At 69.2% G+C, this 57,671-nt stretch carries 45 protein-coding genes and 2 tRNA genes (1 of these 47 running past the window's edge); 24 read left to right on the top strand and 23 right to left on the bottom strand.

The window, feature by feature from the left end; translation table 11 throughout:
* On the top strand, window positions 1-2,067 hold the 3' portion of the coding sequence (locus U8331_RS10060) for a bifunctional diguanylate cyclase/phosphodiesterase (protein ID WP_481130905.1). The gene continues 840 nt to the left of window position 1, outside the view; the window shows 2,067 of its 2,907 coding nt (coding positions 841-2,907); its start codon lies off the left edge, out of view; it ends in the stop codon at window positions 2,065-2,067.
* Between the two features lie 9 nt (window positions 2,068-2,076).
* On the opposite strand, the gene U8331_RS10055 is transcribed toward U8331_RS10060, so the two are convergent.
* The 3 genes from U8331_RS10055 to xseA form a co-directional block, all read right to left on the bottom strand.
* Window positions 2,077-3,912 carry a vWA domain-containing protein gene (locus U8331_RS10055; RefSeq protein ID WP_481130904.1) on the bottom strand — a complete coding sequence of 612 codons (1,836 nt, stop codon included), beginning with the start codon at window positions 3,910-3,912 and terminating at the stop codon, window positions 2,077-2,079.
* A gap of 95 nt (window positions 3,913-4,007) precedes the next feature.
* Window positions 4,008-5,444, bottom strand: a complete 1,437-nt coding sequence (locus U8331_RS10050; RefSeq protein ID WP_481130903.1) for an aldehyde dehydrogenase family protein — start codon at window positions 5,442-5,444, stop codon at window positions 4,008-4,010.
* Window positions 5,445-5,709: 265 nt separating this feature from the next.
* Window positions 5,710-7,041, bottom strand: coding sequence for an exodeoxyribonuclease VII large subunit (gene xseA / locus U8331_RS10045; protein ID WP_481130902.1), 1,332 nt, complete (start codon window positions 7,039-7,041; stop codon window positions 5,710-5,712).
* 77 nt (window positions 7,042-7,118) lie between these two features.
* Between xseA and ispG the strand changes: the two genes are divergently transcribed.
* The 3 genes from ispG to U8331_RS10030 all read left to right on the top strand — a co-directional run bounded on the left by ispG (window position 7,119) and on the right by U8331_RS10030 (window position 11,662).
* Complete coding sequence (ispG, locus tag U8331_RS10040; protein WP_481130901.1) at window positions 7,119-8,387, top strand: flavodoxin-dependent (E)-4-hydroxy-3-methylbut-2-enyl-diphosphate synthase; 1,269 nt, start codon at window positions 7,119-7,121, stop codon at window positions 8,385-8,387.
* Entirely contained in the window at window positions 8,365-9,093 is a 729-nt protein-coding gene (locus U8331_RS10035) for a phosphatase PAP2 family protein (RefSeq protein ID WP_481130900.1), read from the top strand. The genes ispG and U8331_RS10035 overlap by 23 nt, the downstream gene beginning before the upstream one ends.
* Before the next feature lie 385 nt (window positions 9,094-9,478).
* Window positions 9,479-11,662, top strand: a complete 2,184-nt coding sequence (locus U8331_RS10030; RefSeq protein ID WP_481130899.1) for a M4 family metallopeptidase — start codon at window positions 9,479-9,481, stop codon at window positions 11,660-11,662.
* 75 nt (window positions 11,663-11,737) lie between these two features.
* On the opposite strand, the gene U8331_RS10025 is transcribed toward U8331_RS10030, so the two are convergent.
* From U8331_RS10025 to U8331_RS09980, 10 genes are all read right to left on the bottom strand, one after another.
* Window positions 11,738-12,607 (bottom strand): DMT family transporter, encoded by an 870-nt coding sequence (locus U8331_RS10025; RefSeq protein WP_481132950.1) that lies wholly within the window; start codon window positions 12,605-12,607, stop codon window positions 11,738-11,740.
* Between the two features lie 121 nt (window positions 12,608-12,728).
* Entirely contained in the window at window positions 12,729-13,760 is a 1,032-nt protein-coding gene (gene murB / locus U8331_RS10020; protein WP_481130898.1) for a UDP-N-acetylmuramate dehydrogenase, read from the bottom strand.
* Window positions 13,757-14,815 carry a quinone-dependent dihydroorotate dehydrogenase gene (locus U8331_RS10015; RefSeq protein ID WP_481130897.1) on the bottom strand — a complete coding sequence of 353 codons (1,059 nt, stop codon included), beginning with the start codon at window positions 14,813-14,815 and terminating at the stop codon, window positions 13,757-13,759. Before U8331_RS10015 ends, murB begins: the two co-directional genes overlap by 4 nt.
* Window positions 14,816-14,817: 2 nt before the next feature.
* Window positions 14,818-15,153 carry a DUF4190 domain-containing protein gene (locus tag U8331_RS10010; RefSeq protein WP_481130896.1) on the bottom strand — a complete coding sequence of 112 codons (336 nt, stop codon included), beginning with the start codon at window positions 15,151-15,153 and terminating at the stop codon, window positions 14,818-14,820.
* A 13-nt stretch (window positions 15,154-15,166) separates the two neighbouring features.
* The gene (amaB, locus tag U8331_RS10005) at window positions 15,167-16,699 is read right to left on the bottom strand and encodes an L-piperidine-6-carboxylate dehydrogenase (RefSeq protein ID WP_481130895.1); all 1,533 of its coding nucleotides are present in this window, start codon (window positions 16,697-16,699) and stop codon (window positions 15,167-15,169) included.
* A gap of 26 nt (window positions 16,700-16,725) precedes the next feature.
* Window positions 16,726-16,802: transfer RNA gene (locus U8331_RS10000), tRNA-Arg, on the bottom strand.
* A gap of 83 nt (window positions 16,803-16,885) precedes the next feature.
* Window positions 16,886-17,683, bottom strand: coding sequence for a L,D-transpeptidase family protein (locus U8331_RS09995; protein ID WP_481130894.1), 798 nt, complete (start codon window positions 17,681-17,683; stop codon window positions 16,886-16,888).
* A 58-nt stretch (window positions 17,684-17,741) separates the two neighbouring features.
* Window positions 17,742-18,587, bottom strand: coding sequence for a MurR/RpiR family transcriptional regulator (locus U8331_RS09990; RefSeq protein ID WP_481130893.1), 846 nt, complete (start codon window positions 18,585-18,587; stop codon window positions 17,742-17,744).
* A 1-nt stretch (window position 18,588) separates the two neighbouring features.
* Window positions 18,589-19,707, bottom strand: a complete 1,119-nt coding sequence (locus U8331_RS09985) for a dipeptide epimerase (protein WP_481130892.1) — start codon at window positions 19,705-19,707, stop codon at window positions 18,589-18,591.
* 32 nt (window positions 19,708-19,739) lie between these two features.
* On the bottom strand, window positions 19,740-21,161 hold the full coding sequence (locus U8331_RS09980; RefSeq protein WP_481130891.1) for a C40 family peptidase: 1,422 nt from the start codon (window positions 21,159-21,161) through the stop codon (window positions 19,740-19,742).
* Between the two features lie 262 nt (window positions 21,162-21,423).
* Between U8331_RS09980 and U8331_RS09975 the strand changes: the two genes are divergently transcribed.
* The 9 genes from U8331_RS09975 (at window position 21,424) to csrA (ending at window position 35,482) form a co-directional block, all read left to right on the top strand.
* A complete protein-coding gene (locus tag U8331_RS09975) occupies window positions 21,424-22,920 on the top strand; it encodes a transglutaminase-like domain-containing protein (RefSeq protein ID WP_481132949.1) in 1,497 nt (498 codons plus the stop codon).
* Between the two features lie 20 nt (window positions 22,921-22,940).
* Window positions 22,941-25,934, top strand: a complete 2,994-nt coding sequence (locus U8331_RS09970; protein ID WP_481130890.1) for a TonB-dependent receptor — start codon at window positions 22,941-22,943, stop codon at window positions 25,932-25,934.
* 127 nt (window positions 25,935-26,061) lie between these two features.
* Window positions 26,062-27,297 carry a dipeptidase gene (locus U8331_RS09965; protein ID WP_481130889.1) on the top strand — a complete coding sequence of 412 codons (1,236 nt, stop codon included), beginning with the start codon at window positions 26,062-26,064 and terminating at the stop codon, window positions 27,295-27,297.
* A complete protein-coding gene (locus tag U8331_RS09960; protein WP_481130888.1) occupies window positions 27,294-28,880 on the top strand; it encodes a serine hydrolase domain-containing protein in 1,587 nt (528 codons plus the stop codon). The genes U8331_RS09965 and U8331_RS09960 overlap by 4 nt, the downstream gene beginning before the upstream one ends.
* Window positions 28,881-28,883: 3 nt before the next feature.
* Window positions 28,884-29,930 (top strand): serine hydrolase domain-containing protein, encoded by a 1,047-nt coding sequence (locus U8331_RS09955; protein WP_481130887.1) that lies wholly within the window; start codon window positions 28,884-28,886, stop codon window positions 29,928-29,930.
* 103 nt (window positions 29,931-30,033) lie between these two features.
* Window positions 30,034-32,817, top strand: coding sequence for a type VI secretion system Vgr family protein (locus U8331_RS09950; protein ID WP_481130886.1), 2,784 nt, complete (start codon window positions 30,034-30,036; stop codon window positions 32,815-32,817).
* Between the two features lie 12 nt (window positions 32,818-32,829).
* On the top strand, window positions 32,830-34,287 hold the full coding sequence (locus U8331_RS09945) for a hypothetical protein (protein ID WP_481130885.1): 1,458 nt from the start codon (window positions 32,830-32,832) through the stop codon (window positions 34,285-34,287).
* Between the two features lie 2 nt (window positions 34,288-34,289).
* Entirely contained in the window at window positions 34,290-35,285 is a 996-nt protein-coding gene (locus U8331_RS09940; RefSeq protein ID WP_481130884.1) for a hypothetical protein, read from the top strand.
* Window positions 35,286-35,287: 2 nt separating this feature from the next.
* The gene (csrA, locus tag U8331_RS09935; RefSeq protein WP_481130883.1) at window positions 35,288-35,482 is read left to right on the top strand and encodes a carbon storage regulator CsrA; all 195 of its coding nucleotides are present in this window, start codon (window positions 35,288-35,290) and stop codon (window positions 35,480-35,482) included.
* Window positions 35,483-35,598: 116 nt separating this feature from the next.
* On the opposite strand, the gene U8331_RS09930 is transcribed toward csrA, so the two are convergent.
* Both U8331_RS09930 and rnd read right to left on the bottom strand, forming a co-directional pair.
* Window positions 35,599-35,674 (bottom strand) — tRNA-Ala (locus tag U8331_RS09930).
* 32 nt (window positions 35,675-35,706) lie between these two features.
* A complete protein-coding gene (gene rnd, locus U8331_RS09925) occupies window positions 35,707-36,846 on the bottom strand; it encodes a ribonuclease D (protein WP_481130882.1) in 1,140 nt (379 codons plus the stop codon).
* A 167-nt stretch (window positions 36,847-37,013) separates the two neighbouring features.
* Here rnd and U8331_RS09920 point away from each other — a divergent pair, with 167 nt between their 5' ends.
* Window positions 37,014-38,897 (top strand): formylglycine-generating enzyme family protein, encoded by a 1,884-nt coding sequence (locus U8331_RS09920; RefSeq protein ID WP_481130881.1) that lies wholly within the window; start codon window positions 37,014-37,016, stop codon window positions 38,895-38,897.
* Between the two features lie 43 nt (window positions 38,898-38,940).
* Window positions 38,941-39,864, top strand: coding sequence for a M48 family metallopeptidase (locus tag U8331_RS09915; RefSeq protein ID WP_481130880.1), 924 nt, complete (start codon window positions 38,941-38,943; stop codon window positions 39,862-39,864).
* Window positions 39,865-39,866: 2 nt separating this feature from the next.
* Here the strand turns inward: U8331_RS09915 and phaR are convergent, their stop codons facing one another.
* The 3 genes from phaR to gluQRS all read right to left on the bottom strand — a co-directional run bounded on the left by phaR (window position 39,867) and on the right by gluQRS (window position 42,150).
* Window positions 39,867-40,349, bottom strand: coding sequence for a polyhydroxyalkanoate synthesis repressor PhaR (phaR, locus tag U8331_RS09910; RefSeq protein WP_481130879.1), 483 nt, complete (start codon window positions 40,347-40,349; stop codon window positions 39,867-39,869).
* A gap of 85 nt (window positions 40,350-40,434) precedes the next feature.
* A complete protein-coding gene (gene phbB / locus U8331_RS09905) occupies window positions 40,435-41,175 on the bottom strand; it encodes an acetoacetyl-CoA reductase (RefSeq protein WP_481130878.1) in 741 nt (246 codons plus the stop codon).
* A gap of 33 nt (window positions 41,176-41,208) precedes the next feature.
* On the bottom strand, window positions 41,209-42,150 hold the full coding sequence (gluQRS, locus tag U8331_RS09900; protein ID WP_481130877.1) for a tRNA glutamyl-Q(34) synthetase GluQRS: 942 nt from the start codon (window positions 42,148-42,150) through the stop codon (window positions 41,209-41,211).
* A 108-nt stretch (window positions 42,151-42,258) separates the two neighbouring features.
* Here gluQRS and htpX point away from each other — a divergent pair, with 108 nt between their 5' ends.
* Entirely contained in the window at window positions 42,259-43,158 is a 900-nt protein-coding gene (htpX, locus tag U8331_RS09895) for a protease HtpX (RefSeq protein ID WP_481130876.1), read from the top strand.
* Window positions 43,159-43,221: 63 nt separating this feature from the next.
* Here htpX and U8331_RS09890 read toward each other — a convergent pair whose 3' ends face one another.
* Together U8331_RS09890 and epmB are read right to left on the bottom strand one after the other, a co-directional pair.
* Window positions 43,222-45,300, bottom strand: coding sequence for an EAL domain-containing response regulator (locus U8331_RS09890; protein WP_481132948.1), 2,079 nt, complete (start codon window positions 45,298-45,300; stop codon window positions 43,222-43,224).
* A 333-nt stretch (window positions 45,301-45,633) separates the two neighbouring features.
* The gene (epmB, locus tag U8331_RS09885; protein ID WP_481130875.1) at window positions 45,634-46,653 is read right to left on the bottom strand and encodes an EF-P beta-lysylation protein EpmB; all 1,020 of its coding nucleotides are present in this window, start codon (window positions 46,651-46,653) and stop codon (window positions 45,634-45,636) included.
* Between the two features lie 108 nt (window positions 46,654-46,761).
* Between epmB and efp the strand changes: the two genes are divergently transcribed.
* The 7 genes from efp (at window position 46,762) to U8331_RS09850 (ending at window position 53,785) form a co-directional block, all read left to right on the top strand.
* Window positions 46,762-47,328 (top strand): elongation factor P, encoded by a 567-nt coding sequence (efp, locus tag U8331_RS09880; protein ID WP_481130874.1) that lies wholly within the window; start codon window positions 46,762-46,764, stop codon window positions 47,326-47,328.
* Complete coding sequence (locus U8331_RS09875) at window positions 47,329-48,666, top strand: TRZ/ATZ family hydrolase (RefSeq protein ID WP_481130873.1); 1,338 nt, start codon at window positions 47,329-47,331, stop codon at window positions 48,664-48,666.
* Between the two features lie 57 nt (window positions 48,667-48,723).
* Complete coding sequence (gene ubiG / locus U8331_RS09870; protein ID WP_481130872.1) at window positions 48,724-49,446, top strand: bifunctional 2-polyprenyl-6-hydroxyphenol methylase/3-demethylubiquinol 3-O-methyltransferase UbiG; 723 nt, start codon at window positions 48,724-48,726, stop codon at window positions 49,444-49,446.
* Entirely contained in the window at window positions 49,443-50,135 is a 693-nt protein-coding gene (locus U8331_RS09865) for a phosphoglycolate phosphatase (RefSeq protein ID WP_481130871.1), read from the top strand. Before ubiG ends, U8331_RS09865 begins: the two co-directional genes overlap by 4 nt.
* On the top strand, window positions 50,128-50,877 hold the full coding sequence (locus U8331_RS09860) for a phytoene/squalene synthase family protein (protein ID WP_481130870.1): 750 nt from the start codon (window positions 50,128-50,130) through the stop codon (window positions 50,875-50,877). Before U8331_RS09865 ends, U8331_RS09860 begins: the two co-directional genes overlap by 8 nt.
* Window positions 50,878-50,978: 101 nt before the next feature.
* Window positions 50,979-51,908: a GTP cyclohydrolase FolE2 gene (folE2, locus tag U8331_RS09855; RefSeq protein ID WP_481130869.1), complete on the top strand. Its 930-nt coding sequence runs from the start codon at window positions 50,979-50,981 to the stop codon at window positions 51,906-51,908.
* Window positions 51,909-52,108: 200 nt separating this feature from the next.
* Window positions 52,109-53,785: a GGDEF domain-containing protein gene (locus U8331_RS09850; RefSeq protein ID WP_481130868.1), complete on the top strand. Its 1,677-nt coding sequence runs from the start codon at window positions 52,109-52,111 to the stop codon at window positions 53,783-53,785.
* Between the two features lie 14 nt (window positions 53,786-53,799).
* Here the strand turns inward: U8331_RS09850 and U8331_RS09845 are convergent, their stop codons facing one another.
* From U8331_RS09845 to yidD, 3 genes are read right to left on the bottom strand one after another with little or no spacing between them, the layout of a single operon-like run.
* Window positions 53,800-54,666 carry a M23 family metallopeptidase gene (locus tag U8331_RS09845; RefSeq protein ID WP_481130867.1) on the bottom strand — a complete coding sequence of 289 codons (867 nt, stop codon included), beginning with the start codon at window positions 54,664-54,666 and terminating at the stop codon, window positions 53,800-53,802.
* On the bottom strand, window positions 54,663-56,009 hold the full coding sequence (locus U8331_RS09840) for a dihydroorotase (RefSeq protein ID WP_481130866.1): 1,347 nt from the start codon (window positions 56,007-56,009) through the stop codon (window positions 54,663-54,665). Before U8331_RS09840 ends, U8331_RS09845 begins: the two co-directional genes overlap by 4 nt.
* A 39-nt stretch (window positions 56,010-56,048) precedes the next feature.
* Window positions 56,049-56,267 (bottom strand): membrane protein insertion efficiency factor YidD, encoded by a 219-nt coding sequence (gene yidD, locus U8331_RS09835; RefSeq protein WP_481130865.1) that lies wholly within the window; start codon window positions 56,265-56,267, stop codon window positions 56,049-56,051.
* A gap of 197 nt (window positions 56,268-56,464) precedes the next feature.
* On the opposite strand from yidD, the gene dksA reads away from it, so the two are divergent.
* Complete coding sequence (gene dksA, locus U8331_RS09830; RefSeq protein ID WP_481130864.1) at window positions 56,465-57,514, top strand: RNA polymerase-binding protein DksA; 1,050 nt, start codon at window positions 56,465-56,467, stop codon at window positions 57,512-57,514.
* Window positions 57,515-57,671: the final 157 nt, after the last annotated feature.

Genomic DNA, 57,671 nt, shown 5'->3' with positions numbered 1-57,671 from the left:
TTCGTCGCCCAGCACATCCTCACCGCGCTCGACCGCCACCAGGCCCGCGAGGAGCTCGAGCGCCGGGTCGAGGAGCGCACCCACGCGCTGCGGCTGAGCAACCGCGACCTGCAGGCCGAGATCGTCGAGCGCCAGCGCGCCGAGCGGCTGCAGCGCGCGCTGTTCCGCATCGCCGAACTGTCGATCACCTCCGAGACCCTGGAGCGCTTCTACGCGCAGGTCCACGACGTGGTCGGCGAGTTGCTGTACGCGCGCAATTTCTACATCGCCCTGCTGTCGGACGACGGCGAGCGGCTGGAATTCCCGTACTCCATCGACGAGCGCGACATGGCGCGCGTCACCCGGCGGCTCGGCGCGGGCATGACCGAATACGTGATCCACACCGGGTGCCCGCTGCTGGCCGACCGCGTACGGATCGCCCAGCTGGAGGCCGAGGGCCAGCTGCGCAGCCACGGTTCGCTGTCGCAGTGCTGGCTGGGCGTGCCGCTGTACCGCGACGACGCCGTGGTCGGGGTGATCGCGGTGCAGAGCTATTCGGCGGCGATCACCTTCACCGCGCGCGACCAGGACCTGCTGACCTTCGTGGCCCACCACATCAGCATCGGCCTGGCCCGCAAGCAGGGCCAGGACCGGCTGGTCGCCGCCCATGCCGAGCTCGAACAGCGCGTGCAGGCAAGAACCCGCGAACTGGCGATGGCCAACGCGGAGCTGCTCGAGCAGATCGGCGAGCGCGTGCGGGCCGAGCAGAAGCTGACCCACCAGGCCCGCCACGACGCCCTGACCGGGCTTCCCAACCGGCACCAGTTGCTGGACCGGCTCGGCGCGGCGATCACCCGCGCCCGCACCGATGCGCGCCACAGCTCCATGGGCGAGTCGCCGCGTACGTTCGCGGTGCTGTTCCTCGACCTGGACCGCTTCAAGCTGGTCAACGACAGCGTCGGCCATTCCGCCGGCGACGACCTGCTGGTCGAGGCCGGCCGGCGCATCGTCGCCACGGTCCGGCCCGAGGACACGGTCGCGCGGCTCGGCGGGGACGAGTTCGCGATCCTGGTCGACGGCATCGACAGCCTGCACGTGGCCGAGCAGCTCGCCGAACGCCTGCTGCGCGCGCTGGGCCAGCCGTGCTGGATCGCCGGGCGCGAGGTATTCCCGTCGGCCAGCCTCGGCATCGCGTTGTGGCACCCGCGCTACCAGACCGGTGCCGACCTGCTGCGCGACGCCGACGCGGCGATGTACCGCGCCAAGGCGGGCGGCCGCGACCGCTGGGCGGTGTTCGACGAGGAAATGCGCGAGCAGGCGATGCGCATCCTGGACCTGGAAGCCGACCTGCGCCGGGCCATCAACGGCGACAACTTCGTGGCGTTCTACCAGCCGATCGCGCGGCTGGACGATGGCGTGGTGATCGGCCACGAGGCCCTGCTGCGCTGGCGCCACCCGACCCGCGGCCTGCTCGCGCCGGGCGAGTTCATCGGCCTGGGCGAGGACAACGGGCTGATCGAGGAGGTCGACTGGCTGATGTACGCGCAGGTCATCGCGCAACTGGCCCGCGGCGGCGAAGGCTATGTGTCGATCAACGTCTCGCCGCGGCACTTCCGCACCGTGGACTTCGCCGACCGGTTGCTGCGGATGATCGACTCCGCGTCGGCCGACCCGCGCCGGCTGCGGATCGAGATCACCGAGGTGGCGCTGCTGGACGACGTGCCCCGCGCGCTGCGCACCCTCCGGACGTTGCGCAGCCACGGCGTGCTGGCGCAGCTGGACGATTTCGGCACCGGCTATTCGGCGCTCTCGTACCTGCACCGCTTCCCGATCGAGTGCCTCAAGATCGACCGCAGCTTCGTCGCCGGCCTGACCGGCGAGACCGAGAACGAAAGCGTCGCCGTGGTGCGCGCGATCCAGGCGCTCGCCGGCACCCTGGGCATCTACACGATCGGCGAAGGCATCGAGACCGAGCAGCAGCGCCGGGTGTTGCGCGAGCTGGGTTGCGACTACGGCCAGGGTTTCCTGCTGGGGCGCCCGGCCGAGCCGATGCAGGCCTCGGCCCGGTACGGCGGCGCGATCGGCTGACCGGCGCCGTCAACCCGACGGCGGGAGCGCGGATGCGTCCGCCGCCGCGCTGGCCATCTCCGGTTCCGCCAGGCCGCGGGCCAGTTCGACCAGCTCGATGAACTCGCCGCGCAATGCGTCGCCGTCATGGATGCCGCGCGCGGCGTCGAGCACGCCGTTCCAATCCCAGCCGTCGGTGCGCGTGCCGCCCCGCAGTGCGTCGGCAAACCCCGCCACCGCGGCGGCGAAGCGCAGGGCGTCACCCGGCTGCGCCTGCAGTGATGCGGCGAGGACCGGCGTTTCGACCAGGCGGCTGTGATCATTGCCTGGCACCTTGTAGCGCAGGCGCAGGTGGGCGACTTCGCGGGTGTCGCCGTCAATCCCGCGCTCGCCGCCATAGCGCAGCGCCGGCAGCCGCGCGGCCTCCGAGCCGACCGGCGTGATCTCGTACAGCGCGGTGACCTCGTGCCCGGCGCCGATCTCGCCGGCATCGACCCTGTCGTTGGCGAAGTCCTCGTTGCGCAGGGCACGGTTCTCGTAGCCGATCAGCCGGTACTCGGCGACCACCGCCGGGTTGAACTCGACCTGCACCTTCACGTCGCCGGCAATCGTCACCAGGATCGAGCCCATCGCCTCCACCAGCACCCGCCGCGCCTCGATCGCGCTGTCGATGTAGGCGTGGTTGCCGTTGCCCAGGTCGGCCAGGCGCTCGGCCAGCGCATCGTTGTAGTTGCCGCTGCCGAAGCCCAGCGTGGTCAGCGCGATACCGCTGTCGCGCTGGTCGGAAACAAGGGTTTCCAGCGCGCCCTGGTCCACCGTGCCGACGTTGAAATCGCCGTCGGTGGCGAGCAGCACCCGGTTGGTGCCACCCTTGATGTAGCCCTGCCGGGCCATGTCGTACGCCAGCCGGATGCCTTCGCCGCCATTGGTGCTGCCGCCGGCCTCCAGCCGCGACAGGGCGGCGAGGATCTCGCCCTGGCGGTCACCCGCCGTCGGCGGCAGCACCAGTCCGGCCGAGCCGGCGTAGACCACGATCGACACGGTGTCCTGCGGCCGCAACTGGCGCACCAGCATGCCCATCGCGCGCTTGAGCAGCGGCAGCTTGTCGGGCGAGTGCATGGAGCCGGAGGTGTCGACCAGCAGCACCAGGTTGGCCGGCGGCAGCTGGTCGCGCGGAATGTCGTAGCCCTTGATGCCGACCATCAGCAGTTGGCGCTTCGCGTTCCACGGCGCCGGGGCCAGCTCGGTGCTCACCCGGAACGGGACGTCGCGGCTGACCGGTGCGGGGTGGCCGTAATCGAAGTAGTTGATGAACTCCTCGGCGCGCACCGCATCGGCCGGCGGGCGCACGCCGTCGAGCAGCATCCGCCGGACGTTGCTGTAGCTGCCGGTGTCGACGTCGATCGAGAAGGTCGAGACCGGGTGTTCGGACGCGCGATGGACCGGGTTGTCGTCGAAGTCGGCGTAGCGCTCGGTGTTGACGGCGGCCGGCGGCGCGAATGCCGGCATGGCGGGAGGGACCAGCATCCGCATCGCCGCGGTGGCCGGAGCCGGTGGTGCAGGCGGCGCGGGCGGCGCGGGCAGTGCGCGCACGGCGCGGGCCGTGTGCGCCTGCTCCAACCGCTGCCTTGCCGCCTCGGCCTGGGCGACCGGGCCGCTTTCCTCCGCGACCGGTGACTCGTGGGTGGTGCTGCAGGCGGCGGCGAGCACCGCCGTGAGTATGGCCACCGACAGCGCGGAGGTGGCGGGCTTTCGCGTCGGGGCGATGGCGCGCGGACCCTGCGTCGGCGCAGTGCGACCGAGCGTGATCACCCGCGCGGTGAGGCGGGCGGTGAGGCGGACAGTGGTGAGGGTGGGTCGGTGCATGGCGGTCTCCGTGGTCCGTGCATTACCTCGAAACGTGCATCGGGAGCGAACGGGGTTGTTTCCTGACATCCGGTTTGCCCGCCGCCAAGCGGCGGCTACGCCTCGCGGATCACCAGCAGCCGCGGTTCGGTCATGTCGGCGATCGCGCAGCGCACGCCTTCGCGGCCGAGGCCGGACCCCTTCACCCCGCCGTAGGGCATGTTGTCGACCCGGAAGCTGGGGATGTCGCCGACCACCACGCCGCCGACCTCCAGCCGGTCCCAGGCGCGCATCGCGTGATCGAGGCGGCCGGTGAACACCCCCGCCTGCAGGCCGTAGTCGCTGTCGTTGACCCGTGCGAGGGCGTCGTCGAAATCCTCGAAGCGCTCCATCAGCGCGACCGGCCCGAACGCCTCGCGCCGGTAGAGGTCGCAGTCGCGCGGCACGTCTTCCAGCAGCCACGCGGGCAGCATGTTGCCCTCGCGCGGACCGCCGGCGAGCTTCTTCGCGCCGCCTTTCCGGGCCGCCTTGATCCAGTCTTCGACCCGGCGCGCGGCGTCCTCGTCGATCATCGGGCCGATGAAGGTCGCCTCGTCACGCGGGTCGCCCATCGGCAGCTTCGCCACCGCCGCCCTGAGCTTGCGGCGCAGCGCGTCGTAGATGTCGGCATGGACGATGATGCGCTGCACGCCGATGCAGCTCTGGCCGGACTGGTAGTAGGCGCCGGAGACCAGCCGTTCGACCACGACATCCAGCTCGCGCCCGGGGTCGGCATCGACGATGCAGGCCGCGTTGCCGCCCAGTTCCAGCACCACCTTCTTGCGGCCGGCACGCGCCTTCAGCTCCCAGCCGACCGGGCCGCCGGTGAAGCTCAGCAGTGCGATCCGGTCGTCCTCGACCAGCGCCGAGGCGTCCTCGCTGGAGCACGGCAGGATCGAGAACGCGCCCTCCGGCAGCCCGGTTTCGGCCAGCACCTCGCCGATGATCAGCGCGCCGATGGGGGTCTTCTCGGAGGGCTTGAGCACGAACGGGCAGCCCGCCGCGATCGCCGGCGCCACCTTGTGCGCGACCAGGTTGAGCGGGAAGTTGAACGGGGTGATGAAGCTGCACGCGCCGACCGGCACGCGGCGGGTCATCCCGCGGTAGCCGCGGGTGCGTTCGGAGATCTGCAACTCGATGACCTCGCCGCCGATCCGGGTCGCCTCGCCGGCGGCGATGCGGAACGTGTCGACCAGCCGGGTCACCTCGCCGCGGGCGTCGCCGATCGGCTTGCCGGCTTCGATGCACAGGGCGAGGGCGAGCTCTTCATGGCGCTGCTCGAATCGCGCGACGCAGTGTTCGAGCACCTCGCGGCGGGCGTCGGGGGGGAACTCCGCCATCGCCCGGCGCGCGTCGACCGCGGCGGCGATGGCCTTGTCGACGACCGCGGCATCGGCGAGCGCCACCCGCGTCGCGCGCTTGCCGCTGTACTTGTCGCGCACTTCGAGATCGGTGTTGGCCGCGACCGCGCGGTTGGCGAGGTAATAGGGATAGCTGGATTTCAGCCTGGGCATGACGGGCTCCCGGAATGGCAGGGGGAGATCGTCGCACTGGCCGCGTTGCCGCGACGTTGCCGCGAGGTGGTGCGCGGCGTTCGCTGCTACTGGCGTGGCGGAGATGCGGGTGCGGGTGCTCTTGTAGGAGCGGCTTCCGCCGCGATGGGGTGTTCGTTCGGCTGCGCCGGTTCCGCGATCGCGGCTGAAGCCGCTCCTACAAGACCCAGCGGCATGGGTTGGAAGCTTTCGGCGCTGGAGGGCACCGGCGTTCCACCGTCACCGGCTACTCGACCCGTACCCGCATCTCCCCGTCCGCCAAGCGTGTTTCCAGCGCGTCGCCCGGGGCGGCGTCCAGGACGCTGCGGACCACGCGGCCGTCCTCGTGGCGGAGAATCGCGTAGCCGCGGGCGACCGTCGCCAGCGGGCTGACCGCTTCGAGCGATCGGGCGAGGCCGCGCAGCCGCAGCGCCTCGTTGCCGAGCCGGCGCGCGATCGCGGCCTGAGGGCGCGGCGACACCGCCGCCAGCCGCTCGCGCAGGCGGCCGATGCGCCGCTGCGGGTGCGCGGCGCGCAGCACCGCGTCGGCATGGCGGACGCGCGCGCGCTCGCGGCCCAGACGCTTCTGCCACGCGGCCGCGAGCCGACGCAGCCCCTCGGCCTGTCGGCGGCACAGCAGTTCGAGCCGGGCCTGTGGTCGCAGCGCGTTGAGCCGCAACGCGGCGCGATCGGCACGCTGCATCGCCTGCCGCAGGCGGTGGGCCTGCAATTGCCGCAGTCGGCCGTCGAGCGCACGCAGGCGGCGGGCGAGGTCCTCGCACGATGGCACCAGCAGTTCCGCGGCGACCGACGGCGTCGGCGCACGCAGGTCGGCGGCGAAGTCGGCGAGGCTGAAGTCGGTCTCGTGGCCGACCGCCGACACCACCGGCACCGGGCAGCCGGCAATCGCGCGGGCGAGGGCTTCGTCGTTGAACGCCCACAGGTCCTCCAGCGAGCCGCCGCCGCGGGCCAGCACCAGCACGTCGTAGCGGCCCGAGTCGGCCGCGCGCTGCAGCATCCGGCGGATCTGCGCGGCCGCGGTCGCGCCCTGCACCTGCACCGGCAGCACGTCGGCCTCGACCAGCGGAAAGCGCCGCGCTAGCACGCTCAACACGTCGCGCACGGCGGCGCCGGTGGGCGAGGTGACCACGCCGATGCGCGAGGCGAACGCCGGCAGCGGCCGCTTGCGGTCGGCGTCGAACAGGCCTTCGGCCGACAGCTTCGCCTTGAGCTCCTCGAATGCCCGCCGCAACGCGCCTTCGCCGGCCTCCTCCATGTGGTCGAGCACCATCTGGTATTCGCCGCGGGCCTCGTACAGGGTCAGGCGGCCGCGCGCGAGCACGCGCATGCCCTCGCGTGGCTGGAACTTCAGCCAACTGCTTTTCGGCTTGAACATGGCGGCCCGGACCTGGGCGCGCGCGTCCTTCAGGGTGAAGTACAGGTGCCCCGAGGCCGGCCGCGCGACGTTGCCCAGTTCCGCCTCGATCCACACCAGCGGGAAGGCGCCCTCCAGCAGGTCGCGCGCCAGCGTGTTGAGCTGGCCCGGGGTGAGCACGTGGTTGCGGTCGTCGAGGGGCATGGCGGGGTGGGCGGCGCGGCCGGATACGGTAGCGCAGCGGTCCGGGCCGGTCACGCCGCGGCGGTACAATGCGCGGCATGAATTCCGACGCCCGTCCTCCCTGCGCCCACCCGCTTTTCGGCCCGCAACCGCGGCGCCACACCCGTGCCGTCACCATCGGTGGCGTGCAGGTGGGCGGCAGCGCGCCGGTGGTGGTGCAGTCGATGACCAACACCGACACCGCCGACGTCGCCTCGACCGCGAAACAGGTCGCCGAACTGTGGCGCGCCGGCTCGGAGCTGGTCCGGATCACCGTCAACACGCCCGAGGCCGCCGCCGCGGTGCCGCGCATCCGCGACCGGCTGGCGATGATGGGCGCCGAGGTGCCGCTGATCGGCGACTTCCACTACAACGGCCACCAGCTGCTGACCGCCGAACCGGCCGCCGCCGAGGCGCTGGCCAAGTACCGCATCAATCCCGGCAACGTCGGTTTCGGCAAGAAGAAGGACAGCCAGTTCGCGACGCTGATCGAGCTGGCGATCGAACACGACAAGCCGGTCCGCATCGGCGCCAACTGGGGCTCGCTCGACCAGGCGCTGGCCAGGCAGCTGATGGACGAGAACGCCGGCCGCGCCGAGCCGTGGGACGCCGGCCGGGTGCTGCGCGAGGCGTTGATCCGCTCGGCGCTGGACTCGGCGTACCGCGCGGTCGAGATCGGCCTGCCGGCCGAGCGCATCGTGCTCAGCGCCAAGGTCTCGGGCGTGCAGGAGCTGGTCGCGGTCTACCGCGAACTCGCCACGCGCGGCGACTACGCGCTGCACCTGGGCCTGACCGAGGCCGGCATCGGCAGCAAGGGCATCGTCGCCTCGTCGGCCGCGCTCGGCGTGCTGCTGCAGGAAGGCATCGGCGACACCATCCGCATCTCGCTGACGCCCGAGCCGGGCCAGCCGCGCACCAACGAGGTCGTCGTCGCCCAGGAGCTGCTGCAGACCATGGGCCTGCGCGCGTTCACCCCGATGGTCACCGCCTGCCCGGGTTGCGGCCGCACCACCAGCACCTTCTTCCAGGAGCTGGCCAAGCGTGTGCAGGAACACGTGCGGGCGAAGATGCCGGAGTGGAAGCTGACCCATCCGGGCGCGGAGAACCTGACGCTGGCGGTGATGGGCTGCGTGGTCAACGGCCCGGGCGAGTCGCGCCACGCCAACATCGGCATTTCGCTGCCGGGCACCGGCGAGGCGCCGTCGGCGCCGGTGTTCGAGGACGGCGAGAAGACCGTGACCCTGCGCGGCGAGCACATCGCCGAGGAGTTTGTCGGTCTCATCGACGCCTACGTCGACCGCCACTATGGCGTCGCCGGAGCGGCCTGAGCCCGAAGGGTTGCGCCGCCTGCCGCTGAGCGCGGCGCTGCGGCTGGAGCGTGGCCTGCTGCGCGAAGTGTGGCGACGGCACGGCGGCCGCCTGCTGCTGGTGTTCGTTGGCCTGCTGCTGCCGATGTGGGGTTTTGCCGAATTGGCCGACGAAATCCACGAGCGCGAGCCGCTCGCCTTCGACGAACCGTTGCTGTTGTGGGCGCGCTCGCTGGCCGGTCCCGGCATGGACCGCTGGCTGGTGGCCATTACCGACGCCGGCTACCTGCACGGGGTGGTGCCGGTCGACGTGCTGCTGGTGGTCGCGTTGCTGCTGTGGCGGCGCCTGCCGGAGGCGACCTTCGCCGCGATCGCGCTGGGCGGTTCGGGGCTGCTCAATGTCGGCACCAAGCTGCTGTTCGCGCGCGAGCGGCCGTCGCTGTGGGAGTCGATCACGCCCGAGCTGACCTACAGCTTCCCCAGTGGCCACGCGATGGGCTCGGCGACGCTGGCGTGGGTGCTGGTGCTGCTGGCCTGGCGCACGCGCTGGCGCTGGCCGGTGCTGCTGGTGGCAGTGCCGTTCGTGGTGCTGGTCGGCTTCTCGCGCGTGTACCTCGGCGTGCATTACCCGTCCGACATCCTCGCCGGCTGGGCCGCCGCAAGCGTCTGGGCGGCGGCGAGCTACTTCGCGGTGTTCCGCTTCCGCCGCACCCCGTGGGGCGGCTGAGCGCCTGTCATCCCGCGGAAATATTTGCTGCACTGCAGCACTTTTTCTGGAACACAGTTACAGCCATTAGGCCTCCAGTGCGGCCTGTTTCGGATCCCGCGAGGACCACGGTACGGGGTTTCGCTGCTGTTCATTTTTTCGCCAGCATCCAGTCGCCGTATCGTGAAAGCCGCGTGAGGGCGTCCACGGAAATTGACGGCGTTTCCGGCCATTCCTAGCGTGCCCCGGTCGCGGCCATCCGGTCACGGCGGTTCGTGCATCCGTCGAGTAACGGGAATGTTGACGCCGGCGCAGGCCGGCGGGACGGCGGCACGGAACAGGGGGAAATGCTGAATCCGCCCCGTCACGTCCGTGACGGGAGTTCTCAAGGAAAGGAGGATGTGGGATGTCACGTTATTTCCGTTCGTATCGCCTCAATCTGCTGGTCGCCGCCATCGGCATGGCCGCGATGTCCACCGCGACCGCGGCCGAATCGCAGCAGGTCCAGCGCCAGAGCCTGGGTGCCACACCGATGAACCGGGTCGCCGCCCAGTTGGGCCTCGGCGCGGACATGGCCCTGAAGGCGCGCAGCACCGCACCGACCCGTAACGGCAACCGCACGGTCCGCATGCAGCAGACCTACCGCGGCGTGCCGGTGTGGGGCCACAGCGTCGCCGTCGTGCAGGACAGCCGTGGCAACGCACTGCGCATGCAGGGCCAGGTGCTCCGCGACGTGCAGGTGGAACTGCCTTCGGTGTCACCGCGGCTCAGTGCTCAGCGCGCCCAGGCGGTGCTGGCCGAGCGCACCCGCGCCACCCTGGCGCGCGGCGGCAACGTCAAGAACCGCAAGGCCGACCTGTTCGTCTATGCCGAGCAGGGCCCGGCGCGTCTGGTCTACCTGGCCTCGTACTTCGTCGACGGCGACGAGCCGTCCCGGCCGACCGCGATCATCGACGCCAATACCGGCGCGGTGATCCGGCAATGGGACGGCCTGGCCTTCGCCGACGGTTACGGTCCGGGCGGCAACGAGAAGATCGGCCAGTACCAGTACGGCACCGACTTCCCCGCACTCGACGTGCAGCAGTCGGGCAGCACCTGTTCGATGGTCAACACCAACGTGGAGACCCACAACTTCAACCACGGTTCCAGCGGCCCGATCCACTCGTTCAACTGCCCGACCAACACCGTCAAGCAGATCAACGGCGCGTACTCGCCGCTCAACGACGCGCACCACTTCGGTGGCGTGGTCTACGACATGTACGACGCCTACGTCGGCGTGCCACCGCTCACGTTCCGCCTGAAGATGAACGTGCACTACGGCAACGGCTTCGAGAACGCGTTCTGGGACGGCTCGTCGATGACCTTCGGCGATGGCGCCAGCACGTTCCATCCGCTGGTGTCGCTGGATGTCAGCGCGCACGAGGTCAGCCACGGCTTCACCGAGCAGAACTCGGGGCTCGTCTACCAGTACCAGTCGGGCGGCATCAACGAGGCCTTCTCCGACATGGCGGGCGAAGCGGCCGAGTTCTTCGACCGTGGCAGCGCGGACTTCCTGGTCGGGGCGGACATCTTCAAGGGCGACGGCTCGCTGCGCTACATGTGCGACCCGCCGCAGGACGGTGCCTCGATCGACCATGCCGACGACTACTACGACGGCCTGGACGTGCACTACTCCAGCGGCGTGTACAACAAGGCCTACTGCCTGCTGGCGCAGACCAGCGGCTGGGACGCGAAGGAAGCGTTCCAGGTGTTCGCCTACGCCAACCAGTTCCATTGGCAGCCCAACACCACCTACGACGAGGGTGCCTGCGGCGTCGAAGCGGGCGCGACCGAGCTGGGCTTCCCCGAAGCGGACGTGACCGCGGCGTTCAATGCCGTGGGCGTGAGCTGCGACGGCGGTGGCGAGGAACCGCCCCCGGGCGGTGGCGAGCTCGAGAACGGCGTGCCGGCCACGGGCATCGGCGGCAACCAGGGCAGCCAGCAGTTCTGGACCCTCGAAGTGCCGGCCGGCGCCAGCAACTTGGTGTTCAACATGGCCGGTGGCAGCGGTGACGCGGACATGTACGTGCGCTTCGGCGCGGCGCCGACCACCTCGACCTACGATTGCCGCCCGTATCGCAGCGGCAACAACGAGAGCTGCAGCTTCAGCAACCCGCAGGCCGGCACTTACCACGTCATGCTGCGTGGCTACAGCTCGTTCTCCGGGGTCAGCCTGACTGGCAGCTTCGACGGCGATGGCGGCGGTGGCGGTGGCTTCTTCGAGAACGGCACCGACGTGCAGATCCGCGACCGTGCCACCGTGGAAAGCTCGATCGCGGTCAGCGGCGTCAGCGGCAACGCGCCGTCGGACCTCAAGGTCGGCGTGAGCATCGACCACACCTACGTAGGCGACCTGACCGTCAGCCTGGTGGCTCCGGATGGCAGCGTCTACACGCTGCGCAACCGCACCGGCGGCAGTGCCAACGACATCGACCAGGTCTACACCGTCAACGCCTCCTCGGAGAGCGCCAACGGAACCTGGAAGCTGCGGGTCAACGATGCCTATACCTACGACACCGGAAAGATCGACCTGTGGAGCCTGCAGTTCTGAGGCAGGTCAACGGTTGACAGCGTGACCCACGGACCCCGGCCTCGCGCCGGGGTTCGTCTTGTCACGGGGTGCGGATCACTCGCCCGGCTTGGCGCCGGTAGTGGGCGCCGCGGTGGCGGCGCGGCGGGAGAGGGTCGCTTCGCGATGGGCGATGTAGGCGTTCGCGCCGAGGATGATGGCGGCGCCGGTGATGGTCCAGCGGTCCACGCCCTCGCTGAAGAGGAAGTAGCCCAGCACCGCGACGATGGGCAGCTGCATGAAGCTGATCGGCGTGAGCGCCGACACGTCGCCGAGTTTCAGTGCACGGGTCCACAGCATGTGGCCGGCGGTACCGAGCACCCCGGCGGCGACCAGCCACAGCCAGGTGATGCCCTGCGGCCACTCCCATACCGTCAGCGCCGGCACCAGCGACATCGGCACCCAGAGGATCGTGGTCCACACCACGATGCGGTCGGCCGGCTCGACGCCGGAAAGCTGCTTGATCTGGATGGCGACGACGGCGCTGATGACCGCCGCCGACACTGCGACCAGCGTGCCGGCGCTGAACTCGGCGGTGCCGGGCCGGACGATGGCGAGCACGCCGACGAACCCGAGTACGACCGCGGTCCAGCGTCGCGCGCGGACCTGTTCCGACAGCCACAGGGCCGCGGCGATCGTCACGAACAGCGGGGTCGAGTACGACAGCGACACCGCCTGCGCCAGCGGCAGGTTGCCGATCGCCCAGAAGCCGCAGAGCATCGACAGCGTGCCGAGCAGGCAACGCACCAGGTAGCGCGGGAACTGGGTGGTGCGCAGCAGCCCGGGGCCGTGCCGGTAGACCAGCGGCAGCGCTGCCAGCATGCCGAAGAAGCAGCGGAAGAACGCCACCTCGAAGGTATGGAGGGTGTTCGAGGCCAAGCGGATGGTGATCACCATGAACGCGAAGAACACGGTGCTGCCCACCATCAACAAGGCGGCGCGGGCGTGGGTGGATGCGGCGGAGGTGTTCACGGGCGTCCTCAGGCGAACGGGGCCCGCGTGCCGCTGTCGGCGCGCGGTGGTGGGGAAGTCGCCGGACGTCGCGCGGTCACCAGCGGGCGCCGACGAGGCGGGGCTCGGGTTCGAGTGGCACGCCGAACCGCTGCTGCACGGAGTCGGCAATGCGCCGGGCCAGTTCGAACAACTGCCGCCCACTCGCCCGGCCGTGGTTGACCAGCACCAGCGCATGCGAGGCGGCCACGCCGGCATCGCCGTCCCGGTGGCCTTTCCAGTTGCACGCATCAATCATCCAGGCCGCGGAGAGCTTGCGGGTGTCGCCGGCGCCGCGGAACGCCGGCAGCGTCGGGTGCTCGGCGAGCAGCGCCTCGGCTTGCGCGGCCGGCACGACGGGGTTCTTGAAGAAGCTGCCGGCATTGCCGAGCACCGCCGGGTCGGGCAGTTTGCGTCGGCGTATCGCGATGACGGTGTCCGCGACCTGCGACGGCGTCGGATGGGCAATGCCCTGCGCGGCGAGTTCGTGGCCGATGCCGGCGTAATCGAGCCTGAGGTCCGGGGTGCGCGGGAGGGCGAACTCGACCGCGGTGACCACGAAACGGTCCGGCTGCTGCTTGAACACGCTGTCGCGGTAGGCGAAGGCGCAGTCTTCGCGGTCGAGCCGGTGCCAGGTGCCGGTGGCGGGTTCGAAGGCCTCGACGGCGTGGATGAATTCGCGGACCTCGACCCCGTACGCACCGATGTTCTGGATCGGTGCGGCGCCGACGGTGCCGGGGATCAGGGCGAGGTTCTCGAGTCCGCACAGGCCGCGGGCGAGGGTGTCGAGCACGAATCCGTGCCACTGCACGCCCGCGTCCGCGCGGACCAGGGCGACGTCGCCATCGTCGAGCAGGTGGATCGAGCGGCCGGTCAGCGACAGCAGCGGCTGCGCCGGGTCGTCGACGAACAGCAGGTTGCTGCCACCACCCAGCACCAGCGGCGGTTCGCGGAACGGCCCGCTCGAAAGCAGGTCCGGCAAAGCGGTGGCGTCGGACACCTCGGCCAGCAGCGGGGCGCGCACCGCCACGCCGAACGTGTTTCGCCCCTGCAGCGGTACGTCGTGCAGGACGCGGACGGGCTGGTTCATGCGACCGGGGGAACCGGGCCGCGGCTGGGCGCGAACTTGCGCCGGCGGATCGCCTCGACGCACTCGCCCACCAGCTCCGGGCCGCGGTACACCAGGCCGGAGTAGCACTGCACCAGGCTGGCGCCGGCGGCCATTTTGGTGACCGCATCCGCGCCCGAAAGGATGCCGCCCACACCGACCAGCGGGATCGATTCTGGCAGGCGGGTGCGCATCATGCGCAGCACGGTGGTGGCCTGCGCCATCAGTGGCCGGCCCGACAGCCCGCCGGTTTCGCCGGCGTGCGGCGCGCCCTCGACCGGCTCGCGCGACACCGTCGTGTTGGTGGCGATCACGCCATCTACTTCCAGTTCCGCCAGCACCCGCGCGCAGGCCTCGATGTCGGCCTCCGACAGGTCGGGGGCGATCTTGACCAGCATCGGGATGCGGCGGCCGTGCTTGGCGCCGAGGCGCTCCTGCTCCTCGCGCAGGGTGCCGATCAGGCGGCGCAGCAGCTGCTCTTCCTGCAGTTCGCGCAGGCCCGCGGTATTGGGCGAGGAGATGTTGACCGTCACGTAGTCCGCCAGCGCGTAGACCCGCGACAGGCAGTACATGTAGTCGCCTTCGGCGATTTCGTTCGGAGTGTCCTTGTTCTTGCCGATGTTGATGCCGAGCAGGCCACCACGACGTTCGGCCTTTTCGACATTGCGCACCAGCGCATCGACGCCGGCGTTGTTGAAGCCCAGCCGGTTGATGATCCCCTCGTGCCCGGGGAGCCGGAACATGCGCGGCTTCGGGTTTCCTGCCTGCGGCCGCGGCGTCACGGTGCCGACTTCGACGAAGCCGAAACCCAGCGCCATCAGCGCGTCGATGTGGGCGCCGTTCTTGTCGAGGCCTGCAGCCAGGCCCACCGGGTTGGGGAAGTCGAGGCCGAACACGCGGGTCGGCAGCGGGTCCGGCCGGCGGGCGACCAGATTGCCCAGCCCGGTGCGGTGGACGCGGTCCAGTATGCGCAGGGTGACGTCGTGGGCGCGTTCGGCGTCGAGACGGAACAGCCAGGGTCGGGCGAGGCCGTACACGTTCAGCCGAACACCGCGGCCAGCGAGAACAGGCCAACCAGACCGCCGAAGAACAGCAACGCCATCAGCACTCCGAGGATGGTCACCACGACCATCGCATAACCGAGCACGAGCCCGGCGATCGCCAGGCCGTCGCCTTCGAGGCGGGCGGGGTCGCGGCGGATCTCCGAACGCGCGATGTGGCCGGTGATGATCGCGCCGATGCTGCCGAGCACCGGCAGCAGGGTCCATCCCAGCAGGCCGGCGACCAGGCTGACGATCGCCAGCACGCTGGTCGTCCGGCCGGCCGCCGGCGTGCCCGGCGGCGGGGGCAATGGCGGAGGGGTGGCGTCGCTCATCGCCCGGTGCTCCTTACAGGTCGAACTTGATGCCCTGGGCCAGCGGCAGCTCGTCGGAGTAGTTGATGGTGTTGGTCTGGCGGCGCATGTAGGCGCGCCACGCGTCCGAACCCGACTCGCGGCCGCCGCCGGTCTCCTTCTCGCCACCGAACGCGCCGCCGATCTCCGCACCCGAGGTGCCGATGTTGACGTTGGCGATGCCGCAGTCCGAACCGCGCACCGACAGGAACTGCTCGGCCGCCTTGAGGTTCTGGGTGAAGATCGCCGACGACAGGCCCTGCGGCACGTCGTTCTGCATGTCGATCGCTTCGTCGAGGTTGCTGAACTTCATCACGTACAGGATCGGCGCGAAGGTCTCGGTCTGCACGACCTCCGAATCGTTGGCCAGCCCGGTGATGATGGTCGGCAGCACGAAGTTGCCCTTGCGGTCGACCGCGGCGCCGCCGGTCTCGACCTTGCCGCCGGCCGCCTTGGCCTTCTCGATCGCGCCCAGGTAGGCCTGCACGCCGTCCTTGCTGTTGAGCGGGCCCATCAGGTTGGCCGGGTCCATCGGGTCGCCGGTCTTGCCCTCGACCTGCTTGTAGGCCGCCACCAACTTGGCCAGCACGTCGTCGTAGATCGACTCGTGGATGAAGGCGCGGCGGGTGGTGGTGCAGCGCTGGCCGGCGGTGCCGACCGCGCCGAAGACAATCGCCGGGATCGCCAGCTTCAGGTCGGCGGTGGCGTCGACGATCATCGCGTTGTTGCCGCCCAGCTCCAGCAGCGAGCGGCCCATGCGCTTGGCGACGCGCTCGCCGACGTGGCGGCCCACCTTGGTCGAACCGGTGAAGCTGACCAGCGCGATGCGCTTGTCGTCGACGAAGGTCTGGGCCAGGTCGGTACCGGCGTCGTTGAACAGGAAGAAGATGTCCGGGAAGCCGCCCTTCTTCAGCGCCTCGTTGCAGATCCTGACCGAGGCGATCGCCGACAGCGGGGTCTTGGGCGAGGGCTTCCAGATGCAGATGTCGCCGCAGGCGGCCGCGACCAGCGCGTTCCACGCCCACACCGCGACCGGGAAGTTGAACGCCGAGATGATCCCGACGATGCCCAGCGGGTGCCACTGCTCGTACATCCGATGGCCCGGGCGCTCCGAATGCATGGTCAGGCCGTACAGCTGGCGCGAGAGGCCGACGGCGAACTCGCCGATGTCGATCATCTCCTGCACTTCGCCGTCGCCCTCGGGCTTGGACTTGCCCATCTCCAGCGCGACCAGCGAACCCAGCGCGTCCTTGTGCTCGCGCAGGGCGTCGGCGCACAGGCGCACGGCCTCGCCGCGGCGCGGCGCCGGGGTGTTGCGCCAGACCTTGAAGGCGGCCTGGGCACGCTCGACGATCTTCTCGTAGTCGGCCTGCGAGGAGGCCTGGACCCGCGCCAGCACCTCGCCATCGGTCGGGTTGATCGGCTCGAGGATGCCGGCGTCGGCGGTCGTGGCCCATTCGCCATTGCCGAGGTAGGTGCCGGATTCGGTGCCGCTCAGGCCGAGTGCGGTGAGGACGGGGTGGGTCATCAAGAACTCCTTGCGAAACGAATGAATGGCGACCCCGACACGATTCGAACGTGTGACCTTCCCCTTAGGAGGGGGACGCTCTATCCAGCTGAGCTACGGGGCCATCCGGACGATTATCGCAGAGACCGGCGGGGATGACCTCCCCGGGAGAGCGTGTGTCGGGCGGGGCTCCTACAGGGCGCGGGATCACTGCGGTGCCGGCAACCCCCACGCCTCCCGCAGCCGCCGTAACTCCTTCTCCGGCAACAACACGAACACCGGCGCCGCCTCCGGCACCAGCCAGCCCAGCAGCCGCTCCATCGTTTCCGGCGCCATCGCGGTGCACCCGGCGGTCGGCGTCTGGGGTGTCTTCCACAGGTGGGCGAAGATGCAGCTGCCGGCCTGCGGCACCGCCCGCCCGTTGTGCTCGACCACGAAGCCGAGCCGGTAGCGCTGGTCGCCATCGACGTGGAGGTCGCGGCGCATCGGTTCGGTCGAACCCTCGACCGTGGCCGCGCCGACCTCGGCGGTGTCGACGATGCGGTTGTAGAGCGGCGAGGCGGGGACGTCGATGCAGTAATCGCCGGCGTCCATCGGCGCGTAGGGCAGGGCGGTGGCCGCCGACGGCGCGTAACCGAACGCGGTGCCGATCGCGAACACGCCCGCCGGCGCGCGGCCGTCGCCTTCGCGCTTGGCCGGGCCGGCGTCCTGCGCCGGGTGCAGACCGAGGCCCCAGCCGCTGCCGCCGCGGCCCACCGTCACCGGTGCGGTTGCACCGACCTGTTGCCACGAGGCGTCGGCTGATGCGCGCTGCCAGGTCGAGAGCTCGCCCTTCTGCGCGTTCCAGTCGGACACGGTGACCAGCACGAGCTGGCGCGCGTCGGCCCAGCTCCTCGACGGCGCATCGGCCGGGCCGGTGTGGACGCAGCCGGCGACCGTGGCCGCCGCGATCAGCAGCGCAGAGGTGCACAGGCGATTGAACAGGACGGGAATGCACGGGTGCATGCGGGCTCCACAGGTTTGTTCGAGTCGTGGCCGTGACGTCGCCAGCGCCAGCGCCGGGTCACCCCTCCAGCATCGGCTGGATCCGCTCCATCGTCGCCTGCAGCCGTTCCATCCGCCCGGACTCGCACAGTCGTACGAACATGCGGTCCAGCAGGTGCTGCAGCGCCGAGCGGTAGAGCAGGGGCTCGATGTGCGCGCGCTCGTCGTGGGCGGAGACCAGCAGCGACAGGTCGGCATGGGCGCGCAGGGGATTGGAGCTGTGCCGGGTGATGGTGACGACGGTGCCGCCACGTTCGCGGAACAGCCGGCCGATCTGGCAGAGCGCCGGCTGCTTGCCGTGCTCGGAGAACACCAGCAGCACGTCGCCGGGGCCGGCGGCGGAGACGCTGGCGGTCATGTGCGCGGTGTCGAAGTTGTGCACGGTGAGGATGCCCAGCAGCGACAGGCGCAGGGCGATCGCGCGTGCGGGAATGTCGTCCTCGCCGAGGCCGATGATGAAGACCTTGCCACCCGATGAGGCGTCGAGCAGGACGGAGACCACGGCCTCCAGCACTTCCGGGGGATTAATGGACCGGGTTTCCTCCTCGGCCTGGCTCTTGCGGTGCCACAACTCCATGCCGGCGTCGGGCGGCGGCATGGCGGGCGCGGCTTCGCCGGCGTCGTCGCCGTTGTCGGCCCGGGCGATGGCCTCGCCGACCGAATACTTGAGGTCGGGATACCCCTTGAAGCCCAGCTTCTGGCAGAACTTGACCACGCTGGACTGGCTGATCCCCAGCGCATTGGCGAGCTGCTGCGAGGAGTAGTCGCGCAGCAGTTGGGCATTGTCGAGGACGAAGTCGGCGATGCGGCGCTCGATCGCCGACATCTGGTCGCGGCCGGCGCGGATCTTCAGCAGCGCCGACATGTCAGGCCGCGGCGCTGCCCGCGGCGCCGCCGATCCGCTCCAGCCCGCGGATCTGCTGGATGCCGAGCCCGGGCGCGTCGCTGACCGAGATCTCCGATTCGTTGAAGGTCACGCCGCCCTCGACCGGATCGAACTGGCACAGCGACGGCCCGTCGAGGTCGATCTTGGTGATCACGTCGGCCTTGGCCACCGCCACGTGCACCGCGGCGGCGACGCTGATGCTGGACTCGAGCATGCAGCCGATCATGCACTCCACGCCGTGCAGGGCGGCGATGTCGGCGATGCGGATCGCGTTGGAGATGCCGCCGGTCTTCATCAGCTTGATGTTGATGATGTCGGCCGCGCGCAGGTTGATCAGCTCGATCACCTCCATCGGCCCGAACACGCTTTCGTCGGCCATGATCGGGGTGTGCACGCGCTCGGTGACGTAGCGCATGCCTTCCAGGTCGCGCGCCTTGACCGGCTGTTCCACCAGCTCCAGCCGCACCCCGGCGTCCTCCAGCGTGGTGATCGCGTAGACCGCCTGCTTGGCGGTCCAGCCCTGGTTGGCGTCGAGGCGGAGCAGGGCGCGGTTCTCGACCGCGGCGTAGATCGCCTTGATCCGCTCGATGTCGACGCCGATGTCCTTGCCGACCTTGATCTTGAGCGAGTCGAAGCCGCGCTCCACGGCGCTGATCGAGTCGGCCACCATCTTGTCGATGGTGTCCACGCTGATGGTGATGTCGGTGGTGATGACCGGGTCGCCGCCGCCGAGCATCTTGTACAGCGGCGCGCCGTAGAGCTGGCCGAACAGGTCGTACACCGCGATCTCCACCGCCGCCTTGGCGCTGGAATTCTTCTCCATCGAGGTCTGCACCAGCCGGGTGATGCGGTTGAGGTTGGCGATCTCCTCGCCGATCAGCCGCGGCGAGATGTAGTGGCGGATCGCATCGACGATCGAGCCGTGGGTGTCGCCGGTGATGACCGCGGTGGCCGGCGCCTCGCCGTAGCCGACGTGGCCCGTGTCGGTGTGGATCATCACCACGATGTCCTCGACCCGCTCGACCGTGCGCAGTGCGGTCTTGAACGGCGTCTTCAGCGGTACCCGCAACATGCCGAACTGGATGTCGGTGATCTTCATGGGTCGTGTGTCGTTGTCCTGGTGGCCGTCGCTCAGCGCGGCAGGTCGAGGGTGCCGTGCGGACGCACGATGCTGGTCATGCGGTCCACGTAGGTCTCGTTCTTGTTGAACATCATCGGCAGCAGCGGTGTCACCGAGACGCCGTTGAGCGCCATGCTCCGCAGCTCGCCGTCGGCGCCGAGCACGCTGCCGCCGTTGGTGTCGTGGATCACGTAGGGCGCGCCGTCGACGCGGCCGATCACCATCATCACGTGGCCGGGAATGTAGACCAGGTCGCCGACCTGCAGTTGCGCGACCGCGGCCATGCGGTGGGCGCGGTCGTCGTCCTTGTCGAAGGCGACGTGCGACAGCGCCGGGCTGATCGCCTGCGCACTGGTGTTGCGCGGTACCTGCACGCCCATGCTGCGGTAGATCTCGGAGACGAAGCCGCTGCAGTCGCGTGCGTCGTAGGAATGCCCCCAGCCGTAGCGCTCACCGAGGAACTTGAAGGCCTGGGTGACGAGGTTGGCGCGAGTCAGCGGCAGGTAGTCGGCGTGGGTGTCGGCGATGCGTGGCAGCAGCGCGGGCGCGAAGGCCAGGCTGCCGTCTTCGTTGCGGACCGGCAGCTTCAGGATGTGAGAGGTGTACGGGTGCTGGCCGTTGACCGGCTCGTCGGGCGGCAGGCCCGCCAGCGGCACGCGCACGCCCATGTCGAGCTGCAGCTGCGAGACGCGCGGCTCCTCGCGGGTGAAGGTGGTCCGCTCGGTGGCACCGGTGACCACCCGGTACGGCGCTTCGTCGACGTAACCGAACACCTCGTCGGCCGTGCCCCCGGCGACGTGCTTCTTCTCGATCCACGCCGCGTAGCGCGGGCTGACCACGAACAGCCACCCGCCGTCCGCGCTCTCGTGCGCAATGACGACCGGGGTCCCGGGGAACAGCGCGCTTTCCTGCAGGCGATCGATGTCGGTTTCGCCCTGGCGACTGAACATGCGCTCCGCGGTCGGGAACGTCCGCAGCGCGGCGCGGTGTACCACCAGTCCGTAGCGGGTGGGCTGACGGGCGGGAATGGCATCGAGCGCGAGGTTGGCGACCATGGCGTCGAGCGCAGACGCGGGGACCGGCCGGCCCTCCACGTCCCAGCGGTCGCTGTCGGGGCGTTCGGAGAGATCCTCGATCCAGCCGCCGACGGTGTTCCCCTCCAGCGTCGCCGGGATCGCGCGCAGGTCGTGCATGGATGGATCGATGCGCAGCAGTCGCGCGTTCTGTGCCTCGATCGCCGGGCGGTCCAGCAGCACGCGGTCGGGCTGCGCCATCCGGTCGATCCAGAACCCGGGTGTGAGGTGCTCGGCCGCCACCCCCACCACGCCGTGCTCCGGCACCGGCGGGGACGCACTTTGCCGGGCTCCGGCCGGCGCGGCCAGCAGCAGCGCCAGCGAGATGGCGGCGGCGAACGTGTGCAGTCTCGTTTTCATCGGGCGGGGCGATATCGCGTGCGGCGGCGGGCTTTCAGGATAAGGATCCGGCCGTGTGGTGGGCCCGCGCGAAGCCTTTGCATTCATGCCCGGGTGAGTCATTCCTGCCCCCTTTGCCCGACGGAAGTCGCCGTTGTGCACTGCGGAATACGCGATTCTTATATCACATGAAACAGGAATAATTTATTGACCATGTTCGCGGAGGCGTGCTACACACCATCACACGAGTGGGTCTCCGTAGGGGAAAGAGCGGGTGGACACGATTCGGGCAATTTTTGGTACCACGCGGCTGCGCCACCCTGGCGCGATCGGCCGTGCCTTGGTGCTGGCCTGCGGCCTGGCGGCCGCCGGCGCGGCCGCACAGGGGAGCGACGGTGCCCCGGCGGGCCGCGAGGTGACCGCGGTCGTGTCGCTGATCGACACGGACCGGTTCGACGCCGCGGAGGCCGCGATCGACAAGGCCCTGGCCGACGAGACCCTCGGCAACCGGACCCGCGAGGCGCTGCTGTTCCAGCGCGAGCGCATGCGCCGCATCCTGATCGACTTCCACCTCGACGAGGAAGAAGTGCTCGCGCGGCTGCGCAAGGCGATTCCCGACCTCACCGAAGACGAATTCCAGCGCTGGAAGGCGGCCAACCTGCTCGAGCACCGGGTGATCGACGGGCAGCCGCGCTACTTCGCCCGCGCCGTCCCCAACCTGTTCCGGCTCAGCCCCGAAGCCGCGGCCCGTCGCGCCGACCCCAGGCCGTTCAGCGAAGGGCCGATGGAGTCGCCCAACGCCCATCACGCAGCGGTGCTCGCGCAGACCGAGGCGACCGGCCGCAGCAGCGTGCTGCCGCGCCGGGTGCATGTGACCCAGTCGATCACCGTCGACCCCGACGCGGTGCCTGCCGGCGAGACCGTGCGCGCCTGGATCCCGTACCCGCGCGCCATCGCGGGCCAGCAGGAGGACATCCGCCTGCTCGACAGCGAACCGGCGAAGGCCGCCATCGCCCCGGACGCGACGATGCAGCGCACCGCCTACCTGGAGCAGGTGGCCCGCGCCGGCGAGCCGACCGAGTTCTCGATCGATTACGAGTTGACCCTCTACGCCCAGCACCACGCCATCGACCCCGAGCGCGTGGCCCCCGCCCCGGCGACCGCGGAGCTGGCACGGCACCTGGGCGAGCGGCCGCCGCACATCGTATTCACCCCGGCCCTGCGCGAGTTTTCCCGGAAGGTGGTGGGTGACGAGACCAACCCGTACCGGATCGCGCAGAAGCTGTTCGCCGCCGTCGACGACATCCCGTGGGCCGGCGCGCGCGAGTACTCCACCATCACCAACATCAGTGACTACGCCCTGCATGCCGGCCACGCCGACTGCGGCCAGCAGACACTGCTGCTGATGACGCTGTTGCGGCTCAACGGCATCCCGGCGCGCTGGCAGTCGGGCATGGTCTACTCCGACGACGACTACTGGAACCTCCACGACTGGGGCTGGATGTACCTGGCGCCGTACGGCTGGGTGCCGATGGACGTGACCACCGGCCGGTTCGAGGACGCGGTGGCCGATGGGCGCGGACTGGAGTGGTTCTATCTAGGCGGCCTGGACGCCTACCGGATCGCCTTCAACGACGACTACGGGACCGACTTCGTCCCGGCCAAGCAGCATTTCCGCTCCGAGACCGTCGACTCCCAACGGGGCGAGGTCGAATGGAGCGGCGGCAATCTGTACTTCGATCAGTGGGATTACGACTTCAGCGCTACGCCACAACCATGAGCACCAATCGGGGAGAGATCATGAGAAGCAGCACCCGCAATCTGCGCAAGTCTGTACTTTGCATGGCGATGGGCGTGTGCCTTTCGTCCCTGGCCGCGCCGGTACTGGCGCAAAGCGTTACCGGTGCCGTGGCGGGCGATGCCGAAGCGGGTACGCAGGTCACGATCACCAACACCTCGACAGGCTTGTCCCGCTCGGCGACCGCGGATGAGGATGGCAGCTACCGTATCGGCCAGCTGCCTCCGGGCCAATACACCCTCAGCGCCGGTGCGGGGGCGCCGATCTCCGTCGATGTTTCCCTGGGTGGCACCACGACGGTCAACCTCACCAACGACGGTGCGGTGAACCTGGCGGCCGTGCAGGTGGTCGGTTCGAGGGTGGTGAACCGCGTCGATGTCCATTCCACCGAGTCCGCCACCAACGTCACGCGGCAGGAGTTGGCCCGGTTGCCGGTGGACCAGAGCCTGGGTGCCGTCGCGCTGCTGGCCCCGGGTGTGGTGTCTTCCGGCGCTACGTTTGGTGGCCTTACCTTTGGCGGCTCGTCGGTGGCGGAGAACGTCGCCTACATCAATGGCTTGAACGTCACCGACCCGTATCGCCGACAGGGATTCTCGTCGGTGCCATTCGCGTTCTATGAGGAGTTCCAGGTCAAGACCGGCGGCTACTCGGCGGAATTCGGCCGTAGCACGGGTGGCGTGATCAACGCCGTGACCCGCTCGGGCGGCAACGAGTTCCATGCCGGTGCCGAGCTGACGATGGAACCCGCGGCCTGGACTTCGTCGAAGGATGACCAGTTCCACGATGACGGCACGCTGGATGAACGGGACCGCAGGAGTCGCGACGACGGCTCGTTCTACAAAGCCAATGTCTGGGCGTCCGGTGCCATCGTGCAGGACAGGCTGTTCTTCTTCGGCATGTACGAGCAGCGCGACAGCAACCCGAGGGATATCGACACGCTCGAAGCCTGGTACACCGACAGCAACAACGACTTCTGGGGTGGAAAGCTCGACTGGCAGATCAACGACGACCACCTGCTGGAGCTGCTGGCCTTCTCCGACAAGTCGGACTCGGCCACGAGCAATTACGCCTACGACTGGGACAGCGCCACGCGCGGTGAAAAGACCGGCGAGAGCTACGAGGGGTCAGGCGGCGACAACTGGTCGCTCACCTACACCGGGCACTTCACCGACAACTTCGTCGCGAAGGCCATGTACGGCGTGAACGAACGCAGTGCCACGGCCGGCAGTCCTTGGGACGCGGGCTGCAGCATCGTCACCCGTTCCGGCAGCTACACCGACATCTTCGGCGAAGCTACCGAACAGGAAGGTTGTCACCCGAGCAACAGCAGCATCAGCAGCCGGTTCGACAAGCGCGAAGCGTCGCGTCTGGATTTCGAATGGGCGCTGGGCGACCACTTGGTGCGGTTCGGTGTCGACCAGGAAATCATGGATTCCAACAGCTCGAGGGTCTATCCGGGCGACGGCGTGAGCTATACCGCGATCGGCATCGCCGCCGATGAGGAGGACCGGGAGCTGCCCAACGGGGTGTCCGTTCCGGACGGAGTGACGGCGTACATCGACGCGAGGCGTTACATCACCGGCTCCCCGGTTTCGACCGAGGCGCAAGCGATCTACGTGGAGGACAACTGGAACGTCACGCCGAACCTGCTGCTGAACCTGGGCGTCCGTGCCGACAAGTTCCACAACAAGCTCGCCTCCGGCGCGACCTTCGCCGAGGCAGACTTCTCCGACATGATCGCGCCGCGTCTGGGCTTCAGCTGGGACGTGAAGGGTGACGGCACGACCAAGGTGTTCGGCAACGCCGGCCGCTACTACATCCCACTCACCAACAAGCTCACTGACTATTTCGGGGGGGGGGCCACGGATGAGCACACCTACTACGTACTCGACGGTTGGGTGGAGCAGACCGACCCCGTTACCGGCGGTACCTACCTCTTTCCGAATCTCGGCGAGCAGATCGGGCCGGTCAATACCGAGGGCAACGTACCCGCACCCGACGATGTCCGGACGGCGGTCGACCGCGACCTCAAACAGGTCTTCCAGGACGAGTTCATCCTGGGTTTCCAGCAGGCGATCAACAACGCCTGGTCCTACGGGGTCAATGCCACCTACCGCGAAGTGACCCGCGCCGTCGAGGACGCGCGCATCAACCACGTGGAAGGGTGCGGCTGGTATTCCGGTGACTGGCCGATCATCAACCCCGGCGAGGACGTCACCCTGTGGTGCCCGGACACGGAGGAATGGGTGACGTTCGACAGCTCCGAGGATGGTTACATCGCGCTCGGCAGCGACGCCGTCATGGGCTACAAGCGGCCCAAGCGCACCTACAAGGCCGTCGAGTTCCAGCTCGACCGCGCATGGGATGGCAAGTGGGCGTTCAACGCCAGCTATCTGTGGTCGAAGTCCGAGGGCAACATGGAAGGGCCGGTGAACTCGGATACCGGCTATAACGACACCAACCTCGTGCAGTACTACGACCACCCGGCGGTGAACGAGCGCTACGGAGTTCTGTTCAACGACTACCGCCACCAGATCAAGCTGCGCGGTAGCTACGAACTCAACGACATGTGGAGCTTCGGTGCGACCTTGTCCACCCGATCCGGTGGCCCGATCACCGCCTTCGGCGTGCGTTGGCCCAACGACGACCGCAGCGCCGGCGGACCCGGTGAGTTCAGTGGCGGTGGTTCGGGATGGTTGTGCGTGGCGAACTGCTCCGACTGGGAGACCCGGGAGCTGGTCTACACCGAGAGGGGCGCGTTCGGCCGCATGCCCTGGGTTACCAACCTGGGTGCGAGCGTGACCTGGACGTTGCCCTCTGAGAGCATCGACCTCAAGGCACGCCTCTCCGTATACAACCTGCTCAACAGCCAGACCGAAATCAACGTGCACTCCCGCTACGAGAGCACGCCCGGCAACGAGATGCCGTACTTCGGGGAGCCCACTGTCTGGCAGTCCCCGCGTTATGCGCAGCTGGTCGTGACCTACGCGTTCTGAGTAAAGCCCCTTGGCGGCCCGCTTGTCGGGCCGCCGTTTTTTTGGCGGATTCGCCGGTGCGCGAATGAAGGACTCGCGAACCGGTGATCGCTGTCATCGAACGCGCGACTGGTGAGTGGAGGAACGCATGAACATCCGCATTGGCATCGCATCCGTGGTGCTGGCCGGCTCACTCGCGGGTTGCATGCAGCAGCCTGTGCGCACAACGGCACCCGATCCACTGATCCTCGACACCCACGTCGATATCCCGCTGGATTACATGCGCGAGCCGCGCTACGACGTCGGCACCGACACCGGGCTGAAGGTCGATCTGGGGAAGATGGAGCGCGGTGGCCTGGATGGTGCGTTCTTCATCGTCTACGTGGGGCAGGGGCCGTTGACCGAGGCGGGCTATGCCGACGCGGTGGCCCAGGCCGAACGGAAGTACTCGGCCATCGCGCTGATGCTGGAGAAGTACCCCGATCGGATCCGCCTTGCGACCACGCCGGCGCAGGTGCGGGACCACCATGCACGCGGCCTGCTTTCAGCGATGATCGGCATCGAGAACCCGTACTCGCTCAGTCACGAGCTGTCGCGTCTCGACACTGCGTACGAGCGCGGCGCCCGTTACGTGGGGCTCACCCACGTGGGCAACAACGCGGTGTGCAGCAGTGCCAATCCCGATACCGAGGCTGGCGAACCCGCTCACAATTCGGCGCAGGATCCGGGCATGAGCGGGTTCGGTCGCGAGCTGGTCGCGCGTGCGAACGCGCTGGGGATGATGGTCGACGTCTCGCATGCTTCCGACCGATGCGTGCTTGACGCGATCGCTGCGTCACGGGCGCCGGTGTTCGCGTCGCACTCGTCGGCACGCGCCCTGGTGGACGTGCCGCGCAACCTGCCCGACGACCTGCTGCACGCGATCGCCTCCGACGGCGGCGTCGTGCAGGCCGTCGCCTATTACGAGTTCGTCAAGCACGACCCGGCGCGGTCGGCCGCCGAGAAGGCGTTGCAACACGAGGTCGCCCACGCGGCGGGCGCCGCGGAATTCGACTGGGACGTCCATGGCGAGCTGCCGGCATTCGTCGCCGGGATGGCATGGATCCAGCGCGAGCACCCGCTGGCGACGCTGGAGGAGTACGTCGATCACATCGACTACATGGTCGGGCTGATCGGCGTGGACCACGTCGGCATCGCCTCCGACTTCGATGGCGGTGGCGAGGTGACCGGGTGGATGGACGCGAGCGAGTCGCCCAACGTCACCGCGGAGCTGCGCAAGCGCGGTTACAGCGAAGCGGACATCGCAAAGCTGTGGGGCGGCAACCTGATGCGCGTCTGGCAGGCGGCCATCGACGTGGCGGTCGGCGGGCGGGACGCGCCTTGAAGCGTCTCCATGCGTCCGTTGCATTGCTGTTGGGCCTGTCCTTCGGCCCCGCCGCGGCAGCGGCGTCCAATGCGGGAACCACCCCGGACGAGATCGACGCCATCGCCCGGGCCGTCATTGATCGCTATGACCTCCCGGGCATTGCGCTCGGTGTGATCGAGGACGGTGAAGTGGTGTTCGCCCGGGGCTATGGCGAGACCACCGTCGGCAGCGGCGAAGCGGTCGATACCGACACCCTGTTCAAGATCGCCTCCAACACCAAGGCGATGACCGCGGCGCTGCTCGCGCGGCTGGTCGACGCCGGCCGGCTGCGCTGGGACGACCCGGTGGTGAAGCACCTGCCGCAGTTCCGCATGTACGACGCCTGGGTCACGCGCGAGATGCAGGTGCGCGACCTGCTGATCCACAACGCCGGCCTGCGCGAGGGCGCCGGCGACCTGATGCTGTGGCCGGAACCGAACCACTTCACCCGGGACGACATCATCGCCGGGTTGGCCCACTTGAAACCGCAGCAGAGCTTCCGCTCCGGCTACGCCTACGACAACCTGCTGTACGTAGTCGCCGGCGAGGTGGCCGCGGCCGCCGGTGGCGCGCCTTACGAGGAACTGGTGCGGCGCGAGGTGTTCGAGCCGCTCGGGCTGGAGCGTTGCCGCGTCGGCGCGTTCGACCGGGAGGCGGCCGGCAGTCTCGCCCAGCCGCATACGCGCGGTGGGGAGGGGAACGTCGCGATGCGGCTCGACCCGCCGCAGGTGCCCGCGATCACCTCGGCCGCGGCTGGCGGCATCCGCTGCAGCCTCGACGACATGCTCGTCTGGGCGGGCAATTGGCTCGCCCCGACCCCGGAGCAACTGGAGTGGCTGCCGCCGGAGCGGCGCGCGGAGCTGTGGACCGCACACACGGCGATGCCGATCGCACAGCGTCGCCGCGACTGGGACGGCACCCGCTTCTATGCCTACGGTTATGGCTGGCGACTGGCCGACATTGATGGCGAGTGGAGCGTGTCTCACACCGGCACGCTCGGCGGCATGTACTCGCAACTGCACCTGCTGCCCGACCTCGGCGACGGTTTCGTCTTCATGATCAACGGCGATGCCGACGAGGCGCGCACGGTGCTGAACCAGGTGCTGGTGGAACACCTCACACCTGACGGCGAGTCACGGAGTGTCGGCGAGGTGGTCGCCGCGCTGCAGGCGAGGAGCGGCGCCGCCGATGCGGTGACCGAGTTGCCGGACACCTCGGCCCGCCGCCCCGCGACTGCCGCCGTGATGGAACCATGGCTCGGTACCTGGCGCGACCCGTGGTTCGGCGAGGTCACGATCTGTCCGGCAGGCGACCGTGTCGAGTTCCGATCGGCCAAGTCGCCACGGCTCAGCGGTGACGTGGTGCGCGTGGGTGATCGCCACCTGATCGACTGGCACGCGGACCACGCCGAAGCCTGGGCCGATTTCACCCGCGGCAACGGCACCCTTCGCCTCGCCATGGCCAAGGTCGATCCGGAGGCCGACTTCAGCTACGACTACGAAGACCTGGCATTCGTGCGCACCGGCGGGTGCCCGGGGCAGTCGACGGACACAGGAGAGTAGGTCATGCACATTCCATTGGCCTTGCTGGCGTCGACGGCCCTGTTGGCCGGTTGTGCCACGTCCACCGACCGCGTCGCCCATGTCGACGCGGTGATGACCGACTATGCCGGCCACGTGCCGGGCGCGTCCGTGCTGGTGGTGAAGAACGGCAGGCCGGTGGTCCGGCGGGTTTACGGCCTGTCCGATCTCGAGGCCGGCACCCCGGCGAGTCCGTCGACCAATTACCGGCTCGCCTCGGTGACCAAGCAGTTCACTGCCGCCTCGATCCTGCTGCTGGCCGAGGACGGCCGGCTACGGCTCGACGATCCGGTGCGGGTATGGCTGCCTTCGCTCCCCGCGGCGGCCGATCCCGTCACCATCCGCCACCTGCTCACCCACACCTCGGGGCTGGTCGACTACGAGGACGTCATTCCCGAGTCGATGACCTGGCAGCTGCGCGATGCCGACGTGCTCAAGCTGCTGGAGTCGCAGGACCGCACCTACTTCCCGCCCGGCACCGATTACCGCTACAGCAACAGCGGCTACGCGTTGCTGGCATTGATCGTCGAGCGTGCTTCCGGGCGCGATTTCCCGAGCTTCCTGCGCGAGCGCATCTTCCTGCCGCTGGGCATGGCCAACACCCTGGCGTACGTCCGCGAAGGCCCGCCGGTGCCGCAACGCGCCTGGGGCTACAGCTTCCTCGACGGCCGGTGGCAGCGTACCGATCAGAGCCAGACCAGCGCCGTGCTCGGCGACGGCGGCATCTATTCGTCGATCGATGACCTGGCCCGCTGGGACGCCGCGCTGTACGACGACCGGCTGCTGTCCAACGCTTCCCGCGCACTGGCCTTCGGGCCGGCCACGCCGACCGACGATCCGGCGGTGGAGTACGGCTACGGCTGGCGTATCACCGGCGAGACCCTGTGGCATTCCGGCGAGACGATGGGCTTTCGCAACGTGCTCGTGCGCTGGCCGCAGCGTCGGCTCACCGTCGTCGTGCTGACCAACCGCAACGACCCCGAGCCTTACCGGATGGCGCTGGAGATCGCCCGGCCCTGGCTGCGGGAGTGACCCTGTCCGGCTGACGGCCACCACCCGGGCGGGGTATCCTTCGCCGGCCGACCCCGTCGCGGGGCGGCGATGAAGCATCACCACCAAACGGATTTGGTACGCCATGGACAGGACGTTCCCCGCTACGCCGCTGGCGCTCGCCGGCGCGCTGCTCTCGCAAGACACCCGCCTGATCGAAATCGACCTGCCCACCGCCGGGCTGGGCGACGCGCTGGTGGTGGAGCGCTTTACCGGCTCTGAAGCGGTATGCGTGGATTTCCGGTTCGACATCGACTGCCTGTCGACGTCGGCCTTCCTCGATGCGCTCGCCCTGGTCGGCCAGCCCGTGTCGCTGCGGCTGCGCCAGGCCGACGGCTCGCACCGCCACTGGCACGGCCACTGCACCCGCATCGCATCGCTGGGCAGCGACGGCGGGCTGGCCCGCTACCGGCTGACGATGGAGCCATGGACCGCGTTCCTGCGGCTGCGGCGCAACGCGCTGGTGTTCCAGGGGCTGGACGCGCTCGGCGTGGTCGAGCGGATCCTCGACGACTACCCGCAGGCCGCGCTGAAGGGCGACGTCAGCCAGCCGCTACCGGTGTACCCGATCACCACCCAGTACCGCGAGAGCGACCACGAGTTCGTATTCCGGCTGCTGGCCGACGCCGGGCTGGCGTGGCGCTTCGAGCACGTGCAGGGCGCGGCCGGCGACGGCGAGGCCGGCCACGCGCTGGTGGTGTACGACCGCGCGGCCACGGTGCCCGACGCGGCGCCGTCGGTGCTGCGCTTCCACCGCAGCGACATCACCGAATCGCTCGACGCGATCACCCACTTCACCGAGCAGCGGCAGGTCACCGCCAATGCCTTCACCACGGCCAGCTGGCAACCCGAGCAGGTCGAAGCGGCGTCCGCGACGCTCGCCGGCAACGCTGCCGGCCCGCACCTGCCGGCGCTGGAGCACTACAGCGTGCCGCGCAGCGGCCGCTTCGCCGCGCGCGCGGATGCCGAGCAGGCCGCCGAACTGCGACTGGACGCCCTGCGCCTGCCGCAGCGCCTGCATGCCGGCGCCGGCAGCGGCCGCGGGCTCGACCCCGGCGCCACCTTCACCCTGACCCAGCACCCGGATCTCTCCGGCGAGCGCTTCCTGCCGCTCGCAGTCGAGCACGTCGCCGCCAACAACCTCGGCAGCGGCATCGTCGAACTGCTCGACCACCCCGACCTCGAGCGCGGCAGCTACCGCAACCGCTTCGTCGCGGTGCCGGCCGCCACCCCGGTCGTGCCGTTCGCCCGGCCCAAGCCGACCGCCCCCGGCGCACAGACCGCACGAGTGGTCGGCCTGCCCGACGCCACCGTCACCAGCACCCGCGACCACCAGGTCCGCATCCAGTTCCCGTGGCAGCGCGGCACCGCGCCGAATCCGGGCAGCCTGACCAACACCGGTTCGTCGGCCAACCCCGACGGCCACGCCCCCGGCGACGACACCAGCGGCACCTGGGTGCGCGTGGCCGAATGGCAGGCCGGCCCCAACTGGGGCAGCCACGCCTTGCCGCGGATCGGCAGCGAAGTGCTCGTCGAGTTCCTGCACGGCGACATCGACCAGCCCGTCGTCACCGGCCAGCTCTACAACGGTGATATCGCGCCGCCGTTCGCACTGGCCGACGCCAGCAACCACCCCGGCACCCTGTCGGGCCTGCACAGCCAGTCGCTGGACGGCAGCGGCACCCAGCAGTGGGTGCTCGACGACGCCCCGGGTCAACTGCGCCAGCGCCTGCACACCAGCCTAGCCGACAGCCGGCTGGAGCTGGGTTACCTGCTCGACCACCGCGACGGAAGCCGCGGCGCCCTGCGCGGTCAGGGCTTCGACCTGGCCACGCTCGGCTGGGCCAACCTGCGTACCGGCGAGGGCGTGCTGCTGTCGACCACCGCCCGCAGCAACGCCGTCTCGACCCAGTTCGACATCGCCGAGGCCATCGGCCAGCTCAAGGCCGCCGAACGCACCGCGCAGGCCGTGAGCGATGCCGCCGAAGGCGCCGAGGTCGCCCCACTGGCCGCCAACCCGCGCCAGACCGACCTGATCAAGCAGATCGACCCCGAGCAGGACGGCACGCACCCCGGTAGCGTCAACGGCCAGTCGGCCACCAAGCCCGACGGCACCAACCGCGATGGCGGCGACCCGGTCGAGAAGTTCGCCACCCCCGTGCTGATCGCGGAGTCCCCAGACGCAATCGCCCTGGCGACCCCGGCCAGCGCGATTGCCTATGCCGGCGGCCACACCCACCTGACCGCACAGCAGGACGCCCACCTTGCCGCCGGCCACACCATCGCCGGCGTCAGCGGCGGCCACGTCGCCCTGTTCGCCCAGAAAGGCCCGATCAAGGCCATCGCCGCCAACGGCGCGCTCAGCCTGCAGGCCCACGCCGGCCCGCTGGAACTGCTGGCCGACCAGTCCGTGACCGTCACCGCCACCGACGAGCGCATGGACGTGCTGGCCAAGCAGAAGATCGTCCTGCAGGCCGGCCAGACCGAGATCGTGCTGGAAGGCGGCGACATCACGTTCAAGTGCCCGGGCAACTTCACCGTCAAGGCGGGGCAGGTGCCGTTCAAGGGGGGTGCGAGTAGGGCGGCGGGGCTGGAGGTGCTGCCTGACAGCAAGCTCAAGCTGGAGAACTGGATCGAGGTCAACCATCGCGACGCCGATGACCAGCCGTTTGCGGGGCAGGCTTACACGATCTTTTTCGAGGGCGGCCAGACCATCAGGGGCAAGCTTGACGCCGATGGACACGCGCGCCACGAAGGAGTGCCGGCGCGAGCGGAGCGGGTCGAGTACGAACTGCGCGAACCATTGGAAGATGAGCCGTGGAAGGCAATCGCCCAATTGGTGCAGGTCGCGCGATCAAAGCTGGGTTAAGGATAACCGTCGATGGAATGGGATGAACTCGAGAACGCACTGGCGTGGTTCGCGTCGGCACCGGGAAGACTCGTAGATGGTGTCGGGGAGAACCTCGGCGCCGCTGCAGAATGGATCTGGGAGGTGCTGCAAGGCGACTTCAACGAGGAGCAGACCAACGCGCAGGTGATCACCGGCACGGTGATCTCGATGATTCCGGGCGTTGATCAGCTCTGTGACATCCGCGACGTCATCGCCAATTGCCGGAAGATCAACGAGGACACATCGAACACGTGGGCCTGGATCGGACTGGCGATCACCCTGATTGGCCTGATCCCGGTTCTCGGTTCACTGGCCAAGGGGTGTTTCAAGATTCTGGTGGCCTCGAGCCGCAAGGCCGCCCTTCGCGTGGCCAAAAATACAGCGGATACCGACCTGTGGAAGCACACGGCGTACTGGGTCGAGGCCGGCATCGACAAGCTCAACAAGCACCTGGACACCCCGGCTGTGCGCGCGGCGCTCAGCGCAATGAAACTGGACAATCCGTACAAATGGCTGGCTGCCAAGGTGCGCGAGGTGGCTGGCGGACTCAACGTCTCTGCCCTTACCCGGGCCTTTGACGGAATCATTTCGGCGCTCCGCGAACTCGTGGGTCTGATCCAGCGCTGGGGCTCAGCCGCAATGGGCAGCCAGACCGGGCAACTGCTGCAGATGGTGGTGAGCATCCGCCGGGCGGCCAATGCGCAGCTGGCCAAGGTATTGAGTCCCGTGACGGACTGGCTGGACCGCGTCGCGCGACGGCTGGATATCGAAGCCGATCAGGCGTACCGCGCTCGAGTCAACGCGGTTAATCCACACAACTTCAAGCGGCCGTCCGCGGATGCCGAGCTGGATGCCTTCCAGAAGGACAAGCCGGAGTGGGTGGATGAGGGAAGGGAACTGGAATATGCAGCGTCGCGCACGGCTCCCATGGATCGAGGCCACCCCGACATCGGCGCCAGCGCGCCCAGGCCACTCCAAGACGGATATCAGACATTTCACGGCACGATCAACGCCGTAACCTATCCACCGGGCACCGTTTTGTATCGCATCGTCGATCCGGGCTCCAGCGACAACTCCATCTGCTGGATGGCGAAAGCCGAGTTCGACAAGCTCCGGAACAAGGCCGAGTGGCGTAGGCGGTTTGCGGTCAAAGCCCACTGGAACAGCAACGGCGAGTACGTCACTTACACCGTACCGCCGGGGGAAGGATTGAAAGCTTGGGAAGGGGTGGTAGCGTCCCAGGAGTACAGAAACTCTACGACCAAACGAGTTGAATACGTACTCGAAGGCGGCGCTCGCCAGATTGTTATCGACCCGGCCGATCTGGATGTCGCTCATCTCGGTAAACGCCGCACCACCGGCTGGGGCTACTCCAGTCTGGCGGGTGAGTCGGTGAGTCTGGTCGGTGTGCCGGTACTGAAGAACAACATCTACGTAAGCAAGGATTGAGCATGGCGACCCCGCTGGTTCCGCAAGAAATTTATTTGCTGGAGCGCTTCAGCTCGCTCGATTACTTTCGGCCCATCCGCGACAACTACGAGGCGGCGGTCAAGCACGCTGAGCGATGCCTCGAAGCATTCGTCAACAATCTGCCGCCGGACTACCGCAGCCGGCATCTCAGTCGCCAGCCGGATATCGTCTGGGGGGAACGTGTATTGCCGAACATGCGAGGTACGTTGAAGAGCCTGTGCGACGGCTACATCATGGTGTCGCATGACGATCTCAACGGACTCGGGGCAGCGTCTGAAGTCGCGAGCGATCGCCGCGGCATTGTCGACCATGATATGAGCTGGATGGACGAGCCGCAGGTGACAGCGGTTGCGCCAGGGGGCGCCGACAAGTTCTGGAACTACTTTGCGGCCGCGGGCACGCCGGCCCTACGAGTCGCGGATACCATCGATAGGTACTGGGAGAGCGGCGATCTCACAGATCGGTACTCTGAGCGCGACTTCGGTCCACTGAACCCCCCACAACGCTGGCCACGCTATCGTCTCAATACGGTGGTTCAGGTCGCGACCGGTGAGCCGGTCCCACTAAATGGTATTTACCTGCCGGATACTGATCGCAGTTGCGCGTCGCTCCTCGTGGTCGGTGACAAGGCACCCAAGGCCCGCCACCTGATTCGCGTTGATGACAGTATTGGCGAGAACGGCGTTGTCGTGCAGCGGGTCCCGGTCTCAGAGAAGCGTTCCGCGACCTGGACCCTAGTCGAGCGCGTGCCGGGAGAGACTATCCCGTTCGACGAGGGGCTTGGCCACGACGACACTGTGGTGAGCCGGATTGCTGCGGGCAAGTCCGCGCCGCGAAACGGCTACTGGTTCACCCCCGCCAAGCAGTCCAGCCGCCGCTACTTCAAGCAGGGCGACGTATTCCCCGAAATCGAGGGCAGCAGCTACGGCGCGACGTTCTGGCAGTGGTCGCCCGACCAGTCCGATCCGAAGCTCTGAGCATGCTGCTACTCACGCGCAGGGAGGCGGAGGTGATATCGGTAGGCGGGTCTGTCCGCGTCACCGTGTTGTCCATCCGGGATGGCCAGGCCAAGCTCGGGATTGCCGCGCCGCGGGAAGTTCCGGTGCACCGGGAGGAGATCTATCGGCGGATGCAGTCCGATACATCGCGAGCCGTTCCGGCGGTGGGGAGCTAAGCTGCAAACACGCCGGAAGCAGAATGTACGTTCGGCCGCTCTATGCCGCAGCACAATCGGCACAAGCAAAAAGCCCCGCGCGAAGCGGGGCTTTTTGCTTGGTGACGCTGGATTCGTGGTGGAGCGGAGGAGGATCGAACTCCCGACCTTCGCATTGCGAACGCGACGCTCTCCCAGCTGAGCTACCGCCCCACGAAGGGCGCAATTCTAGCGGGAAGCGGTGGCTACGCGCCAGTCCCTCGGCTTTTCGCCAGCAACGGGGTCAAGGTCGGCTCGAGCGCTTCGCGCCGCCAGCCTTCCAGCGCCCCCGGCCAGTGGCCATGGTCGAGCAGTGCTTCGAGGTAGCGGCGCGAGGCCAGCAGCCCGTCAGGCAGGCCGAGTTCGGCGCCGCGTGCGGCGACGGCTGCCTGCAGGTCGCGCAGGCGCTGTTTGTCGCGCTTCTCGGCGATGCCGGCGTCGGGCGTGTCGGCCTCGTCCTGCAACTCGGTGACCAGGGCGCGCCAGAGGGCGTCGCCGAGCTTGCGCGGCGCCTTGGGATGGGCGTCCAGTCGCGCCTGCAGCGCGTCACGGTCGGGCGGTGGGTTGCGGGCCAGGTCTACCGCCAGTTCATTGTCGAGGATCCAGCTGCGCGGCCGATCAGCGTCGCGGGCGTGGGTATCCCGCCAGCGCAGCAGGCGGACCAGCCGACGCTGGGCGTCGCGGTCGAGGAACTGTGCCGATCGCATCGACAGGTGCGGCCAGCGCTCGGTCGCATCGGCCTCGGCGTTCGCGACGGTGCGCGCGGCATCATCCTCGAGCCAGCGCCGGCGTTCGAGCTGGCCGAGCATGCCGTCGAGCACGTCGTGCATTTCAAACAGGTGGCGGACGTCGTCGGCGGCGTAGTCCAGTTGCGCGGGCGACAGCGGCCGGCGCAGCCAGTCCGAACGGGTTTCGCCCTTGGCCAACGCCACGCCGGTAAGCTGCTCGACCAGCTTCTGGTAGCCGAGGCCACCGCCGATGCCCGCCAGCGCGGCCGCCAGCTGGGTGTCGAACAGCGGGCGCGGCACCGTGTAGCAGGCGCGCTTGAATGCGACCAGGTCCTCGCTCGGGCTGTGCATGATCTTGAGGATCGCGTCGTCGGCGAGGATCGGCGCGAGTGCCTCGTTGATACCCGGTGCCAGGGTGTCGACCAGCAGGATCCGCATTCCGTCGGGGGTCTCGATCGCGATCTGCACGAGCGCGAGTTGCGGCCAGTACGTCCGCTCCCGGATGAATTCGGTGTCCAGCCCGATACGCGCGGGACGTATGGCGAACGCGGCGGTGAGCGCGTGCGGATCGGTGATCCACTCGGGGGCGGGCGAGGCGGTCTGGGGTGAACTGGGCACGTGGATTCCGGTCGAATGACGAAGTTGCCGGGGCGGGCGACAATAGCCTACTTTCAGTGCGCCCTTCGGGGCGCGAGCCGGCCGCGAGGCAGGGAGGACGATTGCGCGCACCATCGCCAGCAGGGCCGCCAGCATCCGGGGCAGCGGGGAACGGACCGCGTGGTGCGATGCGGTGGGTCCGTCCGCCCTCGTTCCTGCAGCGCCGGTTCCCGCTCGGTGCGGTGATCGCCACGTTGCTCCTGCTGGGCGCCTGCTCGGGCGAGGAGCCGGGGCGCGGTGCCGGGGCGGGCGAGACGGGTGAATCCCCTGGCAAGCAGACCGCGCCGATCGTCGCGGTCAGTCCCGACCAGCAGGTGCCGCCCGTTCCGCAATGGCAGGCGCCGCGGATCGAGGTGGCGAACGACGACGTCGAGCAATTGAAGGAACAGGCGGCAGCCGCGCTGGAAGCCGACAAGCTGTTCGGCGATGACGCGTCCGCGATTCCACTGTATCTGGCATTGCAGGCGCACGCCCCTGACGACCCCGCGGTGGCGGCGGGACTCGAACGCGCCGTGGGAGGGCTGGTGGAGCAGGGCGACACTGCGCTGGCCGCCATCGACGAAGACCCGGACGCGTTGCAACGGGCGCGCGAGATTGCCGCCGTCGCGCGGGCGGCGGCGCCGGATCGCGATGCCGTGGCCGGACTGGTGGAGCGTGTGGATACTGCCGTCGCTGCGCAGCAGGCCAACCTGCGTGGCGAACGGGCGCTCAACGGGCACGAGTTCGGTCTGGACGACGGCGGGGCCGTGACCTTCTTCAAGCAGGCGCTGGAGCTGCGTCCAGGGGATGCGCGCGCATTGCAGGGACTGGCCGCGACGGAAAGCGCATTGATCCGCCAGGCGGAGCTTGCGGCCCGCCGCGACGATTACGCCGCGGCGGGCGAGTGGCTGGACCGGGCTGCCCGCGTCCGGCCGGAGATGAAGACCGTCGCCGATGCCCGCCTGCGGATCGCGCGGCAACGCGGCGCACGCGTGGGCAACCTGCGGGACATGGGCATCGCCGCGCTCACCCGCGAGGACGGCATCGAAGAGGCGCGCAAACACCTGGCCGACCTGCTGAGGATCGCGCCCCCCGCTGACCCGGCAGCGGTGGAGCTGAGCGAGCGCATCGAACTGGCGACCCATTACGGGCTGTTCCGCCCGGGCCAGGCGTTTACCGAAGGGCTGGACCGCGGCGGACGTGGACCGGAGATGGTGGTGATCCCGCACGGTGCCTTTCGCATGGGAGCGCCGCCCGACGAGCCCAGTGCGACCGACGCCGAGCGCCCGACGCGCACCGTCCGTTTCGACCGCGGGTTGGCGGTGTCGCGCAACGAAATCACCGTCGGCGAGTTCCGCCGCTTTGTTACCGCCACCGGCTACGAGGCGCGAGCCAGCCGGCGCGGCTATTCCACGGTGTACGACGAACGCAGTGGCAACCTGGTCCGACGCAGCGGGGTGGACTGGCAGTCGGACTACAGCGGCCAACCCGCAGCCGACACGCTGCCGGTGGTCCACGTCAGCGCCCAGGACGCGGCGGCGTACACGCAGTGGCTGTCGGAGCAGACCGGCCACGAATACCGGCTGCCGAGCGAGGCCGAGTTCGAGTACATGCTGCGCGCGGGCAGCGAGGCGCGATTTCCCTGGGGTCAGGGGGAGCCCCCCGCCGGCACCGGGAACTTCACCGGCGACGGCGACGCTTCCCCCAGCGGGCGCCGCTGGCGCAATGCCTTCGACGACTACGACGACGGCGCGTGGGGCCCGGCCCCCGCAGGCTCGTACCGCGCCAATGCATTCGGCCTTCACGACGTGGCCGGCAATGTCAGCGAATGGGTGGCGGACTGCTGGCACGACGGATACCGCCGCGCACCGGCGGACGGCCAAGCTTGGTTCAACCCGGGATGTCGCACCCGTGTGGTTCGCGGCGGCTCCTGGGCGAGTTCGCCGGCGCAGACCCGGTCGGCGTGGCGTCTGGGCAGCGATGCCAACACCACCAACGCGCGAGTCGGCTTCCGCGTCGTGCGCGAGATCTGATCGTCCCGAAAACCCGGCACTGCCGGCACAGGAGGAGCGGTAGATGAGGATCGGATCCGTCCGCGCGGACAGGACCCCGCGAAGTGGCGGCAGGCGCCGGGGTGGCATTCGCTGGTGGATCCTGCTGCTGTTCGCGGCCTACGCTGCGTGGCAGTGGTTCGGCAGTGCCGAAACCGACCCCTACACCGGCGAGACCGCGCACTACGGCGCCAGCGCGCAGGAGGAAGTGCAGCTGGGGGCCCAGGCGTACCAGCAGGTACTCGGCGATGCGCAGTCCCAGGGCGCGCTGCTGCCGGCCGACGCGGAGCTAAGCCGGCAGGTGCGCGGAATCGCCCAGCGCCTGGTCACGCGGGTGCCGGAGGTGACGGCCGACCTCGCCGCCGCCCACCAGCAGCAGGCCCCGACGTCCTACCGCGACTTCCAGTGGGACGTCAGCGTGATCCAGTCCGAGCAGGCCAATGCCTTTTGCCTGCCCGGAGGCAAGATGGCGGTCTACACCGGACTGCTGCCGATTGCGCAGAGCGAGGACGCGATGGCGGTGGTGATGGGGCACGAGATCGCCCACGCCCTGCTGCGCCACGGTTCCCAGCGGATGGCACAGCAGGAGCTGGTGCAGATGGGCCAGATGGCCGCCGGGCTCGCCCTCGGCGGAATGGATCCGCAGCAGCAGCAGGCGGTCATGGCGGCACTGGGCGCGGGTGCGCAGTACGGCTTCATCCTGCCGTACGGGCGCAACCACGAGACCCAGGCCGACCGCGTCGGCCTGATGCTCGCCGCCGCCGCCTGTTACGACCCGCGCGCGGCGGTGCCCCTGTGGGAACGGATGTCGCAGCTGGGCGGTGGCGAGCGGCCGCCGGAGTTCGCCTCGACCCATCCGGACCCGGCCAACCGCATAGAGACGCTACGTGGACTGATGCCGCAGGCGCTGGAATTCCATCAGAAGTACTGCGCGACCCGGCCCGAATAGGCTCAGCGCTTTCCTTCCGGCTTCTTCCCGGTGGATGCGTTCTGGCCCACGCTGCCCGACAGGTTCTGCTGGAACTCCTTCCACATCGACAGGTTGCGCTCGGTCAGCTGGTTCATCATCGACCACGGGGTCTGGCCGAGCATGCCGCCCATCTGCTTGCGGAACTGCTGCTGCTGGTCGAGGAAGAGCTGCATCGACCGCTCCAGGTAGGTGCCCATGAAGCCCTGCAGCGAGTCGCCGTAGAACCGGATGATCTGGCTCAGCAACTGGGTCGACAGCATCGGTTCGCCGTCCTGTTCGTGCTCGGCGATGATCTGCAGCAGCACCTGACGGGTCAGGTCCTCGCCCGAGCGCGCGTCGCGCACCTCGAACTCCTCGCCGTCGACGATCAGCTGGCGCACGTCCTCGATCGTGATGTAGCTGGAGATCTCGGTGTCGTAGAGACGGCGGTTGGGATACTTCTTGATGACGCGCGTCTGGGCCATGGAGCGGGTGCTCTAACTCATGATGCTCCGCAGCATGGCGCACGCCGCCGTCGCTTTGCAACTTGAACGGTCCGCCAGCCCAGGCTCACCAGCCCATGTACTGGCCGCCGTTCGCCGACAGGTTGGCGCCGGTGATCCAACCGGCTTCGTCGGGCACGAAGAACGCCACCGCGTAGGCGATCTCCTCCGGGGTGCCAAGTCGCCCGGTCGGGATCTGCGCGACGATTTTCTCGCGGATTTCCTCCGGCACCGCCATCACCATGTCGGTGCCGATGTAGCCCGGGGACACCGTATTGACCGTGATGCCGAACTTCGCGTTTTCCTGCGCCAGCGAAATGGTGAAGCCGTGCATGCCGGCCTTGGCCGCGGCGTAGTTCGCCTGCCCGTACTGGCCCTTCTGGCCGTTGATCGAACTGATCTGGACGATCCGGCCCCACCTGCGCGCGCGCATGCCTTCGATCACCGGCCGGGTGACGTTGAAGCAGGAGTTGAGGTTGGTGCAGATGACCTCGTTCCACTGCTGCGGCGTCATCCGGTGGAAGGTCGAGTCGCGGGTGATGCCGGCGTTGTTGACGAGGATGTCGACCGGGCCGAGCTGGCGTTCGATCTCGCGGACCAGCGACTCGGCCTGCTCGGGCGAGGACACGTCGCCGGGAGCCAGTGCGACGTCGATGCCGGTGTCCTTCATCCGCTGCTGCCATTCGCGTCCGCGCGCCTCGTCGCGGAAATTGGTGGCGACCCGGTGGCCCATTGCCGCCAGGCGCCGGATGATCGAGGTGCCGATCCCGCCGGTACCGCCAGTGACCAGTGCTACGCGTGCCTGCATGTCGTTCTCCCTTTTCCCGGCCCGGCCCCGAGTCTAGTCCCCGATTGTGAAACGTCCGCCATCGACAGTGGCGGACTGGCGGACATCGCGCGCGGGGATCGCCCCCGGCCGGAAGGCCGCCTGCGCCAGCCGCAGCCAGTCGGCCACCGTTTCCGCGCCGACGGTGGCGGCCGGGTCCTGGCCCAGCGCCTGCCAGGCACGCTGCAGCGAGGGCAGCGGCGCGGCCGGATCGACCGGCTGCGCCGCATCGGATTTCGAGAGCTTGCGGCCTTCGCCATCGAGCAGCAGGGGCAGGTGGGCGTACTGCGGCGTGGGCAGGCCGAGTGCGCGCTGGAGCAGGATCTGGCGCGCCGTCGAGTCCAGCAGGTCCGCCCCGCGCACCACGTCGGTGACGCCCTGCGCGGCGTCGTCGACCACCACCGCGAGCTGGTAGGCCCAGCAGCCGTCGGCGCGGAGCAACACGAAGTCGCCCACCGCGGTGGCGACGTCCTGCGACTGCGGCCCGCGGATGGCGTCGTCGAAGCCGACCCGGGTGCCGGGCGCTACCCGAAGGCGGATGGCCGGCTGCGGGCGCCGGGCCGTGGCGACGCACTCGCGGTGGATGCCACCGGTCGCGCCGAGGTCGGTGCGACTGCAGTGGCAGGCGAAGGCCTGGCCGGTCGCCAGCAGCCGGTCCAGGGCGGCCCGGTACAGCGCGCCGCGCTCGCTCTGGCGCACCACCGGCGCGTCCGGCTGCAGCCCCAGCGCGGCGAGCGTCGACAACTGGCGGTCGGCCGCGCCCGGAACCTCGCGCGGAGGGTCGATGTCCTCGACCCGCACCCACCACTCGCCGCCGGCCGCCCTGGCGAGCAGCCAACTCCCCAGCGCGGCCAGCACCGAGCCGGGATGGAGGTCGCCGGTGGGCGAGGGCGCAAAGCGCCCGCGGTAATCGGAGGACGGCGGGGCGGCAGCAACGATCGGGTCGGCAGCGGACATGAGGCGGCGAAGCTGGGAGCGGCGGCGGCAGGCCGGTCATCTTGAATTCGGGGCGAGCCTGCCACACTTCCTGCGCTGATCGCGCATGGTGCGCGCAAGGGGCTCGACATGTTCAAGCGCGTGGCGCTGTTTCTGGCAACCAACCTGGCCGTGATGGTGCTGCTGGGCATCGTGCTCAGCGTCCTGCAGAGCGTGTTCGGCATCAGCCTGGGCAACAACGCCGGCTTGCTGGTCATGGCGGCGCTGTTCGGCTTCGGCGGCTCGATGATCTCGCTGATGATGTCCAAGTGGGTGGCCAAGCGCGGCACCGGTGCGCACGTGATCGAACAGCCGCGCAACGAAGCCGAGCAATGGCTGGTGTCCACCGTCCGTCGGCAGGCCGACGCGGCCGGCATCGGGATGCCTGAGGTCGCGATCTACGACGCGCCGGAAATCAACGCCTTCGCCACCGGGCCCAGCCGCAACAACGCGCTGGTCGCGGTATCGACCGGCCTGCTGCGCGCGATGGACCGCGACCAGGCCGAGGCCGTGCTGGCCCACGAGGTCAGCCACGTCGCCAACGGCGACATGGTCACGATGGCGCTGATCCAGGGTGTGCTCAATACCTTCGTGATCGTCCTGGCGCGGGTGGTCGGCCGGGTGATCGACGGCTACCTCAGCGGCAACCGCGAAGGTGGCCCGGGCATCGGTTACTTCGTCATCGTGTTCGTGCTCGACATGGTGTTCGGTCTGTTCGCCAGCATGATCGCGATGTGGTTCTCGCGTCATCGCGAGTTCCGCGCCGATGCGGGCGGCGCCAGCCTGGCCGGGCGCGACAAGATGGTGTCGGCGCTGCAGCGGCTGTCGCAGACCTATGGCGAAAACACGTTGCCGCGCCAGGTTGCCGCGTTCGGCATCAGCGGGGCGGTGGGGCATGGTCTGCGGCGCCTGTTGATGAGCCATCCGCCGCTGGAAGAGCGGATCGCCGCGCTGCGCCGGATGCAGGATTCGGTCCAGACGGCCGCCTGAGTACCGGCCACCGCAAAAAAGCCCGCCGAAATGGCGGGCTTTTTCATGGGACGAGTGCGCCGCCTAGCTGAAGTCGTAGTCCATCTCCGGACCGGCGGACGCGAGGAAGTGCCCCTGCGCGTAGTCGATGCCGGCACTGAACAGGATCGTCATGCTGCCGGCGTCCTGCACGAACTGGGCGATCGTCTGCTTGCCCAGCTCGCCTGCCTTGGCCGCGATTTCGCGCACACGTGCCTGGTGCTCCGCGTTGCCCGCGAGCTCCTCGATGAAGGAGCGGTCCAGCTTGAGCAGGTCGGCGTCGAAGTGGCTCAGCAGCTGGAAGGAGTTCAGACCGCTGCCGAACTGCTCCAGTCCGACCCGCACGCCCATCGCCGACACCCGCTGCTGGAACGTCTGCGCGGCCTTGAGGTGGGTGAACACCTTCGACTCGGGCAACTGCAGCACCAGCAGCCCGCCCTCGGCGCCGTGCTTGGCCAGCTGCTCCTGGATGTGCTGGATCAGGCTGTCGTCCTGCAGCGACACCTCGTTGATCCGCACCAGCAGGGTGGTGCGGTGGCCCGCGCGCAGGCGCTCGCCGATGTCGGCGATCGCGCGGCTGACCACCCAGCGGTCGATCTCCCACAGCAGCCCGTGTTCCTCGGCGATCTGCAGGAAGGTCAGCGGCTGCACCAGCTCGCCCTCGTCGCCCTTCATCCGCAGATAGGCGTCGTACATCTCGTTGGGTTCGCCGTGCAGGCTGATCAGCGGCTGGTAGTACATGATGAAGCGGTCGCTGTCGATCGCCTCGCGGATGCGATGGACCCACGCCTGCACGCGTTCTTCCTCGGCACGGTCGACCGCACCCGGGTCGAACACCTCGACCCGGTTGCCTCCGACGCCGAGGCTGGACTGGACACCCTGGTGCGCCTTGCCGAGCACCGCGGTCACGCTGGCGATCTTCTGGCCGATCTGCACGCCGCCGATGCTGGCGGTGGCATTGAACGATCGGTCGTCGACGTCCAGCACGTTCTCGGCGAACGCCGCGCGGATCGATTCGGCCAACGCCACGGTGCCGTGATAGTCGCTGCCGCGACGCAGCACCGCCAACTGGTGCTCGCCGAACCGGGCGGCGATGTCGTCGGGACCCAAGGCGCTGCTCAGGCGCCGGGCGGAGGCGGCAATCAGGTCATCCGCCGCATCCAGGCCGATGTCCTGCAGCAGCTTGGCGTAGTGGTCGGGCTCGACCAGCAACAAGGCGTGGTTGCTGGCGTTCTGCGCCGCGTCGGCGACCGCGTCCTCGAGCGCGCGCAGGAACGTCGGGCGGTTCAACAGACCCGTGACCTGGTCGCGCTGGCGCAGCTCCTCGACTTCGCGGGCGAGCTCGGGGTCGAGCTCCTGGCGCCGCAGGATCACCTGCTGGCAGGCCTCGCCCTCGTAACTGGCGGCGGTGAACTCCATCACGGCGGGGAAGCTCTCGCCCTCGAGGGTGCGTGCCTCCATCTCGAGCCGCGGCGGCGGCGCCTCGCCCTTGCTCAGGCGCTTGAGCAGCTGCTTGAACTCGTCGACGTGCTGCGGCGCGACCATGTCCAGCAGCGACATGCCTTCGATTTCCTCGAACGACTCGAAGCCGAACATCTCCAGATAGGCGCTGTTGGCGCGGATGTGCATGCCTTCATGGACGTAGGCGATGGGCTCCCGCGAGGACTCGATCAACGCGTCGCAGCGGCGTTCGGTCTCGCGGACCTGCGACTCGAGCCGGCGCAGTGCGCGGCGGGTCTCGAGATCGGTCCATTCCTTGCGGACCACGGCTTCGACCTGCTCCATGCGCCGGCGCAGCGCCACTCCGGCCACGCCGGAAGCGGTGGCCTGCAGCAGCACGGTGTCGTCGATCGCATCCACCAGCAGGACCACGGGCAGGTCCTTGCCGGACGCGTCGATGCGCTGCATCACCGTCGCCAGCGGCACCTGGGTGGCGTCCTCGGCCGCCAGCACCATTTCGAACGGTTGTCCGGCGACCATCGCCGCCAGTTCGTCCTCGCCCTCGGGCCGACTGGGCCGCACCGCGATGCCGCTGTTGCGCAGCCCGCTGACGATGGCTTCCGCGGCCTCGACGCTGTCGTCGACGATCAGCAGCCGCAGCACCATGTCCTTGCCTAATTGCATAGCCTCTCCGTCGGATTTTGCCTGTTGCGCGGGTGCAGGCCGGACCGCGCCGATGGCGGCCGGAATGGCGGCCGAATGGAAGCTGCCCGCCACCGCGGCGTCGCCGCTCGCATATGTAAGCATGTTCTCCCCCTGCGTATCGTCGACGTGGCGGTCCCCGGACCGGTTGGCAGCGAACCCCTTCGCCGCGTCGCCGAATCCGCCGCGCGTGACGCGTGTCACCGTCTTATGACAGATCTCCGCGACGTCCGTCCGTGACGCCCCTCAAGTGTTGCAACGTGAATGCGGTCCCGGAACGGCCGCCCGGTCGCAGAATCGCGCCCGACAGGACCGCTACAGCGGCCGCTTGCCCGTATCGCCGGCCACTTCGCGGACCAGCCGCGGGACCAGGTAGCCCGACAGCCGCGCGGCGAGCCCGGCATGCAGTGCGCGGGCGCGGTCGTCATCGACTTCGAAGTGCGCCGCACCCTGGACCCGGTCGAGCTGGTGCAGGTAGTAGGGCAGCACGCCCGCCTGGTGGCCGCGCTCCGACAATGCCGCAAGAGCGTCGACCGAGTCGTTGACGCCTCGCAGCAGCACCGCCTGGTTCAGCAACGTCACGCCGGACTGGCGCAACCGGCCGAGCGCCAGGTCCACCGCCTCGTCGAACTCGTTGGCGTGGTTGGCGTGCAGCACCACGGTAACCGGCCAGGGCAGGCCGGCCAGCCACGCCAGCAACGCGTCGTCGACCCTTTCCGGCAGTACGACCGGCAGGCGGGTGTGTACCCGAAGCCGGCGCAGGTGGCCCACCGCGCCCAGCGCTCCGGTCAGCTCGGCCAGTTTGCCGGTCGCCAGCGACCAGGGGTCGCCGCCCGACAGGATGACCTCTTCGATGCTGCGGTCTTCGCGGATGAGCTCCACCGCCTCGCGCCATCCGCCTGCGGCTGCGGTTTCCTGCGCGTAGGGGAAGTGCCGGCGGAAGCAGTACCGGCAGTTGATCGCGCAACTGCCGGTGGCGACCAGCAATGCACGGCCGCGGTACTTCTGGATCACGCCGTGGCCGGACCTGGCCGCGCCATCGCCGACCGCATCGAGGCTGAAGCCCGGCATCGGCCGCATCTCGGCGTCGAGCGGCAATACCTGCCGCAGCAGCGGGTCGTGCGGGTTGCCAGCGCGCATGCGGGCGACGAACCCGCGCGGCACCCGCAACGGGAACTGGGCCACCGCCGCGTCGGATACCCCGAGCGCCGCCGCATCCAGCCCCAGCAGGTCGAGCAGCTCGCGCGGATCGCGCACGGCGTCGCGCCACAGCTGTTGCCAGCGTGGCGACTGCAGAGCGGCTGGCTGCGGCGGGAGGGGGGCTGCGGGTATCATTCGGATCCAGTTCTGCCTGCGGACCGGTCGTCCGGATGCAGCCCGACATTCTAGCTGCCCGCGTCCGCGTGGGCGCGCCACATCCATCTACATCGCAGGAGCTCCAGCATGGCCACCTACGGCATGAACGACGTCAAGAACGGGATGAAGATCCTGGTCAACAACGACCCGTGCATCATCACCGACACCGAGTACGTCAAGCCGGGCAAGGGCCAGGCCTTCACCCGCATGAAGTACCGCAGCATCAAGACCGGTCGCGTGCAGGAAATCACCATGAAGGCGACCGACTCGGTCGAGGCGGCCGACGTGGTCGACACCGACATGCAGTTCCTCTATGGCGACGGCGAGTACTGGCACTTCATGGACCCCTCCAGCTTCGAGCAGGTCCAGGCCGACAAGAACGGCGTCGGCGACGCGGCCAAGTGGCTCAAGGGCGAGGAGGAGTGCGTGGTGACGCTGTGGAACGGCGTGCCGATCTTCGTCAACCCGCCGAACTTCGTCGAGCTGAAGATCACCGAGACCGATCCGGGCGTCCGCGGCGACACCTCCGGTGGCGGCGGCAAGCCGGCCACGCTGGAAACCGGCGCGGTGGTCCGCGTGCCGCTGTTCGTCGGCCAGGACGAAGTCATCAAGGTCGACACCCGTTCGGGCGAGTACGTCAGCCGGGTGAAGTGAATGAATGACCTCGCCTCCCAGCCCTGCGACCTCCTGATCGAAGCCGGCTGGGTGGTTCCGGTCCAGCCGCACGACGTGGTCCTGCCAGACCACGCCGTGGCGGTCACCGACGGGGTCATCGTCGCGGTCCTGCCGATCGCCGAGGCGCGCGCCCGCTTCCAACCAAGGGAGACGGTGTCGCGGCCGCAGGCGGCGCTGATCCCGGGACTGGTCAACGCCCACACCCACAATCCGATGTCGCTGCTGCGCGGCGTGGCCGACGACCTGCCGCTGATGGAGTGGCTGCAGGGCCACATCTGGCCGGTCGAGGCGGCGGTGATCGGGCCGGAGTTCGTCAGCGACGGCGTCACCCTGGCGATCGCCGAGATGCTGCGCGGCGGCACCACCTGCGCCAACGAGAACTACTTCTTCCCCGACGCGCAGGCGGCCACCTACAAGCGTCAAGGCTTCCGTGCGGTGGTCGGGCTGCCGGTGATCGATTTCCCGACCGCGTGGGCGGCGACCGACGACGAATACTTCGACCGCGCCGGCGAGGTCCACGACCAGTGGCGCGGTGATCCGCTGGTCACGATGGCCTTCGTGCCGCACGCGCCGTACACGGTGTCGGACGCGAGTTTCGAGCGGATCCGGATGCTGTCCGACCAGCTCGACCTGCCGGTCCACCTGCACACCCACGAGACCGCGCACGAGGTCGAGGAGTCGCGGGAGAAGCATGGCCAGCGGCCGCTCGCGCGGCTTGACCGACTTGGCCTGGTCAACGACCGGCTGATGGCCGTGCACATGACCGCGCTGACCGACGGCGAGATCGAGCTGTGCGCGCAGCGTGGCGTCAGCGTGGTGCACTGCCCCGAGTCCAACCTCAAGCTGGCGTCGGGCTTCTGCCCGGTCGGCAAGTTGGAGAAGGCCGGTGTCAACATCGCCATCGGCACCGACGGCGCGGCCAGCAACAACGACCTCGACATGTTCGGCGAGATGCGCACCGCGGCGCAGCTGGCCAAGGCGGTGGCCGACGACGCCGCGGCCTTCAGCGCCGCCAGCGCGCTGCGCGCGGCGACCCTCGGCGGTGCGAAGGCGATGGGGCTGGAGCACGCGATCGGCTCGATCGAAGTCGGCAAGCAGGCCGACCTGGCCTGCGTCGACCTCGGCCAGCTCGAGAGCCAGCCGCTGTTCCACGTGGTCTCGCAGCTGGTCTACGCGACCGGTCGCCACCAGGTCAGCGACGTCTGGATCGCTGGACGCCCGAAACTGCGCCAGCGCGAACTGGTGGATATGGACGTCGCGGCGTTGATCGCCAACGCGCGACAGTGGCGCGAGCGGATCGCCGCGATCCGCGCCTGACGCGGCCGGAACAGCGCGCCCGGCTCCAGCCACGCATCGCATCGACGAGAGGGTTCAATGACCGCATCGCACGCCTCCCCAGGCGGTAATTTCAGCCAGGCCGAACTCGACAAGTTCGGTGCGCTCGCCCAGCGCTGGTGGGACCCCCACGGTCCGCAGAAGGCGCTCCACGCGATGAACCCGGTACGGCTGCGGTACGTTGCCGACCGGGTGCCGTTGCCCGGTTCCCGGGTGCTGGACGTCGGGTGCGGCGGGGGGCTGCTCAGCGAGGCGCTGGCCGGTGCCGGCGCGCAGGTCACCGCGATCGACCTCGCCCCGGAGCTGCTGAAGGTGGCGCGCCTGCACGGGCTCGAAAGCGGGCTCCAGGTCGATTACCGGCTGCAGCCGGTGGAGGCGATCGCCGCAGAGGAAGGCGGTGGCTTCGATGCGGTCACCTGCATGGAGATGCTGGAGCACGTGCCGGACCCCGTCGCGATCGTCGCGGCCTGCGCGCGCCTGCTCAAACCGGGCGGGCGCCTGTTCCTGTCCACCCTCAACCGCACGCCGGCCGCGTTCGCCCTGGCGATCGTCGGTGCCGAGTACGTCGCCGGGCTGCTGCCGAAGGGCACCCATCGGTACCGCGACTTCATCCGGCCGTCCGAACTCGGCGGCTGGCTGCGCGGCGTCGGCCTGCAGCTCGAAGACGTGAGCGGACTGATGTACCAGCCGTGGAGCAACAGTGCGCGCCTCACCGGCCGCACCGACGTCAACTATCTCGCCTGCGCGCGCAAGCCGGCATGACCGCCGCGTCGGAGGGAACCGGTTTCCCCAGGGCCGTGCTGTTCGACCTCGACGGCACCCTGCTCGACAGCGCGCCCGACATGCTCGCCGCGGTCAACGCGATGCGTACCGCACGCGGTGCGGCGCCGATGTTGTTGGCCGAATTGCGTCCGCACGTGTCCAAGGGCGCGCGGGCGATGGTGCAGGCCGCCTTTCCGGACAGCGATGCTGCCGAGCGCGAAGGCTGGATCCCCGAGTTCCTCGAGTGCTACCAGCGCGAGCTTGGCCGGCACTGCGGTCCATTCGACGGCATCGAGGCGATGCTCGCCAGCCTCGAGGCTGCCGGCACCCGCTGGGGCATCGTCACCAACAAGCCCGAGTACCTGGCTGCGCAACTGGTCCCGATGCTGGGCTGGAAAGAGCGGTGCGCGGTGCTGATCGGCGGTGACAGCCTGGCGGCACGCAAGCCCGATCCGCTTCCGCTGCTGGTCGCGGCCGAACGCATCGAGGTGGAACCGGGTCAGTGCATTTATGTCGGCGACGACGAGCGCGACATCGTCGCCGCGCGCGCGGCCGGCATGCCGTCGGTCGTCGCGTTGTGGGGGTATCGTTTGTCGGAAGACGATCCCTTTGCCTGGCGCGGCGACGTCCTGATCGATCGGCCGCGAGACCTGTGCGATGCCATGGCCTGGCCGCGCTGCCATGCCTGAGGCCAGGTCGGAGGCGGCGCCCGACGTGCGCGACGACGGTGCCCAGGCGTTGGCGGGGTTTGTCGACAAATGGCGTGCGCGCTGGCCGGAATGGGCGATCGCCGAGGTGTTCGTGCCCGCGACGCAGCGGCCTACGGCACTCGCCTGGGCCGCCCTGCAGCAGGAACTGACCGACGCCGCATGGGGCGGCAGTGACCCGGTGCCGGGCCAGGCGAAGCTGGGTTGGTGGCAGGAGGAACTGGTCGGCTGGAGCCGCGGTGCCCGCCGCCATCCGCTCGGCGCCGCGCTGCAGCGGGCGCCGGCGCCGTGGGGGGCGCTGGCGGCCTCGCTGCCGTCGCTGGCCGGCAGCCGGGATCGCCCCGGCGACGCGGAAGAAGCCTTCGCGGCGGTGGCGCCGTTCGCGGACGCGGTGGCCGCGGTGGACGCGGCGCTGTTCGCCGGGCGCGCGCCCCCGGATCGGGACGCCGGGGCGCTGGTCACGGCGACGCTGCTGGCCGGACGGTTGCTGCTCGAAGGCGATGCCGGGGTACCGCTGAGCCTGCTTGCGCGGGCAGGGCAGGCCGACCCGCGACCGTCGTGGGCTGCCCGCCTGCGGCAGCGGTGGCCCGGCGCGGGCGCCGCGAGCCGGCCGCGACGGCTCTGGGCCGCACTGGCCAGGGCGCGCCTGGCGCAGCCGGACCCCGCAGGCCCACTGGCGGGCTGGCGCGCGCTGCTGACGGGCTGGCGTGCCGCGCGACGCTGAGGGCTGCGACGCACTGTTCCAGTCCCGCCGCCGGGCCGCGATCGCCGCGCCGGTAGAATGACCGCGTTGCAAACCCCGCACGCTGTCCCCACCCAGAGCCCGTGACCACGATTTCCAACCCCCCCCGCCGCCTGCCCGATGTCGCCCACGACGCTGCCGCGATGGCACGTCCGCTGGACTGGGTCGGGATGTCCAACATCGCGGTGCCGCTCCGGATCGCCGGCCCGGGTGGCGAGGCGATGCAGGTAGCGGCGTCGGTGGACGTATCGGTCAACCTGCTCGATCCCGACGCCCGCGGCATCCACATGTCGCGGTTGTACCTGGAGTTGCAGCACGCCTTCGCCAGCGAGGCGGTGACGCCCGCCGGCCTGCGCCGCGTCCTCCAGACGCTGGTCGACACCCAGGCCGGGTTGTCGAGCGCGGCCCGCCTGGTGCTCCGCTACGAGCAGCTGCTGCTGCGGCCGGCCCTGGCCAGCAGCAACGCCGGGTGGAAGCGGTATCCCGTCGAGATCGACGCCACGCTGGTCGACGGTCACCTGAAGCTGTCGCTGTGCCTCTCGGTGGAGTACTCCAGCACCTGCCCGGCTTCCGCGGCGCTGTCGCGGCAGCTCAATGCCGACCGTTTCGCGGAGGACTTCGCCGACACCCGTCCACTGGCGAGTGCGGTCCACGATTGGCTTTCGTCCGAGCGCGGGCTCGCCGCCACTCCGCACGCCCAGCGCAGCCGCGCCGACATCCGCGTCGAGTTGAGGCCCGCATTCGACGAGTTGCCGCTGACGGCGCTGATCGACGCGGTCGAACAGGTACTGGCGACGCCGGTGCAGACCGCGGTCAAGCGTGAGGACGAACAGGCCTTCGCGCGGCTCAATGCGGCCAACCTGATGTTCTGCGAGGACGCCGCCCGCCGGGTGGCCGCAGCACTCTCGGCCGAGCCGCGCATTGAACGGTTCGACGCCGAGGTCGCCCACTTCGAGAGTCTGCACGCACATGACGCCGTCGCGCGCGTGACCGGAGCCGGCCCGCAGGCCTGATTTCACTCTCGGGCGGCCCCCAAGGTCGGCCCGGCTTTTCCCTGCCGTTGCATCCCGGCGCCACGTTCGCGCTATGCTCGGGCGACCGCACGGCCGGGGTGGGTATGGGGACGCCGCTGCATCGGTGGTTGCACGGGTTATTCACGGGTCTGTCTTTCGCGACAGCGCGGCTGCGGCTGCCTGTCGGGACGCTGCTGGCCGTGGTGGCGGTCGTCGTGTTCGCAACGCCTGCCCGCGCCGACGTCACGGCTGCCGACGCCCTTCCGGGGCTGACTCTTTCTCGACTCGACGCCGATCCGGTCCCGCTGCGGGTGCTTGCGGGGGAGCTGGACGGCGATTTCGTACCGGTCGCGGAGGCGGTGATCCGGGAGCGATCCGCGGAGCCGCGCTGGTGGCGGATCGTGCCGGACCGCGCGATGAGCGCCGGGAACCCGCAACTGGTGCTGCGCTCACCGCAGTTGGCCAGCGTGGAAGCCTGGACGCCCGGCAACCCGATGCCGATCCATCGCGCTTTGCACGGCGCACCCGACGATCCGTCCTTTTCCACCCGTGCGCTGGTGATCCCGTTGCCGCAAGCCCTCGCGGCAGGTGAACCGGTGTACCTGCGCGTGCAGGCCCCGATCGCGGTGGCGATGCCGGTCGCTATCCAGCCGCTGGCGCAGGTCCACCACGACGACCTGGTCCACGTGGCGTGGCGTAGTGCCATCCTGATGGCGTTGTCACTGCTGGCGGTGCTGGCCCTCGGCTTCTGGGTCGGAATCGGCGAGCGGAGTTACGGGTACCTCCTGCTGGCACTGTCGGCACAGGTCGCGTTCTTCGCCAGCAACGGCGGCGAGACGCGGCTGCTCCCGGGCATGGCGACGCTGGTGGGCGGTGATCCGCGCGGGACCATGCTGCTGGGGCTGGTCAGCGCCCTGGCGAGTCTGGCGTTCCTGGTGCACTACCTCGAACTTCGGCAGCGCCAGCCCCGGGTGGCGCGCGTACTGGGTGGCTGCGCTACCGTCCTGGTCGTGCTTGCCATGGCCACGGTGGCGGGGCTGGTCCGCTGGGTGGCGCCTCTGGCCCACCTGACCGCGATCGTGGCGGCGGCCGCGGTGTTCGTCGCCGGTGCGGTCGGCATCGCCCAACGCCAGCGGGCCGCGTTCTTCGTCATGCTGTCGTGGTTGCCCGCGATGGCCCTGTTGCTGGTGGGTAGCGGGGCGTTCTTCGGCCTGTGGCCGGCGCCGGGCTGGCTGGTGCACGCGCTCCCCGGCGCATTCGTGCTGTCGGGGCTGGTGATCATGGTCGGGCTTACCGACACCCTGCAGCAGATGCGCCGCGATCGCGACCATGCCAGCCGGCTGGCGACCTTCGACGCACTGACCGGCGCGTTGTCGCGCCCGGCGATGGAACAGAAGCTCGCCTCCAGCGTCGCCGAAGCGCACCAGAGCGGGACGCCGTTGTCGGTGGTGTTCTTCGACGTGGACCGCTTCAAGCGCATCAACGACGACCACGGCCACCGGGTCGGCGACAGCTTCCTGAAGTTCATCACCCTGCGGACCCGGAACCGCCTGCGCACATACGACGTGATCGGCCGCTGGGGCGGGGACGAGATGGTGGTGATGCTGCCCGACACGCGCCTGAGCGAGGCCCTCGGGGTGGCCGAGAACCTGCGCTCGGCCATCAACTGCCGCCCCCTGTCGATCGACGGGCAACTGTTCGAGGCGAGCCTGAGCCTCGGCGTGGCCGAACTCGCCGCCGGGGAAACCGTCGAGCACCTGGTGGAGCGGGCGGACTCCGCGCTTTACGCCAGCAAGCTGGCCGGGCGGGACCGCGTCACCGGGCACGACCCGCGCGTCACCGGCAGCCATCCGCGTTTCGTCGCCACGTCCAAATAGCCGGCCGTTGCCGCTTACTGGCGCTCCAGCACCAGCAGCGGGTCCACCCGCACGTCGAACCAGTTCATGCCCCAGTGCAGGTGCGGCCCGGTGGCGCGTCCGGTGGCACCCACGGCGCCGATCACCTGGCCCTGTGCCACGACATCGCCGGGGTGTACGTCCATTCGCGACAGGTGCAGGAAGTTCGAGCTGACACCGTGGCCGTGGTCGAGCAGGATCGTGCCACCGGTCAGGTAGAGATCGTCGGCGAAGGTGACCACGCCCGCAGCCGGTGCAAGCACCGGTGTACCGTTCGGGGCGGCGATGTCCATGCCCGAATGGGCCGACCCCGGCGTGCCGTTGTAGATGCGCTGGTTGCCGAATCGTCCGCTGATGCGCCCCCGCACGGGCCAGACGAAGTGCTGGGCGAAGCCGGTGCGCGGGTCGTCGCGGGTGCGCGCGGCGCTGACAGCCGCCTGTTCGCGCGCGATGCGCGCGGCGATCGCGGGCGGCGGCTCGACGGTTCTTCCGGGCACTCCGTTGACGCGCTCGATCGGCCAGTCGCGTGCGGTCACCGCGATGGTCGCCGTCTCGCTGCGGCCGTCGGGATGCACCACTTCCACGGTGACCGGTGCGTCCGCGTCGCGCGCGACGCCGAACACCACGCTGCCGTAGCCGGTCACCCGCAGGTCGCGGCCTGCGTGGCGGGCACGGCTGCCCGGCGGGACCTTGCCGATGACGAGCGCGCCCTGTTGTACCGACGTCGGGAACACGATCCTCCCGTCCGCGGCCGGATGCGCCGAGGCGGCCGCCGGGCTCTCCTGCGCCACGGCAGGCCCCATCGACATCCCTGCGCCTCCCAGCAGCCACGCCGCCGCCGCTACGCGCAGCGCTTTCGTCATCGGTCGAACTCCAGCCGCTGCCCGTTCGGCGTGCCGACCAGCTCGCGCCCGTTCCATGCCAGCTGGCCGTTGACCCACGTCGACGCGATGCGGCTGTGGAACGTGCGCCCTTCGAAGGGCGACCACCCGCACTTCGACAGCACGTCCTCGCGACGGACCACGAAGGGGGTGTCGTCGATCAGTACCAGGTCGGCGGCGTAGCCTTCGCGCAGGAAGCCACGTTCCTTCACGTCGAACAGTTGCGCGGGGGCATGGGCGAACTTCTGCACCACCTGGGCGGTGGTCAGGTCACCCTCGTGCACCAGCTCCAGCGCAGCATTGAGCGCGTACTGCACCAGTGGCAGCCCGCTGGGCGCCCTGGTGTACGGGTTCTGCTTCTCTTCCAGCAGGTGCGGGGCGTGGTCGGTCGCGAGCACGTCGATAACGTCACCGGCCACGGCGCGGATCAGCGCTTCACGGTCGGACGCGTCCTTGATCGCCGGGTTGCACTTGATCAGGTGGCCCAGCTCGGCGTAATCGCTGCGGTCGAAACGCAGGAAGTGGATGCAGGTTTCGGCGGTGATCTGCTTGCGGGTGCCGTCGGCGCGCACCAGCGGGCCGGCCTCGAACAGCGCCAGCTCGTCCGCGGTCGAAATGTGCAGCACGTGCAGGCGGGTGCCGTGCCTGCGCGCCAGCGAGAGCGCCAGCTGCGTCGACTTCATGCAGGCTTCGCGCGAGCGGATGTCGGGATGGCAGGCGGCCGGGATGTCGTCGCCGTACTGCGCCTTGTAGCGGGCCATGTTGGCCTCGATCATCGGGGTGTCTTCGCAGTGGGTGATGATCGGCGTGGGCACGTCGCGGAACACCGCGTCGAGCACCTCCGGATCATCCACCAGCATGTTGCCGGTCGACGCCCCCATGAACACCTTGACCCCGGGCGCGGACAGTGGATCCAGGCGCTGGATGTGCTCCAGGTTGGTGGTGCTGGTGCCCATGTAGAAGCCGTAGTTGCCGCGGACGCGACCGGCGGCGCGGCGGTACTTGTCTTCCAGCGCGTCGGCATCGAGCGTCGGCGGGCTGGTGTTGGGCATGTCCATGAAGCTGGTCAGCCCGCCAGCCACCGCGGCGGCCGACTCCACCGCCATGTCGGCCTTGTACTCCAGGCCGGGCTCGCGGAAGTGCACCTGGTCGTCGATCATGCCCGGCAGCAACCGCCGTCCCGCCGCGTCGATCACCGTCTCCCCCGGCCGGCCTTCCAGGCCGCTGCCGATCTGCGCGATCCGGCCGTGCTCGATCCGCAGGTCGCCGTCGAACTCACGACCTTCGTTGACCATGCGGGCATTGACGATGAGGGTGGCGGTCATCTGGGATCCTTTGGTTGATGTGAGGGCGTATGCGTATGGCTACGCGGGAGGCACCGGGTCGTGGCCGCCGGGATGCAGCGGGTGGCAACGCAGGACACGCCGCACTGCCAGCCAACCGCCCCTGAGAGCGCCGAACCGCGCCACGGCCTGCATGGCGTACTCCGAGCAGGTGGGATGGAACCGGCAACGCGGCCCGAGCAGCGGGCTGATCCAACGCTTGTAGCCGCGCAGCAGGGCGATGAGCAGGCGGTCGATCATGGACTGGGCAACGGTTTTGACGCCATGGTGGACCGCAGGGTGTAGCGTGGGGGTGCAGGCCTCCACCGGGTCCTGTCGAACCGGCCCCGCGAAGCCGTGTTTACGGGCGCTTCGAAGGTTGCCGCAGCTGTCGGGGCAGGGTATAACAGCGCGCTTTCCCGTCACAAGGGAAGATAAAGGACAAGCCGCTCGTGGCAATGAAAAAATCCGCGAAGAAAGCCGTCAAAACCGCCAGCAAATCCGCCGCCAAAAAGGCCGTTCCGGCCAGCAAGACGGTGAAGAGCACGGCGGCAAAGAAGCCCGTGGCCAAGAAGCCGGTCGCGAAGAAGACCGCGAGCAAGGCCCCGGCCAGGAAGGCGGTGCCTGCGAAGAGCGCGCCGAAGAAGGCCGCGGCAAAGAAGCCCGTGGCAAAGAAGCCCGTCCCGACCAAGGCTGCTTCGAAGAAGGCGGTACCCGCCGGCAAGGCGACGAAGAAGTCGGCCACGTCGGCGGTCGCCAAGAAGCCGGTGGCGACCAAGGCGCCGCCTGCAAAGAAGCCGGCGGCCAAGTCCCCGGCCGCCAGGACGCCGGCCGCGAAGCCGCCGTCGAAGAAGGTCGTCGCCGCAAAGAAGCCGGTCGCGCAAAAGGCGCCGGCGGCTTCCAGGTCGTCGACGCCGGAGTCATCCGCCAACAAGGCGGCCAACGCACCGGTTTCGAAGAAGCCGGCCCAGCCGCCTGCCGCGGCCCCGGCCAAGCGGCCCGTCGGCAAGGTTGCTGTCGCGGTCGCGGCCAAGCCGCAGCCCCCCGCACCCAGAGGTAAAGTGAAAGTCGTGCCTTACAAGACAGAAAAAGATGGTCGTCCGATCGTTCCCGAAGGCTATCGGCCGACGGCGGACGAGGAGTACATGAGCCCGCTGCAACTCGAGTATTTCCGCCAGCGCCTGCTGAAATGGCGCGCGGATCTGGTCGAGGAGTCCAAGCAGACGATCGAGAACCTGAAGGACGAAGTCCGTGACGTGGGCGACGAAGCCGAGCGCGCGACCCGCGAAACGGAGAACTCGCTGGAGCTGCGCACGCGCGATCGTTATCGCAAGCTGATCAGCAAGATCGACAGCACGCTCAAGCGGGTGGACTCCGGCGATTACGGCTTCTGCGTCGATACCGGCGAGGAGATCGGCCTGGACCGGCTCGAGGCACGCCTCACCGCCGAGCGCACGATCGATGCGCAGGAGCGCTGGGAGCACCTGCAGAAGCAGATGGGCGACTGAGGCGCTCCGCCTTTCGCTCCACCGGAAAGCCCCGCCATCGCGGGGCTTTCTGTTTTTGTGCCCTCTGTCGTAACAAGATGCGCGCTCCAGCGGACCTGTGGTTTTGGGTGTCTTCCCGCATTTGTAGGAGCGGCTTCAGCCGCGATGTGGAACCGCT

This window comes from Lysobacter sp. CC-YZS074, assembly GCF_056739745.1.
The sequence above is the reverse complement of the archived record's forward strand: the minus strand, read 5'-3'. Positions and strand labels throughout refer to the sequence as shown.

Coding starts and splice junctions, on each gene's coding strand:
- U8331_RS10055 (WP_481130904.1), bottom strand. CDS start 3,912: ATGCACCGACCCACCCTCACCACTGTCCGCCTCACCGCCCGCCTCACC.
- U8331_RS10050 (WP_481130903.1), bottom strand. CDS start 5,444: ATGCCCAGGCTGAAATCCAGCTATCCCTATTACCTCGCCAACCGCGCG.
- xseA (WP_481130902.1), bottom strand. CDS start 7,041: ATGCCCCTCGACGACCGCAACCACGTGCTCACCCCGGGCCAGCTCAAC.
- ispG (WP_481130901.1), top strand. CDS start 7,119: ATGAATTCCGACGCCCGTCCTCCCTGCGCCCACCCGCTTTTCGGCCCG.
- U8331_RS10035 (WP_481130900.1), top strand. CDS start 8,365: ATGGCGTCGCCGGAGCGGCCTGAGCCCGAAGGGTTGCGCCGCCTGCCG.
- U8331_RS10030 (WP_481130899.1), top strand. CDS start 9,479: ATGTCACGTTATTTCCGTTCGTATCGCCTCAATCTGCTGGTCGCCGCC.
- U8331_RS10025 (WP_481132950.1), bottom strand. CDS start 12,607: ATGGTGGGCAGCACCGTGTTCTTCGCGTTCATGGTGATCACCATCCGC.
- murB (WP_481130898.1), bottom strand. CDS start 13,760: ATGAACCAGCCCGTCCGCGTCCTGCACGACGTACCGCTGCAGGGGCGA.
- U8331_RS10010 (WP_481130896.1), bottom strand. CDS start 15,153: ATGAGCGACGCCACCCCTCCGCCATTGCCCCCGCCGCCGGGCACGCCG.
- amaB (WP_481130895.1), bottom strand. CDS start 16,699: ATGACCCACCCCGTCCTCACCGCACTCGGCCTGAGCGGCACCGAATCC.
- U8331_RS09995 (WP_481130894.1), bottom strand. CDS start 17,683: ATGCACCCGTGCATTCCCGTCCTGTTCAATCGCCTGTGCACCTCTGCG.
- U8331_RS09990 (WP_481130893.1), bottom strand. CDS start 18,587: ATGTCGGCGCTGCTGAAGATCCGCGCCGGCCGCGACCAGATGTCGGCG.
- U8331_RS09985 (WP_481130892.1), bottom strand. CDS start 19,707: ATGAAGATCACCGACATCCAGTTCGGCATGTTGCGGGTACCGCTGAAG.
- U8331_RS09980 (WP_481130891.1), bottom strand. CDS start 21,161: ATGAAAACGAGACTGCACACGTTCGCCGCCGCCATCTCGCTGGCGCTG.
- U8331_RS09970 (WP_481130890.1), top strand. CDS start 22,941: ATGAGAAGCAGCACCCGCAATCTGCGCAAGTCTGTACTTTGCATGGCG.
- U8331_RS09965 (WP_481130889.1), top strand. CDS start 26,062: ATGAACATCCGCATTGGCATCGCATCCGTGGTGCTGGCCGGCTCACTC.
- U8331_RS09955 (WP_481130887.1), top strand. CDS start 28,884: ATGCACATTCCATTGGCCTTGCTGGCGTCGACGGCCCTGTTGGCCGGT.
- U8331_RS09950 (WP_481130886.1), top strand. CDS start 30,034: ATGGACAGGACGTTCCCCGCTACGCCGCTGGCGCTCGCCGGCGCGCTG.
- U8331_RS09945 (WP_481130885.1), top strand. CDS start 32,830: ATGGAATGGGATGAACTCGAGAACGCACTGGCGTGGTTCGCGTCGGCA.
- U8331_RS09940 (WP_481130884.1), top strand. CDS start 34,290: ATGGCGACCCCGCTGGTTCCGCAAGAAATTTATTTGCTGGAGCGCTTC.
- csrA (WP_481130883.1), top strand. CDS start 35,288: ATGCTGCTACTCACGCGCAGGGAGGCGGAGGTGATATCGGTAGGCGGG.
- U8331_RS09920 (WP_481130881.1), top strand. CDS start 37,014: ATGCGGTGGGTCCGTCCGCCCTCGTTCCTGCAGCGCCGGTTCCCGCTC.
- U8331_RS09915 (WP_481130880.1), top strand. CDS start 38,941: ATGAGGATCGGATCCGTCCGCGCGGACAGGACCCCGCGAAGTGGCGGC.
- phaR (WP_481130879.1), bottom strand. CDS start 40,349: ATGGCCCAGACGCGCGTCATCAAGAAGTATCCCAACCGCCGTCTCTAC.
- phbB (WP_481130878.1), bottom strand. CDS start 41,175: ATGCAGGCACGCGTAGCACTGGTCACTGGCGGTACCGGCGGGATCGGC.
- gluQRS (WP_481130877.1), bottom strand. CDS start 42,150: ATGTCCGCTGCCGACCCGATCGTTGCTGCCGCCCCGCCGTCCTCCGAT.
- htpX (WP_481130876.1), top strand. CDS start 42,259: ATGTTCAAGCGCGTGGCGCTGTTTCTGGCAACCAACCTGGCCGTGATG.
- U8331_RS09890 (WP_481132948.1), bottom strand. CDS start 45,300: ATGCAATTAGGCAAGGACATGGTGCTGCGGCTGCTGATCGTCGACGAC.
- epmB (WP_481130875.1), bottom strand. CDS start 46,653: ATGATACCCGCAGCCCCCCTCCCGCCGCAGCCAGCCGCTCTGCAGTCG.
- efp (WP_481130874.1), top strand. CDS start 46,762: ATGGCCACCTACGGCATGAACGACGTCAAGAACGGGATGAAGATCCTG.
- U8331_RS09875 (WP_481130873.1), top strand. CDS start 47,329: ATGAATGACCTCGCCTCCCAGCCCTGCGACCTCCTGATCGAAGCCGGC.
- ubiG (WP_481130872.1), top strand. CDS start 48,724: ATGACCGCATCGCACGCCTCCCCAGGCGGTAATTTCAGCCAGGCCGAA.
- U8331_RS09865 (WP_481130871.1), top strand. CDS start 49,443: ATGACCGCCGCGTCGGAGGGAACCGGTTTCCCCAGGGCCGTGCTGTTC.
- U8331_RS09860 (WP_481130870.1), top strand. CDS start 50,128: ATGCCTGAGGCCAGGTCGGAGGCGGCGCCCGACGTGCGCGACGACGGT.
- U8331_RS09845 (WP_481130867.1), bottom strand. CDS start 54,666: ATGACGAAAGCGCTGCGCGTAGCGGCGGCGGCGTGGCTGCTGGGAGGC.
- U8331_RS09840 (WP_481130866.1), bottom strand. CDS start 56,009: ATGACCGCCACCCTCATCGTCAATGCCCGCATGGTCAACGAAGGTCGT.
- yidD (WP_481130865.1), bottom strand. CDS start 56,267: ATGATCGACCGCCTGCTCATCGCCCTGCTGCGCGGCTACAAGCGTTGG.
- dksA (WP_481130864.1), top strand. CDS start 56,465: ATGAAAAAATCCGCGAAGAAAGCCGTCAAAACCGCCAGCAAATCCGCC.